At 72.1% G+C, this 55,386-nt stretch carries 51 protein-coding genes (2 of these 51 running past the window's edge); 24 read left to right on the forward strand and 27 right to left on the reverse strand.

The features are described 5' to 3' along the window. On the forward strand, positions 1-1,051 hold the 3' portion of the coding sequence (locus tag ACIQPT_RS19040; RefSeq protein ID WP_401157043.1) for a lysine N(6)-hydroxylase/L-ornithine N(5)-oxygenase family protein. It extends 335 nt beyond the left edge of the window; 1,051 of the gene's 1,386 nt are visible here — the last part of the coding sequence; its start codon lies off the left edge, out of view; the stop codon is at positions 1,049-1,051. Positions 1,052-1,114: 63 nt separating this feature from the next. On the opposite strand, the gene ACIQPT_RS19045 is transcribed toward ACIQPT_RS19040, so the two are convergent. Then, on the reverse strand, positions 1,115-2,077 hold the full coding sequence (locus ACIQPT_RS19045) for an electron transfer flavoprotein subunit alpha/FixB family protein (protein ID WP_401157044.1): 963 nt from the start codon (positions 2,075-2,077) through the stop codon (positions 1,115-1,117). A gap of 56 nt (positions 2,078-2,133) precedes the next feature. Further along, positions 2,134-2,919, reverse strand: a complete 786-nt coding sequence (locus ACIQPT_RS19050; protein ID WP_401157045.1) for an electron transfer flavoprotein subunit beta/FixA family protein — start codon at positions 2,917-2,919, stop codon at positions 2,134-2,136. A gap of 169 nt (positions 2,920-3,088) precedes the next feature. On the opposite strand from ACIQPT_RS19050, the gene ACIQPT_RS19055 reads away from it, so the two are divergent. Next, entirely contained in the window at positions 3,089-3,769 is a 681-nt protein-coding gene (locus ACIQPT_RS19055) for a TetR family transcriptional regulator (RefSeq protein WP_401157154.1), read from the forward strand. A gap of 125 nt (positions 3,770-3,894) precedes the next feature. Further along, positions 3,895-4,263 (forward strand): Zn-ribbon domain-containing OB-fold protein, encoded by a 369-nt coding sequence (locus ACIQPT_RS19060; RefSeq protein WP_401157155.1) that lies wholly within the window; start codon positions 3,895-3,897, stop codon positions 4,261-4,263. Between the two features lie 31 nt (positions 4,264-4,294). Here the strand turns inward: ACIQPT_RS19060 and ACIQPT_RS19065 are convergent, their stop codons facing one another. After that, positions 4,295-4,990 carry a type 1 glutamine amidotransferase domain-containing protein gene (locus tag ACIQPT_RS19065; protein WP_401157046.1) on the reverse strand — a complete coding sequence of 232 codons (696 nt, stop codon included), beginning with the start codon at positions 4,988-4,990 and terminating at the stop codon, positions 4,295-4,297. A gap of 125 nt (positions 4,991-5,115) precedes the next feature. Between ACIQPT_RS19065 and ACIQPT_RS19070 the strand changes: the two genes are divergently transcribed. Further along, the gene (locus ACIQPT_RS19070) at positions 5,116-6,111 is read left to right on the forward strand and encodes a LysR family transcriptional regulator (RefSeq protein WP_401157047.1); all 996 of its coding nucleotides are present in this window, start codon (positions 5,116-5,118) and stop codon (positions 6,109-6,111) included. On the opposite strand, the gene ACIQPT_RS19075 is transcribed toward ACIQPT_RS19070, so the two are convergent. Continuing rightward, a complete protein-coding gene (locus tag ACIQPT_RS19075; protein ID WP_401157048.1) occupies positions 6,053-7,441 on the reverse strand; it encodes a uracil-xanthine permease family protein in 1,389 nt (462 codons plus the stop codon). The two genes, ACIQPT_RS19070 and ACIQPT_RS19075, sit on opposite strands and share 59 nt — an antisense overlap. Then, complete coding sequence (locus ACIQPT_RS19080) at positions 7,438-8,559, reverse strand: arylsulfotransferase family protein (protein WP_401157049.1); 1,122 nt, start codon at positions 8,557-8,559, stop codon at positions 7,438-7,440. The genes ACIQPT_RS19075 and ACIQPT_RS19080 overlap by 4 nt, the downstream gene beginning before the upstream one ends. 138 nt (positions 8,560-8,697) lie before the next feature. Between ACIQPT_RS19080 and ACIQPT_RS19085 the strand changes: the two genes are divergently transcribed. The 3 genes from ACIQPT_RS19085 to ACIQPT_RS19095 all read left to right on the forward strand — a co-directional run bounded on the left by ACIQPT_RS19085 (position 8,698) and on the right by ACIQPT_RS19095 (position 11,871). Beyond that, positions 8,698-9,315 carry a helix-turn-helix domain-containing protein gene (locus ACIQPT_RS19085; RefSeq protein ID WP_401157050.1) on the forward strand — a complete coding sequence of 206 codons (618 nt, stop codon included), beginning with the start codon at positions 8,698-8,700 and terminating at the stop codon, positions 9,313-9,315. A gap of 197 nt (positions 9,316-9,512) precedes the next feature. Further along, positions 9,513-10,358 (forward strand): inositol monophosphatase family protein, encoded by an 846-nt coding sequence (locus tag ACIQPT_RS19090; RefSeq protein WP_401157051.1) that lies wholly within the window; start codon positions 9,513-9,515, stop codon positions 10,356-10,358. Positions 10,359-10,455: 97 nt separating this feature from the next. Then, positions 10,456-11,871, forward strand: a complete 1,416-nt coding sequence (locus ACIQPT_RS19095; RefSeq protein WP_401157052.1) for a phytoene desaturase family protein — start codon at positions 10,456-10,458, stop codon at positions 11,869-11,871. Between the two features lie 28 nt (positions 11,872-11,899). On the opposite strand, the gene ACIQPT_RS19100 is transcribed toward ACIQPT_RS19095, so the two are convergent. Beyond that, the gene (locus ACIQPT_RS19100; protein WP_401157053.1) at positions 11,900-13,300 is read right to left on the reverse strand and encodes a threonine/serine exporter family protein; all 1,401 of its coding nucleotides are present in this window, start codon (positions 13,298-13,300) and stop codon (positions 11,900-11,902) included. 207 nt (positions 13,301-13,507) lie between these two features. On the opposite strand from ACIQPT_RS19100, the gene ACIQPT_RS19105 reads away from it, so the two are divergent. From ACIQPT_RS19105 to ACIQPT_RS19115, 3 genes are all read left to right on the forward strand, one after another. Further along, positions 13,508-14,044, forward strand: a complete 537-nt coding sequence (locus ACIQPT_RS19105) for an O-acetyl-ADP-ribose deacetylase (RefSeq protein WP_164620706.1) — start codon at positions 13,508-13,510, stop codon at positions 14,042-14,044. 87 nt (positions 14,045-14,131) lie between these two features. Then, entirely contained in the window at positions 14,132-15,604 is a 1,473-nt protein-coding gene (locus ACIQPT_RS19110; protein ID WP_401157054.1) for an AlkA N-terminal domain-containing protein, read from the forward strand. A 38-nt stretch (positions 15,605-15,642) separates the two neighbouring features. After that, the gene (locus tag ACIQPT_RS19115; RefSeq protein ID WP_401157156.1) at positions 15,643-16,170 is read left to right on the forward strand and encodes a methylated-DNA--[protein]-cysteine S-methyltransferase; all 528 of its coding nucleotides are present in this window, start codon (positions 15,643-15,645) and stop codon (positions 16,168-16,170) included. A 62-nt stretch (positions 16,171-16,232) separates the two neighbouring features. On the opposite strand, the gene ACIQPT_RS19120 is transcribed toward ACIQPT_RS19115, so the two are convergent. Further along, complete coding sequence (locus ACIQPT_RS19120) at positions 16,233-16,814, reverse strand: TMEM165/GDT1 family protein (RefSeq protein ID WP_401157055.1); 582 nt, start codon at positions 16,812-16,814, stop codon at positions 16,233-16,235. Between the two features lie 374 nt (positions 16,815-17,188). On the opposite strand from ACIQPT_RS19120, the gene ACIQPT_RS19125 reads away from it, so the two are divergent. After that, positions 17,189-17,593 carry a (2Fe-2S) ferredoxin domain-containing protein gene (locus ACIQPT_RS19125; protein WP_401157056.1) on the forward strand — a complete coding sequence of 135 codons (405 nt, stop codon included), beginning with the start codon at positions 17,189-17,191 and terminating at the stop codon, positions 17,591-17,593. A gap of 26 nt (positions 17,594-17,619) precedes the next feature. On the opposite strand, the gene ACIQPT_RS19130 is transcribed toward ACIQPT_RS19125, so the two are convergent. After that, a complete protein-coding gene (locus ACIQPT_RS19130) occupies positions 17,620-18,348 on the reverse strand; it encodes an SIR2 family NAD-dependent protein deacylase (RefSeq protein ID WP_401157057.1) in 729 nt (242 codons plus the stop codon). Between the two features lie 122 nt (positions 18,349-18,470). Continuing rightward, positions 18,471-18,968, reverse strand: a complete 498-nt coding sequence (locus ACIQPT_RS19135) for an NUDIX domain-containing protein (protein WP_401157058.1) — start codon at positions 18,966-18,968, stop codon at positions 18,471-18,473. Positions 18,969-19,119: 151 nt separating this feature from the next. On the opposite strand from ACIQPT_RS19135, the gene ACIQPT_RS19140 reads away from it, so the two are divergent. Continuing rightward, positions 19,120-20,238 (forward strand): glycerate kinase, encoded by a 1,119-nt coding sequence (locus ACIQPT_RS19140; RefSeq protein WP_401157059.1) that lies wholly within the window; start codon positions 19,120-19,122, stop codon positions 20,236-20,238. A gap of 90 nt (positions 20,239-20,328) precedes the next feature. Here ACIQPT_RS19140 and ACIQPT_RS19145 read toward each other — a convergent pair whose 3' ends face one another. Then, positions 20,329-21,084, reverse strand: a complete 756-nt coding sequence (locus tag ACIQPT_RS19145) for a PucR family transcriptional regulator (RefSeq protein WP_401157157.1) — start codon at positions 21,082-21,084, stop codon at positions 20,329-20,331. A gap of 273 nt (positions 21,085-21,357) precedes the next feature. Here ACIQPT_RS19145 and ACIQPT_RS19150 point away from each other — a divergent pair, with 273 nt between their 5' ends. The 5 genes from ACIQPT_RS19150 to ACIQPT_RS19170 are packed head-to-tail and all read left to right on the forward strand — an operon-like array spanning position 21,358 to position 26,236. Beyond that, positions 21,358-22,155, forward strand: a complete 798-nt coding sequence (locus tag ACIQPT_RS19150) for an ABC transporter ATP-binding protein (RefSeq protein WP_401157060.1) — start codon at positions 21,358-21,360, stop codon at positions 22,153-22,155. After that, positions 22,152-22,949, forward strand: coding sequence for an ABC transporter ATP-binding protein (locus tag ACIQPT_RS19155; protein WP_401157061.1), 798 nt, complete (start codon positions 22,152-22,154; stop codon positions 22,947-22,949). The genes ACIQPT_RS19150 and ACIQPT_RS19155 overlap by 4 nt, the downstream gene beginning before the upstream one ends. After that, the gene (locus ACIQPT_RS19160) at positions 22,946-23,836 is read left to right on the forward strand and encodes a branched-chain amino acid ABC transporter permease (RefSeq protein WP_097869724.1); all 891 of its coding nucleotides are present in this window, start codon (positions 22,946-22,948) and stop codon (positions 23,834-23,836) included. The genes ACIQPT_RS19155 and ACIQPT_RS19160 overlap by 4 nt, the downstream gene beginning before the upstream one ends. Further along, positions 23,829-24,983: a branched-chain amino acid ABC transporter permease gene (locus tag ACIQPT_RS19165; protein WP_401157062.1), complete on the forward strand. Its 1,155-nt coding sequence runs from the start codon at positions 23,829-23,831 to the stop codon at positions 24,981-24,983. Before ACIQPT_RS19160 ends, ACIQPT_RS19165 begins: the two co-directional genes overlap by 8 nt. Then, a complete protein-coding gene (locus ACIQPT_RS19170) occupies positions 24,980-26,236 on the forward strand; it encodes an ABC transporter substrate-binding protein (protein WP_401157063.1) in 1,257 nt (418 codons plus the stop codon). The genes ACIQPT_RS19165 and ACIQPT_RS19170 overlap by 4 nt, the downstream gene beginning before the upstream one ends. Before the next feature lie 52 nt (positions 26,237-26,288). Here the strand turns inward: ACIQPT_RS19170 and ACIQPT_RS19175 are convergent, their stop codons facing one another. The 12 genes from ACIQPT_RS19175 to ACIQPT_RS19230 all read right to left on the reverse strand — a co-directional run bounded on the left by ACIQPT_RS19175 (position 26,289) and on the right by ACIQPT_RS19230 (position 41,364). Next, a complete protein-coding gene (locus ACIQPT_RS19175; protein WP_401157064.1) occupies positions 26,289-28,487 on the reverse strand; it encodes a bifunctional serine/threonine-protein kinase/ABC transporter substrate-binding protein in 2,199 nt (732 codons plus the stop codon). Positions 28,488-28,519: 32 nt separating this feature from the next. After that, positions 28,520-29,368, reverse strand: a complete 849-nt coding sequence (locus tag ACIQPT_RS19180; RefSeq protein ID WP_401157065.1) for a hypothetical protein — start codon at positions 29,366-29,368, stop codon at positions 28,520-28,522. 275 nt (positions 29,369-29,643) lie between these two features. Next, entirely contained in the window at positions 29,644-30,507 is an 864-nt protein-coding gene (pssA, locus tag ACIQPT_RS19185; protein WP_401157066.1) for a CDP-diacylglycerol--serine O-phosphatidyltransferase, read from the reverse strand. Next, positions 30,494-31,141, reverse strand: a complete 648-nt coding sequence (locus tag ACIQPT_RS19190) for a phosphatidylserine decarboxylase (RefSeq protein ID WP_030588983.1) — start codon at positions 31,139-31,141, stop codon at positions 30,494-30,496. The genes pssA and ACIQPT_RS19190 overlap by 14 nt, the downstream gene beginning before the upstream one ends. Positions 31,142-31,321: 180 nt before the next feature. Further along, positions 31,322-32,527, reverse strand: a complete 1,206-nt coding sequence (locus tag ACIQPT_RS19195; protein WP_164620737.1) for an acyl-CoA dehydrogenase family protein — start codon at positions 32,525-32,527, stop codon at positions 31,322-31,324. 50 nt (positions 32,528-32,577) lie between these two features. Continuing rightward, on the reverse strand, positions 32,578-33,081 hold the full coding sequence (locus ACIQPT_RS19200) for a MaoC family dehydratase (RefSeq protein ID WP_010058362.1): 504 nt from the start codon (positions 33,079-33,081) through the stop codon (positions 32,578-32,580). Between the two features lie 2 nt (positions 33,082-33,083). Further along, on the reverse strand, positions 33,084-34,058 hold the full coding sequence (locus ACIQPT_RS19205; RefSeq protein WP_401157067.1) for an HpcH/HpaI aldolase/citrate lyase family protein: 975 nt from the start codon (positions 34,056-34,058) through the stop codon (positions 33,084-33,086). Further along, the gene (locus ACIQPT_RS19210; RefSeq protein WP_401157068.1) at positions 34,055-36,067 is read right to left on the reverse strand and encodes a protein meaA; all 2,013 of its coding nucleotides are present in this window, start codon (positions 36,065-36,067) and stop codon (positions 34,055-34,057) included. Before ACIQPT_RS19210 ends, ACIQPT_RS19205 begins: the two co-directional genes overlap by 4 nt. Before the next feature lie 9 nt (positions 36,068-36,076). Beyond that, positions 36,077-37,414: a crotonyl-CoA carboxylase/reductase gene (ccrA, locus tag ACIQPT_RS19215; protein ID WP_401157069.1), complete on the reverse strand. Its 1,338-nt coding sequence runs from the start codon at positions 37,412-37,414 to the stop codon at positions 36,077-36,079. 358 nt (positions 37,415-37,772) lie between these two features. Then, entirely contained in the window at positions 37,773-38,579 is an 807-nt protein-coding gene (locus ACIQPT_RS19220; protein WP_401157070.1) for a GNAT family N-acetyltransferase, read from the reverse strand. 90 nt (positions 38,580-38,669) lie between these two features. Continuing rightward, positions 38,670-39,491, reverse strand: a complete 822-nt coding sequence (locus ACIQPT_RS19225; protein ID WP_401157071.1) for a TetR family transcriptional regulator — start codon at positions 39,489-39,491, stop codon at positions 38,670-38,672. A 91-nt stretch (positions 39,492-39,582) separates the two neighbouring features. Continuing rightward, entirely contained in the window at positions 39,583-41,364 is a 1,782-nt protein-coding gene (locus tag ACIQPT_RS19230) for a 3-hydroxyacyl-CoA dehydrogenase family protein (protein WP_401157072.1), read from the reverse strand. Positions 41,365-41,725: 361 nt separating this feature from the next. Between ACIQPT_RS19230 and ACIQPT_RS19235 the strand changes: the two genes are divergently transcribed. Next, positions 41,726-42,298, forward strand: a complete 573-nt coding sequence (locus ACIQPT_RS19235; RefSeq protein WP_401157073.1) for an adenylosuccinate lyase — start codon at positions 41,726-41,728, stop codon at positions 42,296-42,298. Here ACIQPT_RS19235 and ACIQPT_RS19240 read toward each other — a convergent pair. From ACIQPT_RS19240 to ACIQPT_RS19250, 3 genes are all read right to left on the reverse strand, one after another. Then, positions 42,276-42,857: a GNAT family N-acetyltransferase gene (locus ACIQPT_RS19240; RefSeq protein ID WP_401157074.1), complete on the reverse strand. Its 582-nt coding sequence runs from the start codon at positions 42,855-42,857 to the stop codon at positions 42,276-42,278. The two genes, ACIQPT_RS19235 and ACIQPT_RS19240, sit on opposite strands and share 23 nt — an antisense overlap. 94 nt (positions 42,858-42,951) lie before the next feature. Beyond that, entirely contained in the window at positions 42,952-44,538 is a 1,587-nt protein-coding gene (locus tag ACIQPT_RS19245) for an alpha/beta hydrolase (protein WP_401157075.1), read from the reverse strand. A gap of 182 nt (positions 44,539-44,720) precedes the next feature. Continuing rightward, positions 44,721-45,764 (reverse strand): Rv2578c family radical SAM protein, encoded by a 1,044-nt coding sequence (locus ACIQPT_RS19250; RefSeq protein ID WP_401157076.1) that lies wholly within the window; start codon positions 45,762-45,764, stop codon positions 44,721-44,723. 123 nt (positions 45,765-45,887) lie between these two features. Here ACIQPT_RS19250 and ACIQPT_RS19255 point away from each other — a divergent pair, with 123 nt between their 5' ends. From ACIQPT_RS19255 to ACIQPT_RS19265, 3 genes are all read left to right on the forward strand, one after another. Continuing rightward, positions 45,888-46,280 carry a VOC family protein gene (locus tag ACIQPT_RS19255; RefSeq protein ID WP_401157077.1) on the forward strand — a complete coding sequence of 131 codons (393 nt, stop codon included), beginning with the start codon at positions 45,888-45,890 and terminating at the stop codon, positions 46,278-46,280. Positions 46,281-46,369: 89 nt separating this feature from the next. Beyond that, positions 46,370-46,813, forward strand: coding sequence for an SRPBCC family protein (locus tag ACIQPT_RS19260; RefSeq protein ID WP_401157078.1), 444 nt, complete (start codon positions 46,370-46,372; stop codon positions 46,811-46,813). A 256-nt stretch (positions 46,814-47,069) separates the two neighbouring features. After that, positions 47,070-49,535, forward strand: a complete 2,466-nt coding sequence (locus ACIQPT_RS19265; RefSeq protein WP_401157079.1) for an MFS transporter — start codon at positions 47,070-47,072, stop codon at positions 49,533-49,535. A 33-nt stretch (positions 49,536-49,568) separates the two neighbouring features. Here the strand turns inward: ACIQPT_RS19265 and ACIQPT_RS19270 are convergent, their stop codons facing one another. Then, positions 49,569-50,474, reverse strand: coding sequence for a LysR family transcriptional regulator (locus ACIQPT_RS19270; RefSeq protein WP_401157080.1), 906 nt, complete (start codon positions 50,472-50,474; stop codon positions 49,569-49,571). A gap of 110 nt (positions 50,475-50,584) precedes the next feature. Here ACIQPT_RS19270 and ACIQPT_RS19275 point away from each other — a divergent pair, with 110 nt between their 5' ends. Next, a complete protein-coding gene (locus ACIQPT_RS19275) occupies positions 50,585-51,589 on the forward strand; it encodes an aldo/keto reductase (protein WP_401157081.1) in 1,005 nt (334 codons plus the stop codon). A 59-nt stretch (positions 51,590-51,648) separates the two neighbouring features. Here ACIQPT_RS19275 and ACIQPT_RS19280 read toward each other — a convergent pair whose 3' ends face one another. Continuing rightward, a complete protein-coding gene (locus tag ACIQPT_RS19280) occupies positions 51,649-53,112 on the reverse strand; it encodes an alpha/beta hydrolase family protein (protein ID WP_401157082.1) in 1,464 nt (487 codons plus the stop codon). A 234-nt stretch (positions 53,113-53,346) separates the two neighbouring features. Here ACIQPT_RS19280 and ACIQPT_RS19285 point away from each other — a divergent pair, with 234 nt between their 5' ends. Continuing rightward, positions 53,347-54,180, forward strand: a complete 834-nt coding sequence (locus tag ACIQPT_RS19285; protein WP_401157083.1) for a M55 family metallopeptidase — start codon at positions 53,347-53,349, stop codon at positions 54,178-54,180. Beyond that, positions 54,173-55,386: the 5' portion of a M20/M25/M40 family metallo-hydrolase gene (locus ACIQPT_RS19290; protein WP_401157084.1), read on the forward strand. 130 nt of this gene lie beyond the right edge of the window; the window shows 1,214 of its 1,344 coding nt (coding positions 1-1,214); the start codon lies at positions 54,173-54,175; its stop codon lies off the right edge, out of view. The genes ACIQPT_RS19285 and ACIQPT_RS19290 overlap by 8 nt, the downstream gene beginning before the upstream one ends.

Here is a 55,386-nt window from a genome sequence, read left to right on the forward strand (position 1 = left end):
CACCGAACTCCCCGCCACCCGCTTCGGCCACCGGGTCGACACGGTGGCGTGGGACCCCGGACAGGACGCGTTCGCCGTGGAGTTCACCCGGCTGGGAGCCGACGGGGAGACCCTCACGACCGGCCTCGCCCACGCCCGTAACCTCGCCCTCGGCGTCGGCACGGCGCCCCACGTCCCCGAGCCGCTGTGCGAGCTGGTCCAGGACCCGGCAGCCGTCGTGCTGCACTCCGCGGACTACCTCTCCCAGCGGGACCGGCTGCTGGCCGCCCGCCACATCACCGTCGTCGGCTCGGGCCAGTCGGGCGCCGAAGTCCTGCTGGACCTGCTGCGGTCCCGGCCCGAGGGAGCGGAGGGGCTGACCTGGCTGGCCCGTACGCCCGCGTTCGCGCCCATGGAGTACAGCAAGATCGGTCTGGAGCAGTTCACCCCCGACTACACCCGCTACTTCCACGGCCTTCCGCAGGCCACCCGGGACCGGCTCCTGCCCCGTCAGTGGCAGCTGTACAAGGGCGTCAGCGGGGACACGCTCGGGGACATCCACGACGAGCTGTACCGGCGCAGCCTCGCCGGCGGCTGGCCCGACGTCACGCTGACCCCCGGCATCGAGGTCACCGGCGCGGCCACCACCGGGGAGGGGCGCATCGAACTGAGCGTGGAGCACGGCCAGCAGGAGGCGCGGGGCCGGCTGGTCACCGACGCGATCGTCCTCGCCACCGGCTACCGGGAGCGCCCCGTCGACAAGCTGCTCGCCGCTCTCGACCCGTACATCGTCCGCGACGAGGCCGGGCGTCCGCAGGTCGACACGGCCCAACGGCTCGTCCTCGCACCGGAGATCACCGGTTCCGTCTTCGTGCAGAACGCCGAACGGCACACGCACGGGGTGGGCGCACCGGACCTGGGCCTGGCCGCCTGGCGTTCCGCCGTCATCGTCAACGCGCTGACGGGCAAGGAGTTCTATCCGCTGCCCGAGCGCACGGCCTTCACCACGTTCGGGCTCGGCGCGGACGACCGCGCGGGTGCGCCGCGCCGAGCGGCGGAGGAACGGCGTTAACGGCTCCGGGCCGCGCGGTGGGGTGCACCGTGCGGCCCGGAGGGGAAGTGTTCGCCGGGGATGTCAGCCCTTGCGGGTGTTGATCTCTTCGGTGAGCTGGGGGACGACGGCGAAGAGGTCGCCGACGACGCCGTAGTCGACGAGTTCGAAGATCGGGGCCTCGGCGTCCTTGTTGATCGCGACGATCGTCTTCGAGGTCTGCATGCCCGCCCGGTGCTGGATCGCGCCGGAGATGCCCGAGGCGATGTACAGCTGCGGGGAGACGGACTTGCCGGTCTGCCCGACCTGCGAGGTGTGCGGGTACCAGCCCGCGTCCACCGCCGCACGCGACGCACCCACCGCGGCCCCCAGGGAGTCCGCGAGCGCCTCGATGACGGGGAAGTTCTCCGCACCGTTGACCCCACGGCCGCCCGAGACCACGATCGCCGCCTCCGTCAGCTCCGGACGACCCGTCGACTCACGCGGCGTGCGCGAGGTCACCTTCGTCCCCGTCGCGCTCTTGCCGAACGACACCGACAGCGCCTCCACCGCACCCGCGGCGGCGGCCGGCTCGACGGGGGCCGAGTTCGGCTTCACCGTGATCACCGGAACACCCCGGGAGACGCGGGACTTCGTCGTGAACGACGCGGCGAACGCGGCCTGCGTGGCGACCGGGCCCTGCTCGCCGGCCTCCAGATCGGTCGCGTCGGTGATGACACCGGAGCCGACCCGCAGCGCCAGGCGCGCGGCGATCTCCTTGCCCTCGGCCGAGGACACCACCAAAACCGCCACCGGAGACACCGCCCCGAACGCCGCCTGCAGCGCATCGACCTTCGGAACCACCAGATAGTCCGCGAACTCCGACGCGTCCGACACCAGGACCTTCACCGCACCGTGCTCACCCAGCACACCCGCGGTCGCCTCCGCACCCGCACCCAGCGCCACCGCGACCGGGTCACCGATCCGACGCGCCAGCGTCAACAGCTCCAGCGTGGGCTTACGGACCGCACCATCCACATGATCGACCAGAACAAGAACTTCAGCCATGACAACGCACTCCAGAAGAGAAGAAACGAGAGAGGAGAGAGGGAGAGAGGGAGGGGCTAGATGAACTTCTGGCCCGCGAGGAACTCGGCGAGCTGCTTGCCGCCCTCACCCTCGTCCTTCACGATCGTGCCCGCCGTACGCGCCGGACGCTCCGTCGCGGAGTCCACCGCCGTCCACGCACCCGCCAGACCCACCTCGTCCGCCTCCAGACCCAGATCATCCAGGTCCAGCGACTCGACCGGCTTCTTCTTCGCCGCCATGATCCCCTTGAACGACGGGTAACGCGCCTCACCCGACTGGTCGGTCACCGACACCACCGCCGGAAGCGAAGCCTCCAACTCCTCGGACGCCGTGTCACCGTCACGCCGCCCCGTCACGACACCGTCGTTCACCGCGACCTCGGACAGCAACGTCACCTGCGGCACACCCAGACGCTCCGCCAGCAACGCCGGCAGCACACCCATCACACCGTCCGTCGACGCCATCCCGCAGATCACCAGGTCATACCCGGTCTTCTCCACAGCCTTCGCCAGCACCAGCGACGTCCCCATCACATCACTGCCGTGCAGATCGTCGTCCTCGACGTGAACCGCCTTGTCCGCACCCATCGACAACGCCTTGCGCAACGCGTCCTTGGCATCCTCCGGACCCACCGTCACCACGGTGATCTCCGCATCATCAGCCTCGTCAGCGATCTGCAACGCCTGCTCGACCGCGTACTCGTCCAGCTCCGACAACAGACCGTCGACATCCTCACGGTCCAGCGTCAGGTCATCGGCGAAACGCCGGTCACCGGTCGCGTCGGGCACGTACTTCACACAGACAACGATCCTCAAGCTCACGCCGGCTCTCCTGCCTACCTGGGTGTGGTCCCACCTGGGTGTCGTTCGTAGTCGTGATGACAATATGGCACTCAGTACCCTCTGTAAAGGTACGCAGTGCCAAAAGTGCCTCTCCGGTGCTACGTTTCGCCGCATGAGCGAGGCACGAGGACCCGAGAAGAAGGCACCCATGCGGGAGGTGCTCGCACAGGCGGCCTTCCAGCTCTTCCTGGAGCGGGGCTTCGAGCGGACGACCGTGGACGACATCGTGGCGCGGGCCGGCGTGGGCCGGCGCTCGTTCTTCCGCTACTTCCCGTCCAAGGAGGACGCGGTCTTCCCGGACCATGAGCGGTGCCTCGCCGAGATGACCGAGTTCCTCGCCGCCGTCGACGACGGCGATCCGGTGGGCGCGGTGTGCGACGCCGCGCGGATCGTGCTGCGGATGTACGCGGCCAACCCCGAGTTCTCCGTGCAGCGTTACCGCCTCACCCGGGAAGTGCCGGGACTGCGGACGTACGAACTCTCCGTGGTGCGCCGCTATGAGCAGACCCTCGCCGGTCATCTGCGGGGCCGGTTCGGCGAGGGCGGTGACGGGGAACTGCGGGCCGAGGTGATCGCTGCGTCCGTGGTCGCCGCGCACAACAACGGGCTGCGGCTGTGGCTGCGTTCGGGCGGTGCGGGGGACCCCGAGGTGGCCGTCGATCATGCGCTCGCCCTGGTGCGCGAGGTGTGGGCCAGGCCCGCCGACTCCCTTCCCGTCGCCCCCTTTCCCGTCTCCGGTGGCGGTGAGGTGATCGTGATGGTCGCGCAGAAGGGCACCCCGATGTGGCGCGTCGTGCAGCAGATCGAGGCCGCCGTCGGCGAGAACTGAGTATCAATGGGCACTCAGTGCCTTTACTGTCCGGCACTGAGTGCCATATGGTGCGGACGCGCCGGCAGTGCAGGTGCGGCGCGTCCGAGTCGAGCGCAGGGGGTCGAGCCGTGTCCCAGACAGGAATGGGCACCGTCCAGAAGGCGCACGAGGAGTGCGGCCTCTCCTACCACCGCTGCCGCTGGTGCGGCACCGCCTCGTTCCGGCGGTTGCTGTGCCCGGTGTGCGCGTCGAGCGAACTGGAGTCTGAACGCACCACCGGCCACGGCGTGGTCGTCCGGACCGCCGTGGTCCACCGCTACACCGAGGCGGCGCGCAACGAGTCCCTGGTGCGGTTCTCCGAGGGGTTCGTCTTCCGCTGCCAGATCGTGGGGGCGGCCCCGCACCTGGTGACGGTCGGCGCGCGCGTGCGGCCCGTCTCCGGGGACGAGCCGGAGACGGGCGCGGTCGTGCTGGAACTCTGCGAGCCGCCCGCACGGCGGGACTGGGTCTGAACGGGCGGGGCCTGAAGCCCCGTCCCGCCCGTCAGCCGAGCCGGTTGAGCAGTTCGGCGGCCAACAGCGCGGACGAGGCCGGATTCTGACCAGTGATCAGATTACGGTCGGTGATGATGAACGGGGCCCAGGGCTCGCCCTCCTGGAAGTCCGCGCCCAGCTCCACCAGCCGGTCCTGGAGCAGCCACTTGGCCTTCTCCGCGAGGCCCGCCTGGGTCTCCTCGGCGTTGGTGAAGCCGGTCAGCCGGTACCCGGCGAACGCGTTCGCTCCGTCGGGGCCGGTCGCGGCCAGCAGCGCGGCCGGGCCGTGGCAGACGACGCCGAGCGGCTTGCCCGAGGCCAGCGTGTCGGCGAGCAGCCGGCCGGAGGCCTCGTTCACCGCGAGGTCCTCCATGGGGCCGTGGCCGCCGGGGTAGAAGACCGCGTCGTACGCGTCCAGGTCCACGTCCTCCAGTGCGACGGGCCGCCGCAGCTCCTCGAACCCGTCCAGCGCGGCGGCGACCCGGTCGGCCCCTTCCTGGCCGCCGTTGAATTCGGGAGCCAGGCTGCCTCGGTCCACGGTCGGGACGACGCCGCCCGGGGTGGCGACGATCACCTCGTGACCGGCGGCGGTGATGGTCTCGTACGGGGTCACGGCCTCCTCGGCCCAGAACCCCGTGGGGTGCTTCGTGCCGTCCGCCAGGGTCCAGTGGTCCGCGCCGGTCACCACGAAAAGGATCTTTGCCATGTCGTACGTCTCCGTAGATCGAGAGGAAGTGCGGGATCGAGAGGGAGTGCGGGGGAGTCCCGGTAAGGGCTGACTCATGCGACCGTAGGACGGATCACCCATAGGTTTCCAATAGGCTGGCAGCTATGAGAAATAAGGATCCTGATGGGTCCCCGGGGCTGGGCCGGACGGCGGACGCGCACTCGGACCACTCGGACACCGGCGCGCGGTCGGCCGGTCCGGCCGATCTGAATCTGCTGCGGACCTTCCTCACCGTGCACCGGTCGGGGTCCTTCACCGCCGCCGCCCGGCTGCTCGGCCTCTCCCAGCCCACGGTCACCGCCCAGATGCGCACCCTGGAGCGGCAGGTGGGCCGGGAACTGTTCGAGCGGCTGCCGCGCGGGGTCGCCCCGTCGGCGTACGCGGACGAGCTGGCGGCCCGGATCGTCGCCCCGCTGGACACCCTGGCCGAGGTCACGGGTGACGCGGTCCCCGCCGGTGAGCGGCCGGCCGCCCCCGTCCACCTGGCGGGCCCCGCCGAGCTGATGTGCCTGCGGGTGCTGCCCGCCCTGGCCCCGCTGATCGCGGACGGCCTGCTGCTGCGCGCCGCGACCGGGCTCACCGATCCGCTCCTGGACGAGCTGCGGGCCGGCCGCCATGACCTGGTCATCGCGACCACCCGGCCGCGTGGCCGGGCGCTGTCGGCGGTGCCGCTGATGGACGAGGAGTTCGTCCTGACGGCCGCCCCGCACTGGGCCGCCCGGACCGGGGGAGCGGAGCGCATCGCCGCGGAGGGGCCGGGCGTGCTGCACGGCCTGCCGCTGGTCACGTACGCCGAGGACCTGCCCATCGCCCGCCGCTACTGGCGCCATGTCTTCGGCCGCCGCCTCGACCGCCGGGCCGCCGTCACCGTGCCCGACCTGCGCGGCGTGCTCGCCGCCGTGGTGGCGGGGGCGGGCTTCACGGTGCTGCCGCGCTACCTCTGCGAGGACGAACTGGCCTCCGGTGCGCTCGTGGAGCTGTACGCCCCCGAGGACCCGCCGATCAACACCGCGTACCTGGTGCAGCGCCCGGGCTCCGCGGTCAACCCTCAGGTGGCGCGGGTGCGCGATCTGCTGATCGGGGCCGCCCGCGCGTGGTGAAGGACCGTCGCTCCCGGGGCCGCCGTTCCCGGTCCCCGGTGCGCGGCGGCCGGTCGGCGACGGCGAAGAGGGCGTGCAGCAGGACGGCGGCGAGTGTTCCCGCGACGACCCCGGACCCCAGGAGGGTCCGGATCCAGCCCGGGAAGCCGTCGTAGAGGGTCGGGGCGACGATCGGCAGCAGTCCCACGGCCAGCGCGAGCGCCGCGATCATGGAGTGGTTCCGCTCGGTCAGATCGGACCGGGCGAGCATCTGGACGCCCATGACGGCGATGACCGCGTAGACGACGAGGGCGGAACCCCCGACCACGGCGGGCGGCAGGCCGGCGACCGCACGGGACAGCGGGGAGAGGAGCCCCACGGCGACGAGGAGGACACCCGCCGCCGCCGTCACGAAGCGGCTGCGGACCCCGGTGAGCCGGCTGATGCCGATGTTCTCGGAGCTGGTCACCATCAGCGAAGCGCCCAGCGTTCCGGCGAAGAGCGACATCAGCGCGTCGGCGCGCGCGACCTTCGGTACGTCACGGCCGGGGTCGGGCTGCCGCCCCGAAGTCTCACTGTTGAGGACGGTCTGGCCGGTGATCTCGGCGAGCGTACTGAGGCTGAAGACGAGCAGCGGCAGCGCGGCGAGGATGTCGAACCGCGGTGTCCCGTACGGGAACAGGGCGGGGAGCGAGAACCCGCTGCCCGGGGCCGGATCGAAGGCGCCGAGCCCGCTGACCACCGCGACGGCGGTGCCCGCCGCCATGCCGATGAGCACCGCGCTCTGCCGCCACACACCGCGCAGGAAGAGATACGCCGTCAGTGTGACCGCCACGGTGATGCCCGCCAGGACGACCGAGGCGCGGGCCGCGTTCCCGGTCGGTCCGGTGATCAGCTGCGCGGCCACCCGCACCATGGCGATGCCGATCAGCAGGACCGTCACGCCCATCACGAGCGGCGGGAAGAGCCGCACGATCCGGCCGTACAGCGGGACCACCGCCAGCAGCAGAGCGGCCGCGAGAAGGACCGAGCCGCTGGCGACGGCCGGGCTGTGATCGGCGGAGATCTGGATGAACAGCGCGGTGGCGGCCCCGCCCGGCAGCATGACGAACGGCAGCCGGGCACCGACGTTCGCGACGCCGAGCGACTGGAGCAGCGATCCGGCGCCGCACAGGACGAGGACCGCACTGAGCACCGAAGCCGTCTCCGCCGGGCTCAGACGCAGGGCGGTGGCCGTCAGGAAGACGGTCGACACGGGGGCGGCGGCCATCGCGAGGACATGCTGGAGCGCGAGCGGGACCAGCCGGCCGATGGGGACCCGTTCGTCGGCGGGAGCGATCGTCGTCGTCACCGGCCGGTCCCCAGCCAGGGCAGCTCCTCGGCCGCGTAACGGTAGGCCCGGAAGACCGCGTTCGGCTCGGCGGGGAACAGGCCGCGGACCTCGGCCTCCTCGTAGCCGCCGAAGTGCGGGACGACGTACTCCCACACCAGGATGCCCTCGGCGGTGACCTCGAACAGCCGGCCCGCCGGTGAGTCGGTCACCAGCGTGTTCCCGTTCGGGAGACGTTGGGCCGCTCCCATGAAGGGCGCGAAGAAGGACTCCCGGGCGGGGTCGTGGTACTCCCACGCGATGGTTCCGGCCCGGTCGATCTCGATCACCCGGGAGTACGGCACGTCGTGCCCCGGGCGGAAGACGCCGTTGTCGAAGACGAGCAGATTGCCGTTCGGCAGTTCGGTGGGGTGGTGCTGCTGGGAGACGGTGCCCGGCGCGGTGCGCCACAGGATCTCTCCGGTCGCGCGGCTGATGACGACGACCGCCGAGACGCTGCGCAGGCTGGCGAGGATGTTGCCGTCCGCCAGCGGCGCGACCGAGTTGATGAGCGGCCAGTGCTCCCGCGCGTAGTCCGGATGCAGGGCGAACGTCTCCCGGTCGAGCTGCTCGCGGGCGCTCCACGACCACACCTCCCGCCCCTCGGCGTCCACCTGCTTGATGGTGTCCGCCCACACGGTGCTGCCCGCCGCCTCCGAACCGGGCACCCCGCCGCGCACCCCGTCGGCCTCCGGGCCGGTGAGCGGTTCGAGCGCGGTGTAGAGGATGGAGCCGTCGTCCAGGTGGTGCGCGTCGTGGTGCTGGAGCGGGTCGCGGTACTCGCGCAGGGCCGTGCCGTCGGGGGCGTACACGCCGAGGACCCCGCCGCGGTACTTGTGCCACATCGGGAAGAGCGCCTCCTCGCCGGGCAGCACCCCGTTGTACGCGAGATTCCCGCCGGGGAGGATCCGGGCGTGCCGGCCGGGCCGGTACGGCAGCCGCCAGGTGTGCACGTCCTCGCCGCGCAGATCGATCAGATGCACCGCGCCGCCCCCGGTGAGCGGGGCGAAGAGCGTGTAGCCCTCGAAGGCCTTCTCGGCGTCGAGAGCGATGAGACCGGTGCCGCGGCGGCGGCGCTGATTCTGGTCGACGGTGGACACAACAACCTCGCTTCAAAGTTTCTTTGATGGAGTCGAACTGCTTTGAAGCTAGAGGTGAAGTGTGTCGGCGGTGTGACAGGAGTACGAAACCTCCCGTGCCCCTGCGTAAGGTGACTGGTCCGGGGAGGAGACACGATCATGAGCGACACGCGGGCGAACGGCGAAGGGCGGTCGGGCACCGGACAGCCGAGCGCCGGACAGTCCGGCTCCGGACCGTCGGGCTCCGGACTCGGCAACGCCGTGCGCCAGCGCCGACGGGCCCTCGATCTGACGCTGGCCGCGGTCGCCGAACGCAGCGGCCTCTCGGTGCCGTTCCTCAGCCAGATCGAGAACGAGCGGGCGCGGCCCAGCATGCGTTCGCTCCAGCGCATCGCCGACGGCCTGCGGACCACCGCCGTCGAGCTCCTGGCCGCCTCCAGCGCCACGGACCGGTCCGTCGACGTCGTCCGGGCCAAGGACGACACCGGACTCGCCGCCGACACCGGCGTGCGCCCCCTCGTCCGCGGCAACCACCAGATGCACGCCCTGGAGTTCACCGGCGCCCAGCACGCCGACCGTGAATTCCTGCACGGCAACGACGAGTTGATGTACGTGGCCGACGGCACGGCCGAGGTCGAGGCGGACGGCCGCACCTACCGGCTGGAGCACGGCGACACGCTCTACCTCACCGGCGGCGTGCGACACCGCTGGCGTGCGACCAGCCCCGGCACCCGCGTCCTCCTGGTCTCCGTCTCGGCCCACGGCCCCGGCAGCTGAGGACCGGGCCCGCACCCTTTCAGCCCGTCCGGCGGTTGAGGACGGAAGCCTGGGGTGGGCGGGCCCGCAGTCGGCAGGGCCCCGAGGCACAGGACCCCTACGAGCGCGCCGAACACCCCCGTAAAGGTTCCGTCCTCGAACGCCGGACGGGCTGGGTGGGTGGCCGCCTCGCCGGCCGATCGTGATTGGGTGGAGCCATGATCGATGACTTCCTGTACGGGACCGCCGGGCACACCGGAACGCCGGCCGACGTCGAGGCGGCCGTGCGCGCCGCCGCCGCGGCCGAGATCATGCCCCGCCATCGGAAGCTCGCCGCCCACGAGATCATCGAGAAGAGCGGCCCGCACGACCTCGTCACCGCCGCCGACCGGCTCGCCGAGGAACACCTCACCGCCGCCCTCACCAAGCTGCTGCCCGGCTCGGTCGTCGTCGGCGAGGAGGCCGTGCACGCCGACCCGGCGGTCTACGAAGCCCTCGGCGGCGACGCCCCGGTCTGGATCGTCGACCCGGTCGACGGCACCCGCCAGTTCGTCCGGGGCGAGGCCGGCTTCTGCACCCTGGTCGCCCTCGCCCACCACGGCGAGGTCCACGCCTCCTGGACGTACGCCCCGGTCCTGGGAGAGATGGCCGTCGCCGTACGCGGCCGGGGCGCCACGCTGAACGGGACGCCGATACGCTCCGGCTCGCCCGCCCCCGGCGCCGTGCTCGACGTGGCGATGTCGCATCCCGACTACACCACCGACGCCCAGAAGCGGGCCCTGCTCGGCCTGCGCACCGAAGGCATCGCCCCCCGCCCCTGCGGCTCCGCCGGGCTCGAATATCTCGCCGTCGCCCGCGGCGCCCAGGACGCCGTCGCCTTCAACTGGGAGCTGGCCTGGGACCACGCGGCGGGCCTCCTCCTGGTCACCGAGGCGGGCGGCGCCCAGGCCACCCTGTCCGGCGCCCCGTACCGGATCACCGGCGGCAACGACCTGCCCTTCACGGCGGCCCGCGACGGGGCCACCGTCCAGCGCGTCCTGGCCGCCCTGCGGGCGGGCGGCTGACCCGCCGCCCGACCCGCCCCGGGGTACCCGCGTCCGCACGGCCGGCGGACCCGAATATCCTGGGTCTCCGCCCGCCGGCCGACGAAGGAGTCCCCAGGTGCCCTCGATGCTCGATGCGGTCGTCGTGGGGGCCGGGCCCAACGGGCTGACCGCCGCGGCCGAACTGGCCCGCAGGGGCTTCGCGGTGGAGGTCCACGAGGCCCACGACACCGTCGGTGGCGGCGCCCGAACCGAGGAGCTGACGCTGCCGGGGTTCCGGCACGACCCCTGCTCCGCCGTGCACCCCCTCGGGATCGGTTCGCCCGCGTTCCGGGCGATGCCCCTGGCCCGGCACGGCCTGGAGTGGCTGCACCCCGAGGTCGACCTCGCCCACCCCTTCCCGGACGGCACGGCCGCCGCGCTCACCCGCTCCGTCGGCGAGAGCGCGATGACGCTGGGCCCCGCCGACGCGGGCGCTTACCGCCGCCTGGTCGCCCCCTTCGTCGGCCGCTGGGACACCCTGGCCGCCGACTTCCTGCGCACCCCCTGGGACGGGCTGCCCCGCGACCCGTACCGGCTGGCCCGCTTCGGTCTGCTCGGCCTCCAGCCCGCCACCTGGGTCTCCCGCCGCTTCCAGGGCGAGAAGGCGCGCGCCCTCTTCGCCGGGCTCGCCGCCCACGCCATAGCTCCCACCAGCGGCTTCGCCACCTCGGCGATCGCCCTCGTCTTCGCGCTCGCCGCCCACGAGAACGGCTGGCCGGTGCCGCGCGGCGGCTCCCAGGCCATCTCGGACGCCCTCGCCTCCTACCTCCGCGAACAGGGCGGCACCATCCGCACCGGCAGCGAGGTCAGGCGGCTGGACGAACTCCCGCCCGCCCGCGCCTACATCTTCGACACCTCGCCCTCCGCGCTCGCCCGCATCGCCGGCCTCGGCTCCGCCTACGGCCACTACCGCTACGGCGCCTCCGCATTCAAGATCGACTACGCGCTGTCCGGCCCCGTCCCCTGGACCGCGTCCGAGGCCCGCCGCGCCGGCACCGTCCACATCGGGCCCGACGCCGGGACCATCGACACGGCACTGCGGGCCGCCGTCGAGGGCCGCGACCCCAGCGTCCCCTTCCTCATCACCGCCCAGCCGAGCCTCACCGACCCCTCCCGGGCCCCCGAAGGACGCCATGTCTTCTGGGTGTACGGACACGTCCCGGCCGGCTGGCAGGGCGACGCCACCGACGTCATCGAACGCCAACTGGAGCGCTTCGCCCCCGGGTTCCGCGATCTGGTCCTCGCCCGCGCGATCTCCGGCCCGCCCCAACTCGCCGAGCGCAACGCCAATTACGTCGGCGGCGACATCGCGTGCGGAGCCTTCTCGGGCCTGCAGACCCTCATCCGCCCCAAGCTCGCCCGCGTCCCGTACGCCACCGCGCACCCGGCGGTCTTCCTCTGCTCCTCGGCCACCCCGCCCGGCCCCGGTGTGCACGGCATGTCCGGCCACCACGCCGCCAAGGCCGTATGGCGACGGCTGCGGGCCTCCTGAACGGGCAGGGCGGGCCTGTGCGGCTCGGCTAGCGAGGAGCCCAACGCCGTTGGGCGGCACCGCCGATGTGGTTGCCGAGCACGGTTCCCACACCGATGGCGGCCGTGGTGACGAACGCCAGCACCGCGTAACCGCCCGCCCCGGGGACGTGCAGCCCGTACTGCAGCAGGCTGCGGTAGACGTCCGGCCCCGGCAGCAGTGCCCCCGCGATACCGGGCACCACCAGTGACCGCGAGGGGATCCGCAGGAGCGGCGCCACGGCGCCGGCCGCCGCACCGAGCACCGCCGCCGCCCCCAGGACCGCCAGCGGGGTCGGCTGCCCCAGCTCCTGGTGGAGCACGCCGTTGACCAGGCCGGCCAGCACTCCCGCGCCCATCGCCCACGGCAGCAGACGGGGCGGCCCGCCCATGAAGATCGCGTTGCCCAGCGCCCCGACGGCCGAGGTCACCAGGGACAGCACCAACGGCAGCGCGCGGAAAGCCGTGTTGCGGGCGTCCACGTCGGCGTCCCGCAGCAGGAACGCCACCAGCGAGATCCCGCCGACCATCGACGCCAGGAACATGGCCACGCTGATCAGCCGCCCCGCGGCCATCGCCCGGAACCCCGAGATGGCGTCCTCCGCGAGGCTCACCACCGACAGGATTGGCAGGAGCAGCACCATGTTGGCCGCGGCCACGCTCGCCGCCTCGCCCCCGGTCAGTGCATGCGCGTCGGCCAGCAGCATCGTCAGCCCGATGACGGCGGAGGTCTGGAGCCCGGTGACGTAGAACGAGGGCAGCCCGTTGGTGCCCAGCGCCCAGCCGAAGCGGTTGCCCACCAGGAACACCACGGTCGAGACGGCCGCCGCCTTCGGCGTCCCCGACGCGAGCACGCAGAGCATGGCCGCCAGCAGCGCCCCGCCCAGCACCGTGGTCCACCAGGGCCAGTAGCCCTTCAGTGAGATGACGCGAGTCAGTTCGCGCTCGGCGTCCGGCGGCCGCAGGTCCTCGTCCAGCACCCGGTGGGTCAGCGCGCTCAGATCGTCCAGCTGACGCAGATCGCGGCTGTCCTCCGAACCCGTCTCCATCATCATCGTCAGCGGGCGGGCGCCGGGCGGCGCGTACTGGGCCTGGATGGTCCGTGCGGTGACGTCGACGGTCATGTGGTCCATGCCCCGGTGCGCGGTGAGCGCGACGATCGACGACTCGATGGCCCGGGTCTCCGCCCCCGCGAGGAACAACTCCCGCCCGTGGCGCAGCGCGAACCGCATACAGGCGACGGCCGTGCGCTCGTCCACGTCGTGCGGCTCGGGGAAGGCGTACCCCTCGAACTCCGTTCCGTACAGCCGGTCCAGCAGCGTCGACTCGTTGTCCCGCAACCGGGCCAGTTGCTTGCGCCGGGCCCGGCGTCCGGCCAGGAACGTGGTGCCGGACGCGTCGTCTGAGGACACGGGCGCGCCCCTCCCCTGAGTAGCCACCGCCGACAGCGCGGAGATCAGTGATGTGGTGATGTACCGGGACATTCTGCCCCTTGGGTGGTCGGCCCGACGGCAGCGGAACACCGCGCGTCACCGCACGGCGGCGACCCGGTGCGGTTCGCGCGGGCCGGTCCGCCGGACCGGGCGGCGAAGGCCCCCGGCGCGCGGCATGATGTCCGCATGAGCACCTCTGTCTCCCCCGCCGTACGTCTGGTCCGCGGCGACATCACCGACCAGTCCGTCGACGTCATCGTCAACGCGGCGAACTCCTCGCTGCTCGGCGGCGGCGGAGTCGACGGCGCCATCCACCGGCGCGGCGGCCCCGACATCCTCGCCGCCTGCCGTGAACTGCGCGCCTCGCACTACGGAAAGGGGCTGCCCACCGGACAGGCCGTCGCCACGACCGCCGGGCGCCTCGACGCGCAGTGGATCGTGCACACGGTCGGTCCGGTCTTCTCCGGGGCCCAGGACCGCTCCGCCCTGCTCGCCTCCTGCTACCGCGAATCCCTGCGCCTGGCAGCGGAGTTGGGGGCCAAGTCGATCGCGTTCCCGGCGATCTCCACCGGCATCTACGGCTGGCCGATGGACGACGGGGCCCGGATCGCCGTACGCACGGTCCTGGCGGAGACCGTGGAGCCGGTCGAGGAGGTGCGCTTCGTGCTCTTCGACGCGCACGCGTACGTGGAGTTCGAGGAAGTCCTCGCGATGCGCGGCTGAGGAGGCTCCCGAGGCGGCTCCGGCACCGCGATGCCCATGTCGGATTTCCGCCAGCCAGGCCCCTGACCGGTGCACCATCCTGGAACCATGCACACCGACACCGAGCGTTGCGTGCGGGCCGTCCAGTCCAAGGACGCCCGCTTCGACGGCTGGTTCTTCACCGCGGTCCTGACCACCCGGATCTACTGCCGCCCCAGCTGCCCCGTCGTGCCGCCCAAGGTCACCAACATGACCTTCTACCCCAGCGCCGCCGCCTGCCAGCAGGCCGGATTCCGGGCCTGCAAGCGGTGCCGCCCCGACACCAGCCCCGGTTCCCCCGAGTGGAACGCCCGCGCCGACTCGGTCGCCCGCGCCATGCGCCTGATCCGGGACGGGGTCGTCGACCGCGAGGGTGTGCCCGGGCTCGCCTCCCGGCTCGGCTACTCCGCCCGCCAGATCGAACGCCAGCTGCTGGCCGAGCTGGGCGCGGGCCCGCTGGCCCTGGCCCGCGCCCAGCGGGCGCAGACCGCCCGCCTGCTCATCGAGACGACCGCGCTGCCCATGGCCCAGGTCGCCTTCGCCGCCGGCTTCTCCTCGATCCGCACGTTCAACGAGACGGTCCGCGAGGTCTTCGGCCTGGCCCCCGGCGAACTGCGCACCCGAGCCGCCCGGGGCCCCCGGGCCACCGCCGTACCGGGCGTCATCGCGTTGCGCCTCCCGTACCGGGCCCCGCTCAACCCCAGCAACCTCTTCGGCCACCTCGCCGCGACCGCCGTCCCCGGCGTCGAGGAGTGGCGCGACGGCGCGTACCGGCGCACCCTCACCCTCCCGTACGGGCACGGCGTCGTCGCCCTCAGCCCGGCGCCCGACCACATCGCCTGCCGGCTCTCCCTCACCGACCCCCGCGACCTCACCCGGGCCATCAGCCGCTGCCGCTGGCTCCTCGACCTGGACGCGGACCCGGTCGCCGTCGACGCCCAGCTGCGCACCGACCCACTGATCGCCCCGCTGGTCGACGCGGGCCCCGGCCGCCGGGTGCCCCGCACCGTGGACGGCGCGGAGTTCGCCGTACGCGCGGTGCTCGGCCAGCAGGTCTCCACCGCCGCTGCCCGGACCCACGCGGCCCGGCTGGTCACCGCCCACGGCGTCCCGGTCGAGGACCCCGAGGGCGGCCTGACCCACCTCTTCCCGACTCCGGAGGCGCTGGCGGACCTCGACCCGGAGGCCCTGGCCCTGCCGCGCACCCGCCGCACGACCCTCACCACGCTCGTCGCCGCCCTCGCGGAGGACCGGCTGCGGCTCGACACCGACACCGACTGGGAGCGGGCCCGCGCCGAGCTGACCGCCCTGCCCGGCTTCGGCCCCTGGACGGTCGAGTCCATCGCGATGCGGGCACTCGGCGACCCCGACGCCTTCCTCCCCGGCGACCTCGGCATCCGCCGGGCGGCCGAACGGCTCGGCCTGCCGGCCACCCCCGCCGCCCTCACCGCACGGGCCGCCGGCTGGCGCCCCTGGCGGGCGTACGCCGTGCAGTATCTCTGGACGGTGGACGACCACCCCATCAACCACCTCCCCGCCTGAAGGAGCCCCCCATGACCGCCACGACCCCCATGACCCCCATGACCCCCATGACCGGCGTGACCACCGCCAAGCAGCACACGGTCGTCGACAGCCCCTACGGCCCGCTGACACTCGTCGCCACCGACGGCGTCCTCTCCGCCCTCTACATGACCGACCAGCGCCACCGCCCACCCGAGGAGACCTTCGGCGTACCGGACCCGGAGCCCTTCGACGAGGTGATCCGACAGCTCACGGAGTACTTCGCCGGCGACCGCACCGCCTTCGACCTCCCGCTCGACCTGCACGGCACCCCGTTCCAGCGGAGCGTGTGGGCGGAGCTGCTGAAGATCCCGTACGGCGAGACCCGTACGTACGGCGAACTCGCCGAGGAACTCGGCAAGCCGGGCGCCTCACGGGCGGTCGGCCTGGCCAACGGCAAGAACCCGGTCGGGATCATCGTGCCGTGCCACCGGGTGATCGGAGCCTCCGGCAGCCTCACCGGATACGGCGGCGGCCTGGACCGCAAGCAGCGGCTGCTCGTGTTCGAGAGCGGCGGTACGGGGGACGGGGTGCAGGCCCTGTTCTGAGCGCGGGCGGGGGCGTACCAACACCGGAACGCCCCCGCCCCGCCGCGCACCGCGCACCGTCCTCAGCCGGTGAAGATCTCCACGGCCGTCCAGACGGCGAGCCCCAGCATGCAGATCCCGCCGATGCGCTGCACGGTCTTCAGCGGTACGCGCTTCGCGATGAACTTCCCCGCGAGCAGCGCCAGGGCCGACACGGACATCAGGGCGGCGGCCGAACCGATCGCCGTGGACCAGGCGCCGTTGCTCGCCGCGAGGTTGGCGGTGGTGATCTGCGTCAGGTCGCCCCACTCGCTGATGAAGACCGCCATGAACGCGGTCGAGTAGACCGGCCAGAAGCCGGTCACGGTCTTCACCTCGGTCTCCTCGTCGTCCCCGCCGCTGCCGCGCAGCAGGAGGAACGCGCCGAGCGCGAAGAGCGAGGCCGAGACGAGCTTGACGATCCAGTCGGGCAGCAGGCCGATGAGGCCGCCCGCGCCCACGGCGATGGCGACGTGCACGATGAACGCGGACGACGTCCCGAACCACACATAGAGCGGCCGCATCCGCGTGCCCATGGCCAGCGACGCGAACATCGTCTTGTCGGGGAGCTCCGCGAGGAAGATCAGCCCGAAGGCGGTGATGATCGCCAGAGGGTCGAGGTGCATTCCGGGTGGCTTTCTGTTCGAGCCGGGCCCCGGATCTTCGCGAAGCGCCGCTCGGGCTTTTCGGAGGACCACTCGGCCCGGCATGACGGCAGCGCCCACAGGACGTGGACGTGTCATACAGGACCGAAGGTCTCGCCCGCCCGTGGAGATCCCTTCGGCAGGACTCACGAGCCCGGCCACCGGGAACCCGAAGGCTCCAGTATGTCGACGACCGGTTTGCGGGGCTACTCCCCTTCGCAGCCGTCAACACTACCCCACCCGGCCGGCCGGGGGCGCTGGTGTTCGAACCGTGAGCGCGTCGGTAGAGTCGTGATGATCACCCGTGCCACCGGTGGTCCCACTCCACATCACCCACCGCGACGGGAAGTGCCCCCATGAGCCGCCGCCCCCGCAAGGACGTACCCGCCCAGGGCGTGCCCCGGCCCACCGTCAGCGTCTGCCGGGGCTGCTGCTGCGGCACCGAGAAGATCCCGGGCGTCGACCACGCGGCCCAGCTGGCCCGGCTGCGCTCCGGCCTGGAGGGCGCCGCCACCGTACGGGCGGTCGAGTGCCTGGACGCCTGCGAGCAGGGCAACGTCATCGTCGTGCAGCCCTCCGCCGAGGGCCGCCGCGCCGGGGGCCGGCCGGTCTGGCTGGGCCTGGTCAACGACGAGCACGCCGAGCAGGACATCGTGACCTGGGCGGCGGCGGGCGGCCCGGGCCTCGCGGACGCCCCGGACATCCTCGACCTGTACGTCTTCAAGCCCTCGCGCCGGGTCTCGGCGGGCCTGGACGGCTGAGGCCGGCATCCCCCCACCGGGCCCGGTCAGGCGTCCTGGCCGCTCAGCCCCGCCAGCAGCTTCGGCAGCGAGACGCCGATCGGCTCCCGGACGATCTCGTCGGCGAGTTCGTCGTACGGGGTCGGCTCCGCGTTCACCACGACCAGCCGGGCCCCGTGCTCGGCCGCGATCCCGGCCAGCGAAGCGGCGGGCTGCACCTGAAGCGTCGTACCGACCGCCACGAACACCTCGCACGCCTTGGCGATCGCCATCGCATCGGCCAGCACCCGTGGGTCCAGCCGCTCGCCGAACATCACCGTCGCCGACTTCAGGATCCCGCCGCAGCCCGTGCACGCCGGATCGGCCTCGCCCGCCTCGACCCGCTCCAGGGCCGAGGCCATCGAGGAACGGGCGTGGCAGCGCGTGCAGACCACCCGGTGCGCGGTGCCGTGGAGTTCGAGGACCTTGCGGTCGGGCAGACCGGCCCGCTGGTGCAGCCCGTCGATGTTCTGCGTGATCACCCGGACCGGTACGCCGGACCGCTCCAGCTCCGCGACCGCCCGGTGGGCGGCGTTCGGCTCGGCCTTCAGGAGGTCGGCATCGCGGCGCATCAGCCACGAGCGGCGGCGGATGGCCGGATCGGCCAGGTAGAAGTCGTACGTGACGAGCTTCTCGGCCTCCGGATCCGTGCGCCACACCCCGTTGGGCCCCCGGTAGTCGGGGATGCCGGAGTCGGTGGAGATGCCGGCACCGCTGAGGATCGCGACGAGAGTCATGGGGACGAGCCTAGAGAAGCGAAAACCCGGCGCGCGAGCACAATTCGCCGGTATAAGGTCCGCGCAGGTCAAGCCCGACGCCCAGCAGGGCCGACCCGCCCGCGGATCTTCCCGCCCTGCCCCTACGCGACCGGCTCGCCGTCCTCCAGCTCCACCGCACCGCCGCCGGACGCCAGGGCCGCCAGCGCCGCCCGAACCCGGTGGCGGAGCGCGCCCAGCAGGAAGCCGTCCAGATCGGCGGGTGCCACCAGCCGCCAGGAGAGCAGCTCCTCCTCCTGGAGCCGGATCGCCGCCAGCCGATCGGCGGTGAGCACACCGCCGTCGTACACGTACGCCACGATCGGCGGCCGGCCGGCGCCCCGCACCCAGTCCACGGCGAGCAGCCGTCCCGGAGCCACGTCGAGGCCGATCTCCTCCGCCGTCTCGCGCCGGGCGCCCTGCCGGGGGCCCTCGCCCGCCTCCGACTCGACGGTCCCGCCGGGCAGCGCCCAGCCCTCTCGGTAGTTCGGCTCGACGAGCAGGACCCGCCCGTCCACGTCACGGAAGAGCGAGGCGGCACCGGCCAGGACCCGGGGGAGTCCGGCGATGTACGCGGCGTAGCCGGGATCGGGAGTCGTCACGGCCGACAGCGTAGTGGGGACCGTGCGGCCCACGGGCCGGACCGCACGGCCGTGGACGGTCATGGGCAGATCAGGGGTCCTGCGGATAGGGTCGGGGCGGCGCGACTGCCTGTTCGAAAGCAAGGGATGCAAGGTGACGGACGGAGCAGCAATGGAGACCGCCCGCGTGCTCGTCGCGGCGGACAAGTTCAAGGGCTCGCTCACGGCCGTACAGGTCGCGGAGCGGGTGACGGCCGGGCTGCGGCGCGTCGTCCCCGGCGTACGGGTGGAGACCCTGCCGGTCGCGGACGGCGGCGACGGCACGGTCGCGGCGGCGGTGGCCGCCGGATTCGAGCGCCGGGAGGCGCGGGTGACCGGGCCCCTCGGGGACCCGGTGACGGCGGCGTACGCGCTGCGCGGGTCCACCGCCGTGGTGGAGATGGCCGAGGCCTCGGGCCTCCAGCTCCTGCCCGACGGGGTGTTCGCCCCGCTCACGGCCACCACGTACGGCTCGGGCGAACTGCTGCTGGCCGCCCTGGAGGCGGGGGCCACGACGATCGTCTTCGGGGTCGGCGGAAGTGCCACGACGGACGGCGGCGCGGGCATGCTCGCCGCGCTCGGAGCCCGCTTCCTGGACGCGGACGGCAAGCCCGTCGGCCCCGGCGGCGGCCCCCTCGCCGAGCTGGCCGAGGCCGATCTGACCGGGCTCGACCCGCGCCTGGCGGACGTCGACCTGGTCCTGGCCAGCGACGTGGACAACCCGCTGACGGGGCCCAAGGGCGCCCCCGAGGTGTACGGCCGGCAGAAGGGCGCGAGCGAGGAGGACATCGCGGTCCTCGACGCGGCCCTGACGCACTTCGCCTCGGTCCTGGGGCCGGAGACGGCGGCCCTGCCCGGCGCGGGCGCGGCCGGAGGCATCGGCTACGGGGCGCTCGTCGCCCTCGGCGCCCGCTTCCGCCCCGGCATCGAGGTCATGCTCGACGTGCTCGGCTTCGCCCCGGCGCTCGCCCGGGCCACCCTGGTCATCACGGGCGAGGGCTCGCTGGACGAGCAGACGCTGCACGGCAAGGCCCCGGCCGGGGTCGCCGCCGCCGCCCGCGCGGCCGGGATCGAGGTCGTCGCGGTCTGCGGCCGGCTCGCCCTGCCCCCGGAGGCCCTGGAGAAGGCGGGCATCCGCCGCGCCTACGCCCTGGCCGAGCTGGAACCGGACCCGGCCGTGTCCATGGCCCAGGCCGGGCCGCTGCTGGAGCGGGCGGCGGAGTCGATCGCCCGGGACTTCCTGCGGAGCTGACGCGGAGCGCCGTACGGAGTGAACGGCGGGAGGGGCCCGGGGACAGACACCGGGCCCCTCCGGCACGTCGTGGCCCCGCGCCCGCGCACCTCACGCCGGGCCGGACGACAGCCTCAGCACGTCCAGCGCCAGCACCAGGTCGACCAGCTCGCGCGGCCGTGACAGCGAGCGCGCGGTCAGCCGCTCCAGCCGCCGCAGCCGGTTGAACACCGTGTTGCGGTGGCACCGCAGCCGTACCGCGGCCCGCCCCACCGAACCCCCGCACTCCAGCCACGCCTCCAGCGTCCCCACCAGCACCGCACGCTCCGCCGGAACCAGCGCCAGCAGCGGACCGAACACCTCCGCGAGGAGCCGGGCGGACAGTTCCGGCCGGCTCACCAGCAGGGCCGCCGGCAGCCGTTCGTCGAGCCGTACGACCTCCCGGGCGCCGGGCGCACACGTCAGCAGCGCCGTGCCCGCGAGCCGCCGTGCCGCGCCCAGCTCCGCCAGCGAGCCCACCACCGGGCTCATGCCCCCCGGGCCCGCCCCACGCTCCCCGAGCCGTGCCACCGCCCCGGCCGGGCCCGCCGCACCCAGCAGCACCACCGCGACGTCCCCGCCCGCCCCGTCCCGGCCCTCGTCCCCGGAGCCGCACCAGCACCAGCGCGTCCCGTCCGCGTCCAGGACCTCCACGTCGGGGTCCTCCGCCACCGCGGCCGCCGGCACGGGCGCGCCCAGCACCACCACCGCGTAACGCCCCCGCTCCGGCAGCCCCAGGCCGTGCGCCGCGCGCTCCACCAGGTCCGGCAGGTCCCCGCCCGCCAGCAGCGGGCCGAGCAGCGCCCCGTACCGCGTCCCACACCGCATCCGCCGCTCCGTCCCCGGGTCCGGCACCTGATGACCGATGAGGATGCCACCGGCCGTACGGGCGGGCGCCCGCCCGTCACCGCGTCTGTGCACGTGCACAACGAGGCCCTTCGTTCGCTGGTCGCCCGCATCGAGTCGGTCCCGCGCCGTGGACGCGCGTCCCGCCCGGTGCTGGTCTGTGGCACCACCCCCACCGACCCAGCACGGCAGATGAGCACTCCAGACCAGCACGACAGACCAGTACGACACGACAAGGCGGAAGGAGGAGGACGCATGGCAACGCTAGAGATCCGCGGGCTGTCCGTCGGCTACGGCCCGGTCCGGGCACTGCGCGACATCTCCGTCGATGTGCCGGACGGCGGGATCACCGCCGTACTCGGCGGCAACGGCGCGGGCAAGACCACGCTGCTGCGGGCCGTGTCGCGGACCCTCGGCTTCCACCGCGGGACGGGCACCGGCACCATCCGGTTCGACGGCCGCCCCCTGGAAGGGCTGCGGCCCGCCCAGGTGGTGGCCGCCGGAGTGGTCCAGGTACCGGAGGGCCGGCAGGTCTTCGCCCGGATGACGGTGGCCGACAACCTGCGGGCGGGCGCCCTCGGGGCACGCGGCGGGCGCAAGGAGACGAGCGCCGCCCTGGCCCGGGTGCACGAGCTGTTCCCGGTGCTCGCCGACCGCGCGCACCAGCGCGCCGGACTGCTGTCCGGCGGCGAGCAGCAGATGCTGGCGATGGGCCGCGCCCTGATGGCGGGGCCCCGGCTGCTCCTGCTCGACGAGCCCTCGCTCGGCCTCGCCCCGCTGATGGCGGCCAGGATCGCCGAGACCGTCCAGGAGATCAACGCGACCGGCACCTCCGTCATGCTCGTCGAGCAGAACGCGGCCATCGCCCTGCGGCTCGCCTCCACGGCGTACGTCCTCGACGTCGGCGAGGTCGCCCTGTCCGGGCCCGCCGACGAACTCGCCGCCTCCGACGAGGTGCGCCGCCGCTACCTCGGCGTCGTCGACGAGGACGCGGCCGCGGACACCGACCCGGCCGCCCGGACCCGCCGCACCCTGAGCAGGTGGTCGGCGTGACCACCACCGCAACGGCCGCCGCGCACACCACGGACGCCCTCGCCGTCGAGGACGTCACCGTCCGCTTCTCCGGGCTCACCGCCCTGGACGGCGTCTCCTTCACCGTCGAACCCGGCAGTGTGCACGCCGTCATCGGGCCCAACGGCGCGGGCAAGTCCACCTGCTTCAACGTGCTGTCCGGCGTCTACCGCGCCACCTCCGGACACGTCCGCCTCGGCGACACCGAACTCACCGGACTCCCGCCGCACGCCATCGCGGACCTCGGGGTCGCACGCACCTTCCAGAACCTGGCGCTGCCCCCGCACGCGACCGTCGCCGACAGCCTCCTGCTCGGCCGCCACCGGCTGACCCGCTCCGGGTTCGTCGCCACCGGCCTGCGGCTGCCCTCCGCCGCCCGCGAGGAACGACGCCACCGCGACCGGGTCCACGAGATCGCCGCGTTCATCGGCCTGGACAAGGAGCTGGAGCGCCCGGCGGGATCGCTGCCGTACGGGCAGCAGAAGCTCGTCGAACTCGGCCGCGCCCTGTGCATGGAGCCGAAGGTCCTGCTGCTGGACGAGCCGATCGCCGGGATGACGGCGGACGAGCGCCGCCGTACCGCCGCCGTCGTGGCCGACGTACGCGACAGCCTCGGCATCTCCATCGTGCTGGTCGAGCACGACATGGGCGTGGTGATGCGGCTCGCGGACGCGGTGACCGTACTCGACTTCGGACGACGGATCGCCGGGGGCACTCCCGCCGAGGTCCAGAACGACCCGGCCGTCGTCCAGGCCTACTTGGGAGCACCTCAATGACCACGTTCGTCGAACTCCTCCTCGGCGGCCTGTCGATCGGCTCGGTGTACGCACTCATCGCGCTCGGGTTCGTCGTCATCTTCAAGGCCACCGAGGTGGTCAACTTCGCCCACGCGTCCCTGCTGTTGGCGGGCGGCTACGTCACCGCCGTGCTCCACGACGACATCGGGTTCTGGCCCGCGCTGCTCGTCGGGATCGCGGGCGCGGCATCCGTCGGGGCGGCCATCGAGTTCTTCGTGATGCGCCGCTACCGGGGCAGCGACCACAGCGTCCTGGCCATCGTCACCATCGGCGTCGACATCCTCCTGATCACCGAACTCACCCGCCGGATGGGCACGGACGTGCTCGCCCTCGGAGACCCCTGGGGCAACGAGGTCGTCCACATCGGGGGCATCACCCTCGCCCAGACCCGGATCGCCGCGTTCCTCGCCGCCGGGCTGCTGATCACGGTGTTCCTGCTCGCCTTCCGCTACACCTCGTGGGGCGTGTCGATGCGGGCCGCCGCCGAGAACCCGCAGACGGCGGCGCTCATGGGCATCAAGCTGGGACGGGTGTCGCTGGCCGCCTGGGCGGTCGCCGGAGCCCTCGCCGCCGTCGCCGCCCTCTTCCTCACCGTGTTCCCGACCCCGGGCCTGGAGCGCGCCACCTCGCTCGCCGCGCTCAAGGCGTTCCCCGCCGCGATCCTCGGCGGCCTCGACTCCACCACCGGGGCGCTCGCCGGCGGACTCATCGTCGGCGTCACCGAGTCGCTCGCCACCGGCTACCAGAGCGACCTCTCCTTCCTCGGCCGGGGCATCGGCGATCTGGCGCCCTACCTGGTGATGGTGGCGGTCCTGCTCATCCGGCCCGCGGGACTCTTCGGCACGAAGGAGCTGGCCCGTGTCTGACACCACCGCCGAAGCCGCCCCCGAAGCCCCCGCCGCACGCGGCGGCCGCGCGGACAGCCTCACCGACCGGCTGCGCCGGCCCCGTACGTACGCCGTCCTCGCCGGCTCCCTCCTGCTCCTCGTCCTCCCCTTCTACCTGGACCGCTTCTGGCTCCAGGCCGGACTGTTCGCGATGGCGGCCGCGATCGGCGCCATCGGGCTGAACATGCTCACCGGCGCCACCGGGCAGCTCTCCATGGGCCACGCCTTCTTCCTCGCCGTCGGCGCGTACGGCTACTGCGTCCTGGCGGGGGAGAGCAGCACGGAGAACGGGCACACGCTGACCGGACTCGGACTGCCCACCTGGCTGGCCGCGATCCTCGCCGTGCTGCTCGCCGGAGCGGCGGGCGGGCTCTTCAGCCCCATCGCCGGCCGGCTGCGCGGCGCGTACCTCGGCATCGCGACGCTCGCGCTGATCTTCATCGGGCAGCACGTCCTGTTCAACGCGGGCTCGCTGACCGGCGGTTACAACGGCCGGGCCGTCCCGCCGCTGTCGCTGTTCGGCTTCACCTTCGACGACAGCGAACTCGTCGTCGCCGCCGTGCCGTTCGGCTCCTCGGAGAAGCTCTGGTACGCGGGCCTGGCCGCGCTCCTGCTGAGCGCCCTGTTCGCCCGGGGCGTGCTGCGCGGCCGGCCCGGACGGGCCATGAACGCCATCCGCGACCACCGGATCGCCGCCGGGGTGATGGGCGTGCCGGTGGCCCGCTACCGGGCCGGCGTCTTCGTCCTGTCCTCGATGTACGCGGGCCTCGCGGGCGTCCTGCTCGCCCTGGTCTTCCAGCGGACCGTGCCCGAGTACTTCGGCATGATCCTGTCCCTCGAATACCTCGCCATGATCGTCATCGGCGGGCTCGGCAGCGTCGCGGGCGCCGTGATCGGCGCGGCGTTCGTCTCCCTGCTCCCGCAGGTGTTCACGCACTACAGCGACTCCCTGCCGCTGGTCTCCGCCCCCGGTACGGGCGGTCTGGCACCCGGTGAGGCGTCCCGCTATCTGTACGGCGCCGCGGTGGTCGCGGTGGTCCTGTTCCTGCCCGGCGGCCTCGCCCGCCTCGGCCTCGCCCGTACGAAGAAGCCGAAGGCTCCGAAGAATTCAGGGGAGAAGTCATGAACAAACTGAGAGTGCTCACGGCCGTGGTCGCGACCCTCGCCGTCACCCTCGTCGGGTGCAGCGGCAAGGCGACCGACGGAAAGGAGACCAAGGAGAGCGAGGGCGGCATCAAGACCGGCCCCGGGGTCTCCTCCTCGACGATCTCCCTCGGCGTGCTGACCGACATGACCGGCGTCTACGCCTCGCTCGGCAAGAGCGTCACCCAGGCGCAGCAGCTGTGGGTCAAGCAGACCAACGACGCGGGCGGCATCTGCGACCGGAAGATCGAACTGACGGTCCGCGACCACGGATACGACCCGCAGAAGGCGATCGCCGCGTACACCGAGCTGGAGCCGAAGGTGGCGGGCTTCGCCCAGTTCATCGGCTCCCCGTTCGTCGCCGCCGTCGAGCAGCGCATCGACGGCCAGGACAAGGGCCTCGTCCTGCCGCAGGCCTGGTCGGCGAACCTGCTGGGCTCCCCGTACATCCGGGTCATCGGCGCCACGTACGACGTCGAGACGATCAACCTGATCGACTACCTCCTCGCCGAGAAGCGCATCACGAAGGGCGACAAGATCGGTCACGTCTACTTCGAGGGCGACTACGGCGAGAACGCGCTCGTCGGCTCGAAGCACGCGGCGAAGGAGGCCGGCCTCACCGTCGTCGAGCAGAAGATCAAGCCGACCGACAACGACATGACGGCCCAGGTCGCCGCCCTCAAGCAGGCCGGGGTCAAGGCCGTGATCGTCAGCGCGGGCCCGCGCCAGGCGGCCTCGCTCGTCGGCGTCGCGGCGGCCACCGGCTTCAACGTCCCGGTCGTCGGCAACAACTCGGCGTTCGCCCCGCAGCTGTTGAAGACCCAGGCGGGCCCCGCCCTGCTCAAGGACTACTACGTCGCCTCCTCCACGCTGCCCATCGGCGACCCGGGCGACGGCCCCGCCAAGCTCGCCAAGGAGTACGCCGCCCAGTACCCGAAGGACGTCCTCGACAACGGCGTCGTCGCCGGTTACACATCGGCCTCCGTGTTCGGCGAGGCGCTGTCGAAGGCGTGCGACGACAAGGACCTCACCCGCGAGGGCATCGACAAGGCGCTGCTCACGATCAAGGAGTACGGGACCGAGTTCGGGGTGTCGCACGACTTCTCGGACCCGAAGGCGCCGTCCACCCGGGAGAGCGTCATCATGAAGCCGGACGCCAAGGTCTCCGGCGGCCTGAAGGTGGTCCGGCCGGCCGAGGTCGCCGCGGCGGCCGAGTCCTTCACCCCCGGTTCCTGAGCCAGCCCGGAGGCCTGACGGGGTCCGACGGGGTCTGACCGGGGCAGCCCGGTCAGACCTCCCGGCCGTCCATCCCGATGTACCGGAAGCGGCCCCGCTCGACGCGGTAGATGAAGACCCCCGTCCCGGTGTACATCCCGTTGGCGGACTCGAAGGCGTAGCTCTTGGACACCCCCTTGTACGAGGTCGTCCGCAGCGCGGGCAGCAGGTCCTGGCGGCTCACCTTCTCCCGGCCCAGCCCCTCGGCGCACGCGGCGATCAGCCCGACCGCGTCGTACGCCTCCGCGGCGAACAGCGGCGGCGCGCCGTCGAAGCGCTTGCGGTAGGCGGCGGCGAACGGGTGCACCGAGGGCACGGAAGCGGGGTCCGCGGCCGTCGAGACGACCAGCCAGCCCGCCGCGTCCTCGCCCGCCTCCGCCAGGAACCGCGGGTCGTGCACGGCCTGGGTGCCGATCTTCGGCCCCAGGAACCCGGCCCGGGTCAGCGACTTCGCGAACCGTCCGGCGTCCCGCCAGCCGCCCCCGTACACCACCGCCCCCGGCTGCTTCGCGGCGATCCGCTCGGCCTCCGCGTCCAGGTCGCGCGCGCCCTCCCGTACGGTCTCCGCGAACACGGTGCGACCGTTGCCGCGCAGCCCCGTGTCGAGGAAGCGGGTGGTCTGCCGGCCGTACTCGGTGCCGTCGTCGACCAGCGCGACCTGATCGATCTCGTACGCCCCGAGGAACTGGGCCACCGGCAGCATCTGCATGTCGTTGCGCGGCCGGGCGCACAGGAAGATCCGGTTCAGGTGCCGGATGTCCCCGTCGACCACGCTGAGCAGCGGCAGCGCCGCCTCGTCGTACGCGACCAGCGCCTCCCGGGCCGCGTCCGTGCCGGTCGCGCCGATGGCGGCGACCAGGAGCGGGTCCTCGGCGAACCGGCGCACCGCCGCCTTCGCCCGCTCCTCGTCGCCCCCGTCGTCGACCGTCGTCAGCCGCAGCGTGAACGGCGCGTTCCCCCGTGCGTTGTGCTCCGCCACCGCGAGCCGCGCCGCCCGGTCCTGCCCCTTGCCGACGGCCGCCGACGGACCGCTGAGGTCGGCCTGGAGCCCGATGCGCAGCTCCGGGCGGGCCGACCCCTTCCCGTCCTTCTCGCCCTCGCCGCCCGGGTCCTTGTCGTCGCCGGAGGAGACCAGCCAGGCGGCGGTGCCGCCCGTCGCCGCGAGGGCCGTGCCCCCGGCGACGTATGCGAGGAAGCGACGCCGGCCGACCGGCGCCGGGACGGAGGTCGTGTCCCGCCCACCGGCGCCCGTGCCCGAAGCCGTCCCGGTGCCCGTGTCCGGGCCGCCGAGGAGCCCGCCCTCCGAGCCGGCGTCCAGGCTCGTCGCGTCGATGTCGGGCAGGGCGAGCATCCGCGCCGAGCGCTCCGCGATCAGGTGGGTGACCGGACCGGGCAGCCAGCTGCCGCCGGACACGTCCTCGGCGAACGCCTGCCGGATGTCCGCCGCCGACGGACGGTCCTCGGGGTCCTTCGACAGGCATGCCTCGACGACCGGGAGCAGCCCGGGCGGCACCGCGCCGAGCTCCGCCGGGTCGTGCACGGTGCGGAACAGCATCGCCTCCACCGGGCCGGTGCCGAACGGCCGGCCGCCGGTGGCCGCGTACACCAGGACGCAGCCCAGCGAGAAGACATCGCTCGCCGGGCCGATCCGCCGCCCCTGCGCCTGCTCGGGCGAGAGGAAGCCGGGGGAGCCGACGATGACGTCCGTCGCCGTGAGGACGGTGTCGTCCAGGGCCCGCGCGATCCCGAAGTCGATCAGCCGGGGCCCGTCCAGGCCCAGCAGCACATTGCCGGGCTTCACGTCCCGGTGCACGAGCCCCGCCGCGTGGACGGCCTCCAGCGCCTCCGCGAGCATCGAGCCCAGCGCCCGCACCCCGCGCTCCGGCAGCGGCCCCCCGCCGCCCACCGCCTCGCTCAGGGCGGGCCCCGGCACGAACTCGGTCGCCAGCCACGGGGCCGGCGCCTCGGTGTCGGCGTCGACCACCGGCACCGCCCACCGGTTGCGGACCTGCCGGGCGATCGCGACCTCCCGCCGGAAGCGGGCCCGGAAGGCGGTGTCGTCGGCGTACTCCGCCCGGATCAGCTTGATCGCCACCAGCGCGCCGCCGGGCGACCTGCCGAGCAGCACCACGCCCATGCCGCCGGCGCCGAGCCGGCCGAGGATGCGGTATCCGGCGATCCGTGCCGGATCGGCGGAACGGAGCGGTTCCATCAGGGGTCAGTGCCTTTCGTCCGGGCCCGCGGTCACTTCAGTTCCAGCTCGACGCGGTAGAGCACCTTGGCGCCGCCCTCGGCGGCGATCCGCAGCAGGTCGCTGTTCTGGTAGCCCTTCGCGCCCTTGACCGACACGGCCGTCGTCACCGGACCGATCCGGGACTTGGTCCACACATAGTCCTGGACCCCGCCCGAGCCGGGGCCGGTGTACTTCCCCGCCTCGAACAGCGAGGCGTCCGCGTTGCGCACGTCCTTCTGGTCGAACTGGAGCGACATCAGACCGCTGAGGCGCTGCCCGCCGCCCAGCTCCTGCTGCGGGCAGCGGAAGCTCTCCTGGACGGTGTCCTTGATCTCCTTGTCGGCGCCCGCCTCGCTCCGGTGCACGGTCACGGTCACCGCCCCCTGGACCCGGCCCTTGCCGTCCTGCGCCGGGATGTCGAGCCGCCGGGTGAAGCTGTCCAGTACGCCGGACGGCAGCGCGGAGCGGGTCCAGACGCAGGAGTCCGGGAGCACGGTCCAGCTGCCGCCGCTCTCGTACGGAGTGTGCCGGACCATCCCGGCCGTCCAGTCGGCCTCGCCGAGCGCGGCGTTACGCGTCAGCTTCCGGGCCTGGGCCGCGTTCTTCGGCACCCGCGCCGGGTTCGGGGTGAAGTCGTAGGCGCTGGGCAGCGCCCCCGGCAGCGTGGACTGCTTCGGGTCCGGCTTTCCGGTCGCCCCGGTCTTCTCGCCGTCGGTCGCGGGGCCGCCCTGCTTCGCCGTTCCGCTGCGTTTCGGATCCGGCCCGTCCCCGCCCTTCGACCCCGACCCACCGCATCCGGCCAACAGCACCCCCGCCGCCGCGACCGCCACCACGCGTGTCCCCACCAGCATCAGCTTCATCTCGGACCCCCCTGGTCCCCGCGCCGCGCCCTGGCCGGAAGGGGCCGGGCGTCGGTTGCGAGGTGATTCTAGAAGCCGGGTGCGGCGGAGCGACGGGGACCCGGTACTCACCTCGCTGCCGAAACTTCTCAGCCATCGGGAGGGCTTCGCCTCTGGCGGCCCGGCACGCGCGGTGGTATGCGGCACCGAGCCGGCCTGTGGAGCGGGCCGAGAACGCACGAGGGCCCGGATGCCGGGGAGCATCCGGGCCCTCGCCCTGTTTCGTATATCCGCCGCTACGGCAGCTGTGCCGCCCGTGCCTCGCGCCGGTTGTCACGGAACGTGTTCACCCGTCGCGCCGTGGCGAACAGCGGGATCACCGCGCCGAGCACCACCTGGAGCGCGCAGCCCGTCTGGAGCAGCAGCTGACCGCCCGGCGCGTCGAACGCCCACGCGGCGAGCAGCCCCATCGCGGCCACGATCCAGCCGAGCATCGCCACCGCGAGAATGCCGCGTGGCTTGGGGTACTCCACCCGGCTCACCATCAGCCAGGCCACGCCGACGATCGCGAGCAGCGTCGGGATGAAGGGCAGCTCCAGGAGCACGATCGAGACGACCGTCAGCGCTCCGAAGGGGCTCGGCATGCCCTGGAACATGCCGTCCTTCAAGGTCACGCAGGAGAATCTCGCAAGCCTCAGCACCACCGCCAGCAACACGACGATCGCCGCCAGTGCCGACACCCGCTGATGGGCGTCGTCGGCGACCATGCCGTACACGAGCACGAAGTAGGCCGGCGCGAGTCCGAAGCTGATCAGGTCCGAGAGGTTGTCCAGCTCGGCGCCCATCGGCGAGGAGCGCAGCTTGCGCGCCACGAGTCCGTCGAACAGGTCGAAGATCGCGGCCATCAGCATGAGGATCACGGCGGTGGCGGCCGAGTGCCGGGCCATGCCCGTCTCGTCGCTGCCCGTGAGGTGCGGGATCAGAATGCCCGTGGTGGTGAAGTACACCGCCATGAACCCGCACGTCGCGTTACCGAGCGTGAGTGTGTCCGCTATCGACAGCCTCATCGACAGCGGCATGTCCTCCGTGCCGTCGGTGTCGCTCTCCTCGTCGGCCTCCGGTACCCAGCCGGCCTTGGTATCAGGATCAATCACGGTCAATTCGAGTCACCCCCGCGGTGGTGGCCTGACCGACCTCGACCGCGACATCGATACCCTCCGGGAGGTAGATGTCCACGCGCGAGCCGAAGCGGATCAGGCCGATGCGCTCGCCCTGCTCCACCTTCGTGCCCTCGGGGAGGTACGGCACGATCCGACGGGCGACCGCTCCCGCGATCTGCACCATCTCGATGTCGCCGAGCTCGGTGTCGAAGTGCCAGACAACGCGCTCGTTGTTCTCGCTCTCCTTGTTGAACGCCGGAACGAACCCGCCGGGAATGTGCTCGACCGACGTCACGGTGCCCGCCAGCGGCGCGCGGTTGACGTGGACGTTGAGCGGGCTCATGAAGATCGCGACGCGGGTGCGCCCGTCCTTCCACGGCATGATGCTCTGCACCACACCGTCGGCCGGGGAGATGACCCGGCCGTCAGTGATCTCGCGCTCGGGGTCACGGAAGAACCACAGCATGCCCGCCGCGAGCGCGGTGGTGGGCACAGCCACTGCCGCCCAGCGCCCCGACTTGCGGGCGCGGGCCAGGCTGAGGGCTGCGGTGGCGACGGTCGGCAGGAGCCACGGCGATGCTCCGCGGGCGATGCGGACCCCGCCGCGGGGTGCAGAGATAGGGCTGTCGGGCATGGATGACCTTCGTAGCGGATGATGCCGCGCTGGCAACGGGGGACGGCGGCTTTCCGGCGATGCTATCGGTTGCCGGGCGCAACTGGGCAAGCCAGCAGCCGAGTCGGACGGCGGAAAGGCACCCGCCGAGGATGACCCGGTGTGATGTTCTTCGCCACCAAATCACCTCGAAAGGGACAATCAGCCCTGGAATCGGTACTCCTCCAAGAGGCGCCGGCCAATGATCATTTTCTGGATCTCGGCGGTACCTTCACCGATCAGCAGCATCGGAGCCTCGCGGTAGAGGCGCTCGATCTCGTACTCCTTGGAGAAGCCGTAACCGCCGTGGATACGGAAGGCGTCCTCGACGACTTCCTTGCAGTACTCGGAGGCGAGGTACTTCGCCATCCCTGCCTCCAGGTCGTTTCGTTCCCCGGAGTCCTTTTTGCGTGCCGCATTGACCATCATCGCATGAGCGGCTTCGACCTTGGTGGCCATTTCGGCCAGTTTGAACTGGATCGCCTGGTGCTGGGCGATCGGTTTGCCGAAGGTGTGGCGCTGCTGCGCGTACGAAACGCCCAGCTCGAATGCACGCTGCGCGACACCGCAACCACGCGCGGCGACATTCACCCGCCCGACTTCGACGCCGTCCATCATTTGGTAAAACCCTCGGCCCGTCGTGCCCCCGAGCACGCGATTGGCCGGAATGCGCAGGTCGTCCATGATGAGCTCGGTCGTGTCGACGCCCTTGTAGCCCATCTTGTCGATCTTCCCGGGGATGGTGAGGCCGGGCCGGACCTCTCCGAATCCGGGTTCCTTCTCGACGAGGAAGGTCGTCATCGACTTGTGCGGCGCGGTGCCCTCGGGGTGGCCTTCGTCACTTCGGCAGAGAACGGCCACCAGATTCGACGTTCCGCCGTTCGTCAGCCACATCTTCTGGCCGTTGAGAACGTACTCCTCGCCGTCCCGGACGCCCTTCGACGAGATCGCCGAGACATCCGAGCCGAGCGCCGGCTCCGACATCGAGAACGCGCCCCGGACCTCGCCGAGCGCCATCCGCGGCAGGAACGTGTCCTTCTGCTCCTGGGTGCCGTGCTGCTTGAGCATGTAGGCCACGATGAAATGCGTGTTGATGATGCCCGACACGCTCATCCAGCCGCGCGCGATCTCCTCCACGCACAGCGCGTAGGTGAGCAGCGACTCACCCAGACCCCCGTACTCCTCGGGGATCATCAGCCCGAACAGGCCGAGTTCCTTGAGCCCCTCGACGATTTCCGTGGGGTACTCGTCGCGGTGCTCCAGCTGGGTCGCGACCGGAATGATCTCCTTGTCGACGAAATCCCGGACCGTGGCAAGGATTTCCCGCTGGATGTCGTTCAGACCGGCGGTCTGGGCGAGTCGCGTCATGGCTGCTTCTCCTGTGGCTTCACGCGGATGGCCTTCAAGGCTTCACACAGTTACTTGGCGGGCGTCGGGCGGCCGGGCTGCTCCCCGCCGCGCTCCTTGATGTACGTCTCGGTGGGGACCATCACCTTGCGCCGGAACACGCAGACCACGGTGCCGTCCTGCTTGTAGCCCTTGGTCTCCACGTACACGATGCCGCGGTCGTTCTTGGACTTCGACGGGGTCTTGTCCAGCACGGTCGTCTCGCCGTAGATCGTGTCGCCGTGAAAGGTCGGCGCGATGTGCTTCAGCGATTCGACCTCCAGGTTGGCGATGGCCTTGCCCGAGACGTCCGGCACCGACATGCCGAGCAGCAGCGAATAGATGTAGTTGCCGACGACGACGTTCTTGCCGAAGTCGGTCGTCTTCTCCGCGTAATTGCTGTCCATGTGCAGCGGGTGGTGATTCATGGTCAGCAGGCAGAAGAGGTGGTCGTCGTACTCCGTGACCGTCTTTCCGGGCCAGTGCTTGTAGACGGCACCGACCTCGAACTCCTCAAAGGTGCGTCCGAACTGCATGATCAGGCCTCCGGGGCTTCGAACTTGGAGGTGCGCCGCATTCCGGCGGCGCGGCCCTTGCCCGCGATCACCAGTGCCATCTTGCGGCTGGCCTCGTCGATCATCTCGTCGCCGAGCATCGCGGAGCCCTTCTTGCCGCCCTCCTCGGAGGTGCACCAGTCATAGGCGTCGAGGATCAGCTCGGCGTGGTCGTAGTCCTCTTGCGAGGGCGAGAACACCTCGTTGGCCGCGTCGACCTGACCCGGGTGCAGCACCCACTTGCCGTCGAAGCCGAGGGCGGCGGCGCGGCCGGCCACCTCGCGGTAGGCGTCCACGTCACGGATCTGGAGGAACGGGCCGTCGATCGCCTGGAGGTCGTGCGTACGGGCCGCCATCAGGATGCGCATCAGGATGTAGTGGTAGGCGTCCGCCGGGTAGCCGGGCGGCTGCTGGCCGACGACCAGGGTCTTCATGTTGATCGACGCCATGAAGTCGGCCGGGCCGAAGATCAGCGTCTCCAGACGCGGCGAGGCGGCGGCGATGTCGTCGATGTTCACCAGGCCCTTGGCGTTCTCGATCTGCGCCTCGATGCCGATCTTCCCGACCTCGAAGCCCATCGTCTTCTCGATCTGGGTCAGCAGCAGGTCCAGCGCCACGACCTGCTGCGCGTCCTGGACCTTCGGCAGCATGATGCAGTCGAGGTTCGGGCCCGCGCCCTCGACGACCGTGATGACGTCCCGGTACGTCCAGTGCGTCGTCCAGTCGTTGACCCGCACGACCCGGGTCTTCCCGCTCCAGTCACCGTTGTTGAGGGCGTCCACGATGTGGTGGCGCGCGCCCTCCTTGGCGAGCGGCGCGCAGGCGTCCTCCAGGTCCAGGAACACCTGGTCGGCCGGGAGGCCCTGGGCCTTCTCCAGGAAGCGCGGGTTCGAGCCCGGCACGGCCAGACACGAACGGCGCGGGCGCAGACGGTTGACCGAGGGGGTGGGCGTGGTCATGCGGGGACCTCCAGAGGGTCGAGCTTGTTCGCTTTCCGGATCTCGTCGACGATACGGCCGATGATCTCGGTGATGCCGAAGTCCTTCGGGGTGAAGACGGCGGCCACACCGGCTTCGATGAGTGCGGCGGCGTCGGCCGGCGGGATGATGCCGCCCGCGATCACCGGGATGTCCGGCGCCCCGGCCTCGCGCAGCCGGTGCAGCACGTCGGGCACCAGCTCCGCGTGCGAGCCGGAGAGGATGGACAGCCCCACGCAGTGCACGTCCTCGGCGATCGCCGCGTCCGTGATCTGCTCGGGGGTCAGCCGGATCCCCTGGTAGACCACTTCGAACCCGGCGTCCCGCGCTCGTACGGCGATCTGCTCGGCGCCGTTGGAGTGCCCGTCCAGGCCCGGCTTGCCGACCAGCAGGCGCAGCCGCCCCACGCCCAGGTCGGCGGAGGTGCGGGTGACCTTCTCGCGGACCAGGGCGAGCGTGCTGCCCGGCTCGGCGGCGACCGCGACCGGGGCCGAGGAGACCCCGGTGGGCGCGCGGAACTCGCCGAAGACGTCCCGCAGCGCCCAGGACCACTCGCCGGTGGTGACGCCTGCGCGGGCGCACTCGACGGTGGCCTCCATCATGTTCTCGGTGCCCGCCGCGGCCTTCTTCAGCGCGGCCAGCGCCTCGGACGCCCGCGCCTCGTCGCGGTTGTCCCGCCACTCGTGCAGGGCGGCGACCACCCGTGCCTCGTTCTCCGGGTCGACCGTCATGATCGCGCCGTCGAGGTCGGCGGTGAGCGGGTTGGGCTCGGTCGTCTCGTAGATGTTGACGCCGACGATCTTCTCCTCGCCGCCCTCGATCCGGGCCCGGCGCGCCGCGTGCGAGGAGACCAGCTCCGACTTGAGGTAGCCGGACTCGACGGCCGCCATCGCGCCGCCCATCTGCTGGATACGGTCGATCTCCGCCAGCGACTCCTCGACCAGCGAGTCCACCTTGGCCTCGATGACGTGCGAACCGGCGAAGATGTCCTCGTACTCCAGCAGATCGCTCTCGTGCGCCAGCACCTGCTGGATCCGCAGCGACCACTGCTGGTCCCAGGGCCGGGGCAGGCCCAGCGCCTCGTTCCAGGCCGGCAGCTGTACGGCGCGGGCGCGGGCGTCCTTGGAGAGGGTGACGGCCAGCATCTCCAGGACGATGCGCTGGACGTTGTTCTCCGGCTGCGCCTCGGTCAGCCCGAGGGAGTTGACCTGGACGCCGTAGCGGAAGCGGCGCTGCTTGGCGTTGGCGATGCCGTACCGCTCACGGGTGACGCGGTCCCAGATCCGGCCGAAGGCGCGCATCTTGCACATCTCCTCGATGAAGCGGACGCCCGCGTTCACGAAGAACGAGATCCGGGCGACCACGTCACCGAACTTCTCCTCGGGCACCTGGCCCGAGTCGCGGACCGCGTCGAGCACCGCGATGGCGGTCGACATGGCGTACGCGATCTCCTGGACCGGGGTGGCCCCCGCCTCCTGGAGGTGGTAGCTGCAGATGTTGATCGGGTTCCACTTGGGGATGCGGTTGACCGTGTACGTGATCATGTCGGTGGTCAGCCGCAGCGAGGGCACCGGCGGGAAGACGTGCGTCCCGCGCGAGAGGTACTCCTTCACGATGTCGTTCTGCGTCGTCCCCTGGAGCTTGTCGGGGTCGGCCCCCTGCTCCTCCGCGACCACCTGGTAGAGCGCCAGCAGCCACATGGCGGTCGCGTTGATCGTCATCGAGGTGTTCATCTGCTCCAGGGGGATGTCCTGGAACAGCCGCCGCATGTCACCGAGGTGCGAGACGGGAACACCGACGCGGCCCACCTCGCCGCGGGCGAGAATGTGGTCCGGGTCGTATCCGGTCTGCGTCGGCAGATCGAAGGCGACCGAGAGACCCGTCTGGCCCTTGGCGAGGTTGCGGCGGTACAGCTCGTTGGACGCCTCGGCGGTCGAGTGACCGGCGTACGTCCGCATGAGCCAGGGCCGGTCCTTCTGACGTTCGTTCATCGGAGAACCTCAGACGTTGCGGAAGCGGTTGATGGCGTCGATGTGCTGCTCGCGCATTTCCTGGTCGCGCACGCCGAGCCCTTCGCGGGGCGCCAGGGCCAGGACGCCGACCTTGCCCTGGTGGGCGTTGCGGTGGACGTCGTGGGCGGCCTGGCCGGTGTCCTCCAGGGAGTAGACCTTGGAGAGCGTCGGGTGGATCTTGCCCTTGGCGATCAGGCGGTTGGCCTCCCACGCCTCGCGGTAGTTGGCGAAGTGGGAGCCGACGATCTTCTTGAGCGACATCCACAGGTAGCGGTTGTCGTACTCGTGGTTGTAGCCCGAGGTGGAGGCGCAGGTGACGATCGTGCCGCCCTTGCGGGTGACGTAGACGCTCGCGCCGAAGGTCTCGCGGCCGGGGTGCTCGAAGACGATGTCGACGTCCTCGCCGCCGGTCAGCTCACGGATGCGCTTGCCGAGCCGCTTCCATTCCTTGGGGTCCTGGGTGTGCTCGTCCTTCCAGAACCTGTAGCCCTCGGCGTTGCGGTCGATGACCGCGTTCGCGCCCATGGCGCGGCAGATGTCGGCCTTCTCCGGGCTGGAGACGACACAGATCGGGTTGGCGCCGCCGGCCAGCGCGAACTGGGTGGCGTAGGAGCCGAGTCCGCCGCTGGCGCCCCAGATCAGCACGTTGTCGCCCTGCTTCATGCCCGCGCCGTTGCGCGAGACGAGCTGGCGGTACGCGGTCGAGTTGACCAGGCCCGGGGACGCGGCCTCCTCCCAGCTGAGGTGCTGGGGCTTGGGCATCAGCTGGTTGGACTTGACGAGGGCGATCTCGGCGAGCCCGCCGAAGTTGGTCTCGAAGCCCCAGATCCGCTGCTCGGGGTCGAGCATCGTGTCGTTGTGCCCGTCGGAGGACTCCAGTTCGACCGAGAGGCAGTGCGCGACGACCTCGTCGCCCGGGTTCCAGGCGTTGACGCCGGGACCGGTGCGCAGGACGACGCCCGCGAGGTCGGAGCCGATGACGTGGTACGGCAGGTCGTGGCGCTTGGTCAGCTCGCTGAGCCTGCCGTAGCGCTCCAGGAAGCCGAAGGTGGACACCGGCTCGAAGATCGAGGTCCAGACGGAGTTGTAGTTCACCGAGCTGGCCATCACGGCGACGAGGGCCTCGCCGGGGCCGAGTTCGGGGACCGGGACCTCGTCCAGGTGGAGCGACTTGCGGGGGTCCTTGTCACGGGATTCGAGCCCCGCGAACATCTCCGCCTCGTCCTTGTGCACGGTGATCGCGCGGTAGGACTCGGGGAGGGGCAGGGCCGCGAAGTCCGCGGCCGTGCTGTCCTGCGATTGGATCGCGTCCAGGATTTCCTTCACGGTGTTGCCTCCGGTGATGCGGCGTCGAGGGAACGCTTGAGGGGCCCTGCTGGCAGGGGAACGGTGCGGTGTGGAGGTGTTTGCCGTCGGTTCGGCGAGTGGAGCTTCGGCTTTGCTCGGGTGGAGCAGAAGGGTGCCTGTGACGCAGGCGTCCGGGCGCGCAGCACGGTGGTTGCGGGGACAGCCGGCGTACGTGTGAGGTCTCAGCACGCCGGCCGCCCGGACACCTTCAACGTATGGCACTCCGTGACACCTGACAAGGCACCCAGTGCCAACAATTTCTCTCACTTGTCATCCCGTGGGCACGCATGAGCAACACGATGGGTGTTACGGGACGTTCTGTCCTGCTGGCAGGCGGTTACCGGGCCGCGCGGTACACATACGGCGTCGTCGTGCCGAGCGCCGTGAAGCCGAGCCGGGCCAGGATCGGGGCCGACATGTCGCTCGCGTCGACCTGGAGGTAGCGGTAGCCGCGCTCGGCGGCGATCCGTGCCCGGTACGAGACCAGCGCCCGGTACACGCCCCTGCCCCGCCACTCCGCGACCGTGCCGCCGCCCCAGAGCCCCGCGAAGCCCGTGCCCGGGTACAGCTCCATCCGGGCCGAGCTGACCGGCTCCCCGCCGGCCAGCGCCATGACTGCCACGAAGTCGTCGGGGGCCTCCTCCAGCCGCTTCACGATCTGGCGCAGGAGGCGGGTGCCGTCCGTGCCGAACGCCCGCTCATGGGCCAGCGCCATCAGCTCCGCACCCGCCGCATCCGTCACGGGGCGCAGCGTGACGCCGTCGGGCGGCCCGGAGCCCGGCCGGGCGGTCAGCGCCTCGACCGGGGCGACCAGCAGGGTCTCCGGCGGATCCGGCACGAATCCGGCCGCTCGCAGCCGGTCGCCCAGGTCGGCGGGCCGGTCATGGGAGTAGAGCTTCCACTCGAACTCCTCGAGGCCGTGCGCGGCGCAGTGCTCGATCTGGGCCTCGATCGCCGCGTCGGCCCCGGGGGCGTCCAGGCCCGGGTCCGACCAGACGACGCCGTTCCAGTCGTCGGGCCCGCCCACCTGGCGTACGACGGGCCCGGCGCGCTCGACCCGCACGCCCGGCCCGTCGGGACGGGCGTGCTCGCGCATCGTGCGGTCGTACAGGTCGCGTACGTCATCCACGTCATCAGTTCGCATGGGCGAACCGAACCACGGGCCCCCGGCCGCCGCGAACGGGTTTACGGGCCGACCCTTGAAGGCCCCTGAAGATGAAGGCCCCTGAAGACCTCAGCGGTCCTTCAGTGCCTGCTGGATCGTCCGCATGACCTCGTCCAGCGGGGCGTCGGTGCGCGCCACCGCGACGAGGACCTCGCCGTCCGCGGCCACCGTCGCGGCCGGGGCCGCCCGCTCGGGCTCGGCGCCGGCCGTCCGGCCCGCTCCGATGCCCGTGCCGAAGGTGTCGCGCACGATGGCGAAGGCGCGGTCGAGCTGGGCCTCCACGTCGCCCTGACCGCCCGCCCGCAGCCAGCGGCGCAGCACATGGTTGTGCGCGGTGACCACGGCCGACGCGGCGACCTCCGCGAGCAGTGGGTCGTCATTGCCCACATGGTGGTCGCGCTCGTCGAAGTGGCCCAGGAGATAGCGCGTGAACAGCCGCTCGTAGCGGGCCACCGACGCGATCTCGGCCTCCCGGAGGGTCGGTACCTCACGGGTCAGTTTGTAGCGGGCCACGGAGACGGCGGGCTTGGCCGCGTACATCTTCATGACTTCCTTGATGCCGCGGCAGACGGTGTCGAGCGGGTGCTCGTGCGCGGGGGCGGCGTTGAGGACGGCCTCGGCCCTGACGAGGGTGTCGTCGTGGTCCGGGAAGATGGCCTCTTCCTTGGAGCGGAAGTGGCGGAAAAAGGTTCGCCGGGCGACGCCCGCGGCACCCGCGATCTCGTCGACGGTGGTCGCCTCGTAGCCCTTCGTGGCGAAGAGCTCCATCGCGGCGGCGGCCAGTTCGCGGCGCATCTTGAGCCGTTGGGCGGCGGCGCGCGTCCCCGCGGTGGTGGTCTCCGGGGCGTCGGTCGCGGCGGTGGCACGGGGTGACTTGGCGGGCTGGGACATGGCATGAACGTAACGCATCGGTGCAGGAGAGCGCGCCTGCGGGGGCGGGCCGCCGGAGGGTCCCAGCAGCCCGCCCCACCCGGCTCCCGGGTCAGCGACGGGCATATTCGCGGAAGCCACGGCCCGTCTTGCGGCCGAGGCAGCCCGCGGCGACCAGGTGCTCCAGCAGCGGCGCGGGCGCCAGGCCCGGGTCGCGGAACTCCTTGTGCAGCACCTTCTCGATGGCCAGCGAGACGTCGAGACCGACCACGTCGAGCAGTTCGAACGGGCCCATCGGGTAGCCGCCGCCCAGCTTCATCGCCGCGTCGATGTCGTCCAGCGAGGCGTAGTGCTCCTCGACCATCTTGATCGCGTTGTTGAGGTACGGGAACAGCAGCGCGTTCACGATGAACCCGGCCCGGTCGCCGCAGTCCACCGGGTGCTTGCGGATCTTCGCGCACACCACGCGAACCGTGGCGTGCACATCGTCGGCGGTCAGGACCGTGCGGACGACCTCGACCAGCTTCATCGCGGGCGCCGGGTTGAAGAAGTGCATCCCGATGACGTCCTCGGGGCGCGCGGTCGCCCGGGCGATGGCGACGACCGGCAGCGAGGAGGTGGTGGTGGCGAGCACCGCGCCCGGCCGGCAGACCTTGTCCAGCGTGGCGAACAGCTGCCGCTTGATCTCCAGGTCCTCGGCGACCGCCTCGACGGCGAGGTCGACCTCGGCGAACGCGTCCAGCGAACCGGCCGCCGTGATCCGGGCCAGCGTCTCGTCCCGGGCCTCGGCGGTGAGCCGCCCCTTGGTCACCGAGCGCTCCAGCGACTTCGCGATCCGGCCCTTGGCGACGTCGGCCTTCTCCTGGGTCCTGGCCGCCAGCACCACGCCGTACCCGGCCTTCGCGAAGACCTCCGCGATCCCGGACGCCATCGTGCCGGAGCCCGCGACGCCCACGGACGCCACCTCGCGCCCCGCCCCGGAGGCGGTGTCGGCCGCCGGGGTCAGCGCGTCGGGCACCACGGTCTGACCGCCCGGCGCGTCGTACGTGTAGAAGCCGCGCCCGGCCTTGCGACCGGTCAGGCCCGCGCTGCTCAGCTGCCCGAGGACCGGGGCCGGGGCGTGCAGCCGGTCGTGGGACTCGGCGTACATGGCCTCCAGGACCGTGCGGGCGGTGTCGATGCCGATCAGGTCCAGCAGGGCGAGCGGGCCCATCGGCAGCCCGCAGCCCAGCTTCATCGCCGCGTCGATGTCCTCACGGGAGGCGTAGTTCGCCTCGTACATCGCGGCGGCCTGGTTGAGATAGCCGAAGAGCAGCCCGTCCGCGACGAACCCGGGCCGGTCGCCGACCGCGACGGGCTCCTTGCCGAGCTCGCGGGCCAGCTTGGTGACGGCCTCGACGGCGGGCGGCGCGGTCAGCACCGAGGAGACCACCTCGACCAGCTTCATCGCGGGCGCCGGGTTGAAGAAGTGCAGGCCGAGGACGCGCTCGGGGTGCTGGGACTCGGCGGCCAGCCGGGTCACCGACAGGGCGTTGGTGCCGGTCGCCAGGATCGCGGTGGGGGAGACGATCGCGTCGAGCTCCCGGAACACCTGCTGCTTGATCTCGTACGTCTCCGGCACCACCTCGACGACCAGCTCGGCATCGGCGGCGGTGCGCAGGTCGTCGGAGGTACGGAACCGGGCGAGGGCGTCGCTGCGCTCCTGCTCGGTGATCCGTCCACGGCCCACGGCCCGTGCGGTGGACGCTTCGAGGGAGGCGACGGCGGCCAGGGCGGCCGCCTCGCTGATGTCGATGCCGATGACCTCGCGGCCCGCCAGGGCCAGGACCTCGGCGATGCCGGTGCCCATGGTGCCGAGGCCGACGACGGCGATGGTGGAGAGAGGGGTGTCCATCACGGGACTCCAGGGTGAGTGACGACTGTGGGAGCACGGAACGCGCGGCGATGAGGGAGCGGCGCGTGGCGTACGGAAGCTGCGTGTCGTGGAGCACGGGGCCGACGCGCGAGAGGCGCGCCCGGCCGTGAGGGGTGACGGACTCTGTCCCGGAGTCGCGTCGCACTGAGAACTGCCGAACCGACAAGCACTCCGGGTGGCTGCGTCACCAGGCCACCGGAGCTGCGGGGAGTGTGTTCCCGCTCAGATGAGACTAACCGGCGAGTAACGAGCGCGCCACCCCTGGATCCTTGTGCCCTGGACCACATGAACTCCTCGATGCCGACCCGTACGGAGCGTGCCCGTCGATACGCTGAGCGTCATGGATGAGGAGTTCCGTTCACTCATGGACCGGCTGGAGCCCGAGGCGGCCGGGTCGCCGCAGTACGCCCGGCTCGTCGCCGCCGAGGACCCCGAGGAGCTGGCCCGGGTCCTCGTGGAGCCGCACCGCCCCCTGTGGGCCCGCGAGATGGCCGCCTTCCGGCTCGGCTGCGCGGGCGACCGGCGGGCCTTCGAGGCGCTGGTGCTGCTGCTCAACCACCGCGACCCCGAACGCTGCGTGTCCGCCGCCCACGCCCTGGCCCGGCTGAACGACCCCCGCACCCCGAGGGCGGCCGCCGCCCTCGCCACCAACGCGCTGCGCACCGCCTACGCGCTGCACCCGGTGCGCCTGCTGACCGACCTGCGGGCCCCCGAGTCGGTCCCGGCCCTGGTCACCACCCTCCAGGGGCTGCTGGCCCCGGGGGAACCGCACTGGCGGGTGGCGCTCGCCTGCGTCGAGGGGCTCGGGCAGCTCGGCGACGACCGAGCCAGGCCGGTCCTCACGGCGGCACTCCCGCACCCCCGCCTGGGCAGGGCTGCGGAGGAGGCGCTCAGCCGGCTGCCGGAGGGCTGAGCCGGCGGACGTAGCGCACCTCGGGCACCATGGCCCCGCCCGCCTCGAAGTCCTCCTCGGCCCCGTCCGGCCGGAACCCGGCTCGCTCGTAGAACCTGCGCGCCGCCGCGTTGTCGCGGAGCACCCAGAGCGCCATGTGGGGAAAGCCGACGGCTGCGGCGCGGTCCGTCAGCTCGGCCAGCAGGGCGCGGCCGGTCCCGGTCCCGATGTGCTCGGGCAGGACGTAGATCGCGTACAGCTCGCACCGGGCGAGGCGACGGCCGTCCGCGCGGTACGGGCCGGTGCAGGCCCAACCGGTCACCGCGCCGTCGGGGCGCTGCGCCACCACATTGACGGCCTCGCCGCGTTCGGCGAGGTACGCGCGTCGCCGCTCGGTCTCGCGGCCGATGTCCATCGCGTCCAGATACGGCCCCGGAATCATGCCCCGGTACGCGTGCTGCCAGCCGCGCACCCGGATCGTGGCGACCGCCTCGCAGTCCTCCATCCGCATGTCGCGGATCGTGATGCCGGGCGCGGGCGCGGGCGTGGACGGGTGCGGGGGAGTGGTGGAGTGCCTCATGCCGGGCCATCCTCGCGTGCGACCCATGCGGCGCGCGCCCTGTTTTCGGGCGGGCCCGCCCCCGGCCGGGCGGCCGGGGGCGGGCCCGTCGGGCTCAGCGGCGGAAGCCGAGCAGGCCGTGCAGGCGGCTGCCCTTGCTGTTGTCCACCGACTGGGCCGCCGCCTTCTCGGCGGGCAGCGGCTTCGGGTCCGGGAGGGCGGCGCAGACCGCGTCCGCCTCGCCCCGGCCGCGCGGCACCGTTCCGTCGGTCAGATAGGCCGTCAGGTGCTCGTCCAGGCAGTCGTTGCCGCTCAGCGTGATGCCGTGGTTGCCGCCGCCCTCCTCCACGACGAGGCTGGAGCCCTTGAGCTTGCGGTGCATGCTGACCGCGCCGCCGTACGGGGTCGCCGCGTCGTCCGTGGCCTGGAGGATGAGCGCCGGGGGCAGCTGGCGGTTGTTCACCGGGACCGGCCGCAGCGGCGCCACCGGCCAGTTCGCGCACGGCGCGTTGTACCAGGTGTTGTTCCAGGTCATGAACGGCGCCTTCTTGTGGATCCGGCGGCTGTCGTTGCGCCAGGTGCTCCAGTGCTCCGGCCAGCCGGCGTCGCGGCACTGGACGGCGGTGTAGACCGAGTAGCCGTTGTCGCCGTCGGCGTCGACCGCGCCGAAGTTCTCGTACACCTCGACCAGCGCCTCGGTGTCCCGGTTCTTCACGTACGCGGCGAACGCCTCGGCGAGGTAGGGCCAGTAGCCGTTGTAGTACCCGCCGGGGATGAAGGTGTCCTCCAGCTCGCTCGCGCCGACCGTGCCGCCCGCGGGCTCCCGTGCCACGTCCGCCCGCATCCGGTACCAGGCGGCCTCGACCGCCGCCGGGTCGGTGCCGAGACCGTACGCGGCGTCGTTCTTCGCGACCCAGGCGGCGAACGCCTTGTGGCGGTCGTCGAAGGCGTAGTCCTGGCCGAGGTTGCCCTCGTACCAGACGTCGTCCGGGTCGACGACCGAGTCCAGGACCAGGCGGCGCACGCGCTCCGGGTACAGCTTGGCGTAGACCGCGCCGAGGTAGGTGCCGTAGGAGTAGCCGAAGTAGTTGATCTGCCGGGAGCCCAGTGCGCGGCGGATCACGTCGAGGTCCTTGGCGGCGCTGACCGTGTCCATGTACGGCAGTACGTCGCCGTGCTTCTCCCCGCAGGCCGTGGCGAACGACTCCGCCCGGTCGCGGTTGATCCGCTCCGAGCGGTAGGAGTCGGGCACCGAGTCCGGGCGCACCGGATCGAAGTGCCCGGGCAGGCAGTTCAGCGCCGGGGTGCTCTTGCCGACGCCGCGCGGGTCGAAGCCGATCACGTCGTACTGGGCGGCGACCTTCTTCGGCAGCGAGGACGCCACGAACCCGGCCATCGACAGGCCGCTGCCGCCCGGACCGCCCGGGTTGACCAGTAGCGGGCCCTGGAAGGTCTTCGCGGTGTGCGGGACCCGGGACAGCGCGAGCGTCACCTGACGGCCCGACGGGCGGCGGTGGTCCAGCGGGGCACGGACCTTCGCGCACTGGAGCGTCGGATAGCTCTCGGTCGGACAGTCGGTCCACTTCAGTTTCGGGGCGGGCGGTGTGCTCGCCGCGGTGGCGGCGGCCGGCGCGGGCGCGGCGGTCAGCAGACCGGCGACGGTCGCACCGACGGCGACCAGAATTCCTGCACGTTTCGTCATGGGGCCTCCCGGGGTGGCGGGACGCGGCGCCGGATCACCGGTCCCCGCCGCATGCTCCCCGAATTCCCCGGCGGAAGGGCCTGTTCCGCGCGGAGTCGACCCGTACGGTCACGCCATCGGCCCCACGGGCGGCCTCATGGACTCACCGCCTCACCGCCTCTCCGCCTCTCCGCCTCTTCGCCTCACAGCAGGGTCAGCTGGGTCGGGCCCGGCTCCGGCGCGAGCGCCGGTGCCGACGTGGGATCCGGGCCGATCCGCCGGGCCTCGCCCCGGTGCGCCGGGCCGATCCCGAACTCATCCGCCAGCTCGTGCACCTGACGGGTGATCCGGCGCTGGTACCAGGTGGGGGCGTACGCCCCGTCCGCGTACATCCGCTCGTAGCGCTCCACCAGACGCGGATGGTGCTGCCCCAGCCAGTGCAGGTACCACTCGCGCGCGCCGGGGCGCAGATGCAGCACCAGCGGAGTCACCGAGGCCGCTCCCGCCTCCGCGACGGCCGCGACGGTGGCGCGCAACTGCTCCGGGCGGTCGCCGAGGAACGGGATGACCGGGGCCATCAGGACCGAGCAGCCGATCCCCGCGTCGGTGAGCGCGCGCACCACGTCCAGCCGGCGTTCGGGGGAGGGCGTGCCCGGCTCGACCGTCCGCCACAGTTCCCGGTCGATGAAGCCCACGGAGACCGATACGCCGATCTCGGCGACCTCCGCGGCCTGCCGCAGCAGCTCGAGGTCCCGCAGGATCAGCGTGCCCTTCGTCAGGATGGAGAAGGGGTTGGCGCGGTCGCGCAGGGCGGTGATGATGCCCGGCATGAGCCGATAGCGGCCCTCCGCCCGCTGGTAACAGTCGACGTTCGTGCCCATCGCGATGTGCTCGCCCCGCCAGTGCCGGGAGGCCAGCTCCCGCTGGAGCAGTTCGGCGGCGTTGATCTTGACGACGATCTGGGAGTCGAAGCCGATGCCGGTGTCCAGATCCAGATAGCTGTGGGTCTTGCGCGCGAAGCAGTACACACAGGCGTGCGTACAGCCCCGGTACGGGTTCACCGTCCATTCGAACGGCATCCGCGAGGCCCCGGGCACCCGGTTCAGGATCGAACGGGCCCGGATCTCGTGGAAGGTGATTCCTCGGAATTCAGGTGTGTCGAACGTGCGCGTGGTCACCGCGTCCGCGGCGAAGAGCGCGCTGTTCCCGGTCGTCGAGCTGTTCTCGACCAGATTGTCCCAGCGCATGGACGCCTCCTCGGTAGCACTGACCGAAGAATAGAACACTTGTTCCCTTGATCGTGCGGGGCGACTCCACCACTAGCGTGGGTTCCTCCGCACGACCCGCTACGTGACCGGGAGGTCCCGACCATGGCCGGCAAGTTCACCGAACTCGCGATCGACTGCGCCGACCCCGTCGTCCTCGCCCGTTTCTGGTGCTCGGTCCTCGACTACGAGGTGCTGCGAGAGGACGAGGACGGGGGTGTCGTCACCATCGGCTCGCCCGCGGTGCCCGAGGGCAGGGACCGCCTCGGCCCCGTGCCGCCGGTGCTGACCTTCGCGCGCGTGCCCGAGGGCAAGACCGTCAAGAACCGGCTCCACATCGACGTCAATCCCACCGACCGGGAGCAGGACGAGGAGGTCCGCCGACTGCTCGACCTGGGCGCCCGCCGTGCCGACGTCGGTCAGGGCGACGAGAGCTGGGTCGTCCTCGCCGACCCGGAGGACAACGAGTTCTGCGTCCTCGCGGCCCGCTGCCCCTGATCCCCTTCCGGCCCCGATTTTGAGCGGTTGTGCCCGAGGTGGTTGGCTCAGCTCACCCACCGAACAAACCGAGTGCTGGAGGAACAGCCATGGCGCAGGTCGAGGCCACCACGGAGCGGATCATCGCGGCGGACGCAGAGGCGGTGTTCGACGCGCTGGCCGATTACAAGGACGTCCGCGGCAAGGTGCTGACCGAGCACTTCAGCGAGTACGAGATCCGGGAGGGCGGCGACGGCGAGGGCACCCTCGTCCACTGGAAGCTCCAGGCGACCAGCAAGCGCGTCCGTGACTGCCTGCTGGAGGTCAGCGAGCCGACCGACGGGCAGCTCGTCGAGAAGGACCGCAACTCCTCCATGGTCACCACCTGGACCGTCACCCCGGCCGGTGAGGGAAAGTCCAAGGCCGTCGTGACCACGGTCTGGGACGGCGCGGGCGGCATCGGCGGGTTCTTCGAGCGGACCTTCGCACCCAAGGGCCTCGGCCGGATCTACGACGAGCTCCTCCAGAACCTCGCCACCGAGGTCGAGAAGTAACTCGAGAAGCAGCTCGAGAAGTAGCTCGAGCGGTAACTCCCTTTCACCACACCGGAGGTCGACGATCCGACCTCCACGAGCGCGGCCGGCCTCACCGGAACGGGTGGTTTTCCGGGGCGGCCGGTTGCGCGCCGTAGTGGCTCCCACCGGCGCATAAGCCCTTTGTGCGCGCCGTGTACGCCCCTCGTCACGTTTGCCCCGCCTTGCCGCGCGATGCGAGAAATGGGCGGCGCAGGTGCGACGAGGGGAGCGTTACGTGGTGGGCGGTATCACGCTGGTGAAGGACGAGCCGGACGGCCTGGGGCCCGACGGCACGCCACCGGACGGCACGGCGGCGGGCGCCGGAGCCCCCACCGCACCGCTTCCGCCACCCCCACCGGCCGGACCCGGATCCGGCCCGGACGCGGCGGAGATCAGCCCCCGCAAGGTCCGCATGGTCTTCCTCGGGCTGATGCTCACCCTGCTGCTCGCGGCGCTCGACCAGATGATCGTCGCCACCGCCCTGCCGAAGATCGTCGGTGAGCTGCACGGCCTGGAGAAGATGTCCTGGGCGGTCACCGCCTACCTCCTCGCCTCCACGATCGTCCTGCCGCTCTACGGCAAGCTCGGCGACCTCTTCGGCCGCAAGGGCGTCTTCCAGTTCGCCATCGTCGTCTTCATCATCGGCTCCGCGCTGGCGGGCTGGTCGCGCACCATGGACGAGCTGATCGCCTTCCGCGCCCTCCAGGGCGTCGGTGGCGGCGGCCTCATGATCGGCGTCCAGGCGATCATCGCGGACATCGTTCCTGCCAGGGAGCGCGGCCGCTACATGGGCCTCATCGGCGCGGTCTTCGGCCTCGCCTCGGTCGCCGGACCCCTGCTCGGCGGGTTCTTCACCGACCACGCCTCCTGGCGCTGGTGCTTCTACATCAACGTCCCCTTCGGCCTGGTCACCCTGGCCGTCATCGCGGTCGTCCTCAAGCTGCCCAGGCCCGCCGTCCGGCCCCGCCTCGACGTCCTGGGCGCGGTGCTCCTCGCCGTCGCCTCCACCTGTCTGGTGCTGGTCACCAGCTGGGGCGGCACCGAGTACGCCTGGGGCTCGCGCACCATCCTCGGCCTCTCGGCGGGCGCGGTCGTCACGACGGCGCTCTTCGTCGTCGCCGAACACCGGGCCGCAGAACCGATCATTCCGCTGCGGCTGTTCCGCGACTCCGTCTTCAACGTCACCGGCCTGGTCGGCGCGGTCGTCGGCATCGCGCTCTTCGGGGCCGCCAGCTACCTCCCCACCTATCTCCAGATGGTCGACGGGGTCAGCGCCACCGAGTCCGGGCTGCTGATGCTCCCGATGATGATGGGCATCGTCGGCGGGTCCGTCGTCTCCGGCCAGCTCATCACCCGCACCGGCCGCTACCGGATCTACCCGATCGTCGGCAGCGCCGTCTCGGTGGTCGGCATGGGGCTGCTGTCCCTGCTGGAGGCGGACACCTCCCCGCTGGCGTACAGCTTCTACCAGGCCGTCCTCGGCATCGGCATCGGCCTGGTCATGTCCGTCCTGGTGCTCGCCGTGCAGAACTCCGTACGCCCCTCGGACCTCGGCACCGCCACCAGCGCCAACAACTACTTCCGGCAGATCGGCGGCAGCGTCGGCGCGGCGATCTTCGGCACCCTGTTCGCCGGGCGGCTCTCCGACGCCCTCGGCGTCCGCCTGCCGGCCGGCGCGGAGCTGCCGGACCCGGAGTCGATCACCCCGCAGATCGTCCACGCGATGGAACCCGCGCTGCGCGACGCCTACATCCAGGCGTACGTCGACGCGATGCCGCGCATCTTCCTCTACCTCGTGCCGGTGCTCGTGCTCGGCCTGATCCTCGCCTTCTTCCTCAAGGAGAAACCGCTGGTGTCCCACCACAGCCCGGAAGCCGCCGCCGAGACCACGCAGATCCCCGCCGCCCGCGCCGACTCCGGCCGCCCGGCCGCCGGTTACCTCTCCGGGGTCCCGGTCCACGGCAGCGTCCAGCACCCCGACGGCACGACCGTCCCCCGCGCCGCCCTCACCCTCATCGACGTCCAGGGACAGCAGGTCGGGCGCGGGGCCAGCGGCGAGGACGGGCGGTACGCGCTGAGCGTCCCCGGCGCCGGCTCGTACGTCCTGATCGCCGCGGCGGGCGGCCACCAGCCGCAGGCCGTCAGCGTCACCGTGGGCGAGCGCCCCGTCGAGCTGGACGTGGTGCTCGGCGGCGCAGGACGCCTCGCCGGATCCGTCCTCACCCCCGACGGCGCCCCCGTACGCGAGGCGGCCGTCACCCTCACCGACGTACGCGGCGAGGTCGTCGCCTCGACCCGCACCGGGCGGGAGGGCGGCTATGTCATCGGCGAACTGGTCGCCGGCGAGTACACGCTGGCCGCCAGCGCCCCCGCCTTCCGCCCCGCCGCCCTCCCGGTCAGCGTGCAGGCCGCCCGCGAGACCCGGCAGGACATCGAGCTGGCGGGCGGGGCCGTCCTGCGCGGCGTCGTCCGGGCCACCGGCGGACGCCCCGTCGAGGACGCCCGGGTCACCCTGCTCGATGCGGCGGGCAATGTGGTGGACACCCTCACCACCGGGCCCGACGGCTCGTTCCGGTTCGTCGATCTGTCGTCCGGCGAGTACACGGTGATCGCCGCCGGATACCCGCCGGTCGCCACCGTCCTCCAGGTCGCGGGCGGCGGCCGCACGGAACGGGACCTCCAGCTGGGCCACGAGGACTGAGGCGTACGGGGGTGGGCCGAGCCCCTGAAGGGATCAGCCCACCCCCGGCTCCCGTACCGGGTCCTCCCGCACCAGCCGCATCAGCGCCCGCGCCCCCGGGCTCAGACTCCGTGCCGCAGGAAGCACCACCACGCTCTCGTACACCGGCCGGTACGCACCCGCCAGCTCCACCGCGACCAGCCGGGCCGCCTCCGGCTTGCGGGAGAAGTGGTGCGGCACCACCGCGATCCCCAGCCCCTCCTGCACCAACTCCAGCAGGCTGTGCACATCGTTGACCTCAAGGCCCACGGTCCGCCGCACCCCCGCCGCCGCGAACGCCTCGTCGGCGGCCCGCCGGGGACCCCAGTCCGGATGGAAGTCGATGAACGACGCCCCCGGCAGCTCCTCCCACCCCACCTCCGGCCGCCCGGCGAACGCGTGCCCCGCCGCGCACAGCAGCACCATCGGCTCCCGGGCCAGCGGCACCAGCTCCCCGCGCCACTCCGCCGGACCGACCGTGGCCGCGAACGCCAGATCGAGGCGGCCGCCCGCCACCCCGTCCAGCAGGCTGCTGGTGCCCTCCTGCCGCAGCCGCAGCTCCATCTGCGGATGCTCCCGGTGGAACGCCGCCAGCAGCCGCGCCGGGCTCACCCCCGCCACACACTGCTCGACCCCCACCGTCAGCGTCCCGCGCAGCAGCCCCCGTACGGCGTCGACCGCGTCCCGCGCCGCCCGCGCGCCCGCCAGCGTGCGCTCCGCCTCCACCAGCAGCGCCCGCCCCGCCTCGGTGAGCCGGACCGTGCGCGTGGTGCGGCTGAACAACGGGGTCCGCAGCTCCTGTTCCAGCGCCCGTACGGAGGCGGAGAGCCCGGACTGCGAGACGGCAAGGCGCTCGGCGGCGCGGGTGAAGTGCTGCTCCTCCGCCACGGCGACGAAGTGCTCCAGCTGACGCAATTCCATGATTGAGCAATCTAGGCGATGAATCCGAGCGGAATCTCCTGTTGGACCGCTGGATCCATTTGCGGAAGCCTGGGCGTGTCCCCCGGCCCTCTCCCCGCGGAGCCTTTCGCATGTACCTGCCGTCCGCCGACCGCTACTCCGCCATGCCCTACCGGCGCACCGGCCGCAGCGGTCTACTGCTGCCCGCGCTTTCCCTCGGCCTCTGGCACAACTTCGGGGGCGACAGGACGCCCGAGACGCAGGGCGCGATCCTGCGCCGCGCCTTCGACCTCGGCATCACCCACTTCGACCTGGCCAACAACTACGGCCCGCCGCCCGGCTCCGCCGAAGAGACCCTGGGCCGCGCCCTGGCGACCGACTTCGCCCGCCTGCGCGACGAGATCGTCATCTCCACCAAGGCCGGCTACCACATGTGGGACGGGCCGTACGGGGAGTGGGGCTCGCGCAAGTATCTGCGTTCCTCCCTCGACCAGAGCCTGAAGCGCCTCGGTGTGGAGTACGTCGACATCTTCTACTCCCACCGGCCCGACCCCGAGACTCCCCTCGAAGAGACGATGGGCGCGCTGGACACCGCCGTACGGCAGGGCAAGGCGCTGTACGCCGGGCTGTCCAACTACTCCGCCGCGCAGACCCGCGAGGCCGCCGCGATCCTGAAGGACCTCGGCACCCCGCTGCTCATCCACCAGCCCCGCTACTCGATGCTCGACCGCCGGATCGAGGACGACGGACTGCCGGACGTCCTCGACGAGCTGGGCGCCGGTTCCATCGCGTACTCGCCGCTGGAGCAGGGCATCCTGACCGACCGCTACCTCGACGGCATTCCGGCCGGGTCCCGGGCGGCGGGGGACAGCCCCTTCCTGACCCCCGACGCCGTCACCCCGCGCCTGGTGGAGCGGCTGCGCGCGCTGGACGCCCTGGCGAAGGAGCGCGGCCAGTCGCTCGCGCAGCTGGCCCTGGCGTGGGTGCTGCGCGGCGGCCGGCTCACCTCCGCCGTCGTCGGCGCGAGCAGCGTCGCCCAGCTGGAGAACAGCGTCGAGGCCGTCCGGAATCTGGAGTTCGGCCCGGACGAGCTGTCCCGGATCGAGGAGCTGCTGCGGGACGCGAAGACGGCCTGACGCCGATCGGGCGGCCGGACACCGGTCGGGGCGCGCCGGCCGAACGCGCGGCCCGCCGGTCAGGGGGCGATGCCCACCCCGTCGATCCGGCCCCAGGCCCGCTCCTGCGCGGCGGTCATGGCGGGCCAGCCGAGCCCGCCGGGCCGGGGCAGCACCCGGGAGGCGTACGGGGACGGCCGGAACGCCGGATCGTAGAAGCAGCCCGTGCCGTACGTCCGGTCGAACGCGGCGCACGACGCGGCCAGCGAGCGCGGGGTGGGCCGGTGCCCGGTGCGGGCCCAACGGTCCAGAGCCGCGATGGAGTTGGCGTACTCCGCGTCGCTCAGCCCGCTGTGCTCGCTCTCCCGGGTGAAGGTCTGCACGAGCCGGTGCTCCCGCCCCGCGCCCCGCAGCGTGGCCCGGTAGGCGGACTCGTGCTCGACGAACGCCGTGGGGTCCTCGATCGCGTGCAGGGTGAGGACGGGCAGCGCCACCCGCCCGGTGAGATCGCTGTCCCAGGAGAGGTCCCGGAGCGCGGCCGGGTCCGCCGAGAACCGTTCCACGCCCGCGTTCAGCGCCCGGTCGTCGTGCGAACCGGCGTACCGCACACCCTGGTTGGAGAAGGGGTTACGTCCGTCCAGCCGGGTCGTGACGATGTCGCGGAAGGTGAACGTCGCGAACCGCAGATGCGACTCCAGGGACCGCTCCGGGACCCCGGTGACGGCCAGGATGTCGTCGAGGTTGCGCTGCTGGAGCGCGGTCCGCGCGGCCGGGTCGGCGTCGAACCCCGTGCACTCGCGCAGCCGGGCGCGCAGCCCGGTGGACGTCATTGTGGAGCCCGGGCGCAGCCCCTGCCACAGGGGGTACCGCGGCTCGGTGGGGCGCGGGTGGTTGCCGCAGTAGTGCTGGTAGACCACGCGCAGGTCGACCCGGTAGTCGTAGCCGCGCGAACCGCCGCCCAGGACGCCGTTGGTCAGCAGCACCCCGTCGTACGCCCCCGGCTCCGTGCCGTACGTCTCCGCGACCTTGGCGGCCACGTTGCCGCCCCAGGACTGGCCGTGCACGAAGGTCCGCTCCGGCTTCCCGAACCGGTCGACGAAGACCCGGCGGGCGCTCTCGGTGTCGGCCGCCGCCATCCGGGTCCCGTAGCCGCCGCGCCGGTAGGAGGAGCCGGCCCAGGCGTACCCCTCCTCGACCATGACCGCCCAGCGCTCCAGGTCCTCGGTGGAGCGGGCCGGGTCCGATGCGTCGCCCAGGTCGGGCCCGCCGTGCGCGTGCACCACCAGCGAGCCGTTCCAGCGGGTGGGGACGGCGAGCGCGTAGTGCGCCCCGTTCTCGTCCCGCCCCGTGTAGCACCGCGCCTTGCCGGTCAGCGCGGCCGGGCACTCGGCGGCGACCGGAGACCCGGCCGGTGCGGGGGCCGCGGGCGCCTTGCCCGCCGTGCCGAGGAGCAGGGCGGCGACCGTGGCGGCCAGCGCGGCGGAGCGCAACCGGTGGCGGCGGTACAGCGGCAGGGCGGGGGAGGGCAGGTGGGGGGAGTTCACGGGAGCGGCTCCTGGCGTTCTGTCCCGGCACGGGGGTGCGCCGGTTGCCGGGATGCTAGGAAGCGCCGCACCCGGGGGAGAAGCCCCGCGCATGTTGCGTTCATAGTGTTCGCCCCGGCACCCCGAAAAGAGCCCCGCCGAAGGGACCACCGGAGGGACCTCCGGCGGACTGGACCACTGGCACGCCCGCCCCTCCCTGGTCCGCGCCGCTCACGGCGCGTACGGTGTGGCGGCATGAAGATCCTCATCAGCGCGGACATGGAAGGCGCCACCGGAGTGACCTGGCCGGCCGACGTGCTGCCGGGGACTCCGCAGTGGGAGCGCTGCCGGTCGATGTTCACCTCGGACGTGAACGCGGCGGCGCTCGGCTTCTACGACGGCGGCGCCGACGAGGTGCTGGTCAACGAGGCCCACTGGTCGATGCGCAATCTGCTGCTGGAGCACATGGACGAACGCGTCCAGATGCTCACCGGAAAGCACAAGTCGCTGTCCATGGTGGAGGGCATCCAGCACGGCGACGTGGACGCGGTGGCCTTCGTCGGCTATCACACCGGGGCCGGCACGGAGGGCGTCCTCGCCCACACCTACCTCGCCAACTCCATCACCGGGGTCTGGCTCAACGGGGCCCGCGCGAGCGAGGGACTGCTCAACGCACACGTCGCCGCCGAGTACGGGGTGCCCGTCGTCCTCGTCACCGGCGACGACCTGACCTGCGTGGACGCCGAGGGATACGCCCCCGACGCCCGGAAGGTCGCCGTCAAGGACTACGTCTCCCGTTACGCGGCGGTGTGCCGCACCCCCGCCCGTACCGCCGCCGACATCAGGGCGGCGGCGAAAGCGGCCACCGTGCTGGCGGGGCGGCGGCCGCCCGTCACCGGCTCCCCGTTCACCGTGGAGCTGGAGTTCGACGCCGAGCATCTGGCCGCCGCGGCCACCGTCGTCCCCGGCGTCGCGCCGAGCGGCGAGAGGCGCGTCGCGTACACCAGCGCGACGATGTACGAAGGAATTCGCACGTTCAAGGCGGTGACGACGATCGTGTCGGCCGCTGTGGAGGAACAGTATGGCTGAGGCCCCCGACCTGCTCGGACCCGTCGACCGGCAGGCCCTCGACGAGGTGGTGACGTTCACCTCCGAACTCATCCGCATCGACACCACCAACCGGGGCGGCGGCGACTGCCGGGAGCGCCCGGCCGCCGAATACGTCGCCCAGCGGCTCGCCGACGCCGGAATCGAACCGACGCTGCTGGAGCGGACCCCCGGCCGGACCAATGTGGTCGCCCGGATCCCCGGCACCGACCCGTCGGCCGACGCGCTGCTCGTCCACGGCCACCTCGACGTGGTGCCCGCCGAGCCCGCCGACTGGAGTGTCCACCCCTTCTCCGGCGAGGTGAGCGACGGAGTCGTGTGGGGGAGGGGCGCCGTCGACATGAAGAACATGGACGCGATGGTCCTCGCCGTCGTACGGGGCTGGGCCCGCGAGGGGTTCCGCCCCCGGCGCGACATCGTCATCGCCTACACCGCCGACGAGGAGGACAGTGCCGCCGACGGCTCCGGCTTCCTCGCCGAGCAGCACGCCGAGCTGTTCGAGGGCTGCACGGAGGGCATCAGCGAGTCCGGGGCCTTCACCTTCCACGCGGGCGACGGACTCTCGCTCTACCCGATCGCGGCGGGCGAACGCGGCACGGGCTGGCTGAAGCTGACCGCCGAGGGCCGGGCCGGTCACGGCTCCAAGGTCAACCGGGAGAACGCGGTGAGCACCCTGGCCGCCGCCGTCGCCCGGATCGGCGAGCACGAGTGGCCCATCCGCCTCACCCCGACCGTCCGAGCCGCGATCACCGAGATCGCCGCCCTGCACGGCATCACCGCCGACCTCGACGAACCCGGCTTCGACGTCGCCCAGCTCCTCGGCAAGCTCGGCCCGGCCGCGTCCCTGGTGGAGAACACCATCCGCAACAGCAGCAACCCGACGATGCTGGACGCCGGTTACAAGGTCAACGTCATCCCCGGCCACGCCGCCGCCTTCATCGACGGGCGTACGGTCCCCGGCGGCGACGAAGAGTTCCACGCGACCCTGGACCGGCTCACCGGACCCTCGGTCTCCTGGGAGTTCTACCACCGCGAGACGGCCCTGACGGCCCCCGTCGACTCACCGACGTACGCCAAGCTGCGCGCCGCCGTCGAACGGTTCGACCCCGACGCGCACACCGTCCCGTACTGCATGTCGGGCGGCACCGACGCCAAGCAGTTCTCCCGCCTCGGCATCACCGGCTACGG

This window comes from Streptomyces sp. NPDC091289 (assembly GCF_044757365.1).
Classification (GTDB): Bacteria; Actinomycetota; Actinomycetes; order Streptomycetales; family Streptomycetaceae; genus Streptomyces.

Excerpts from the sequence above, each read along its gene's own strand:
- ACIQPT_RS19045 (WP_401157044.1), bottom strand. The coding sequence starts at position 2,077 with ATGGCTGAAGTTCTTGTTCTGGTCGATCATGTGGATGGTGCGGTCCGT.
- ACIQPT_RS19055 (WP_401157154.1), top strand. The coding sequence starts at position 3,089 with ATGCGGGAGGTGCTCGCACAGGCGGCCTTCCAGCTCTTCCTGGAGCGG.
- ACIQPT_RS19060 (WP_401157155.1), top strand. The coding sequence starts at position 3,895 with ATGGGCACCGTCCAGAAGGCGCACGAGGAGTGCGGCCTCTCCTACCAC.
- ACIQPT_RS19065 (WP_401157046.1), bottom strand. The coding sequence starts at position 4,990 with ATGGCAAAGATCCTTTTCGTGGTGACCGGCGCGGACCACTGGACCCTG.
- ACIQPT_RS19070 (WP_401157047.1), top strand. The coding sequence starts at position 5,116 with ATGAGAAATAAGGATCCTGATGGGTCCCCGGGGCTGGGCCGGACGGCG.
- ACIQPT_RS19085 (WP_401157050.1), top strand. The coding sequence starts at position 8,698 with ATGAGCGACACGCGGGCGAACGGCGAAGGGCGGTCGGGCACCGGACAG.
- ACIQPT_RS19090 (WP_401157051.1), top strand. The coding sequence starts at position 9,513 with ATGATCGATGACTTCCTGTACGGGACCGCCGGGCACACCGGAACGCCG.
- ACIQPT_RS19105 (WP_164620706.1), top strand. The coding sequence starts at position 13,508 with ATGAGCACCTCTGTCTCCCCCGCCGTACGTCTGGTCCGCGGCGACATC.
- ACIQPT_RS19110 (WP_401157054.1), top strand. The coding sequence starts at position 14,132 with ATGCACACCGACACCGAGCGTTGCGTGCGGGCCGTCCAGTCCAAGGAC.
- ACIQPT_RS19115 (WP_401157156.1), top strand. The coding sequence starts at position 15,643 with ATGACCCCCATGACCGGCGTGACCACCGCCAAGCAGCACACGGTCGTC.
- ACIQPT_RS19120 (WP_401157055.1), bottom strand. The coding sequence starts at position 16,814 with ATGCACCTCGACCCTCTGGCGATCATCACCGCCTTCGGGCTGATCTTC.
- ACIQPT_RS19125 (WP_401157056.1), top strand. The coding sequence starts at position 17,189 with ATGAGCCGCCGCCCCCGCAAGGACGTACCCGCCCAGGGCGTGCCCCGG.
- ACIQPT_RS19130 (WP_401157057.1), bottom strand. The coding sequence starts at position 18,348 with ATGACTCTCGTCGCGATCCTCAGCGGTGCCGGCATCTCCACCGACTCC.
- ACIQPT_RS19140 (WP_401157059.1), top strand. The coding sequence starts at position 19,120 with ATGGAGACCGCCCGCGTGCTCGTCGCGGCGGACAAGTTCAAGGGCTCG.
- ACIQPT_RS19145 (WP_401157157.1), bottom strand. The coding sequence starts at position 21,084 with ATGCGGTGTGGGACGCGGTACGGGGCGCTGCTCGGCCCGCTGCTGGCG.
- ACIQPT_RS19150 (WP_401157060.1), top strand. The coding sequence starts at position 21,358 with ATGGCAACGCTAGAGATCCGCGGGCTGTCCGTCGGCTACGGCCCGGTC.
- ACIQPT_RS19160 (WP_097869724.1), top strand. The coding sequence starts at position 22,946 with ATGACCACGTTCGTCGAACTCCTCCTCGGCGGCCTGTCGATCGGCTCG.
- ACIQPT_RS19170 (WP_401157063.1), top strand. The coding sequence starts at position 24,980 with ATGAACAAACTGAGAGTGCTCACGGCCGTGGTCGCGACCCTCGCCGTC.
- ACIQPT_RS19175 (WP_401157064.1), bottom strand. The coding sequence starts at position 28,487 with ATGGAACCGCTCCGTTCCGCCGATCCGGCACGGATCGCCGGATACCGC.
- ACIQPT_RS19180 (WP_401157065.1), bottom strand. The coding sequence starts at position 29,368 with ATGAAGCTGATGCTGGTGGGGACACGCGTGGTGGCGGTCGCGGCGGCG.
- ACIQPT_RS19190 (WP_030588983.1), bottom strand. The coding sequence starts at position 31,141 with ATGCCCGACAGCCCTATCTCTGCACCCCGCGGCGGGGTCCGCATCGCC.
- ACIQPT_RS19195 (WP_164620737.1), bottom strand. The coding sequence starts at position 32,527 with ATGACGCGACTCGCCCAGACCGCCGGTCTGAACGACATCCAGCGGGAA.
- ACIQPT_RS19200 (WP_010058362.1), bottom strand. The coding sequence starts at position 33,081 with ATGCAGTTCGGACGCACCTTTGAGGAGTTCGAGGTCGGTGCCGTCTAC.
- ACIQPT_RS19205 (WP_401157067.1), bottom strand. The coding sequence starts at position 34,058 with ATGACCACGCCCACCCCCTCGGTCAACCGTCTGCGCCCGCGCCGTTCG.
- ACIQPT_RS19210 (WP_401157068.1), bottom strand. The coding sequence starts at position 36,067 with ATGAACGAACGTCAGAAGGACCGGCCCTGGCTCATGCGGACGTACGCC.
- ACIQPT_RS19220 (WP_401157070.1), bottom strand. The coding sequence starts at position 38,579 with ATGCGAACTGATGACGTGGATGACGTACGCGACCTGTACGACCGCACG.
- ACIQPT_RS19225 (WP_401157071.1), bottom strand. The coding sequence starts at position 39,491 with ATGTCCCAGCCCGCCAAGTCACCCCGTGCCACCGCCGCGACCGACGCC.
- ACIQPT_RS19230 (WP_401157072.1), bottom strand. The coding sequence starts at position 41,364 with ATGGACACCCCTCTCTCCACCATCGCCGTCGTCGGCCTCGGCACCATG.
- ACIQPT_RS19235 (WP_401157073.1), top strand. The coding sequence starts at position 41,726 with ATGGATGAGGAGTTCCGTTCACTCATGGACCGGCTGGAGCCCGAGGCG.
- ACIQPT_RS19240 (WP_401157074.1), bottom strand. The coding sequence starts at position 42,857 with ATGAGGCACTCCACCACTCCCCCGCACCCGTCCACGCCCGCGCCCGCG.
- ACIQPT_RS19245 (WP_401157075.1), bottom strand. The coding sequence starts at position 44,538 with ATGACGAAACGTGCAGGAATTCTGGTCGCCGTCGGTGCGACCGTCGCC.
- ACIQPT_RS19250 (WP_401157076.1), bottom strand. The coding sequence starts at position 45,764 with ATGCGCTGGGACAATCTGGTCGAGAACAGCTCGACGACCGGGAACAGC.
- ACIQPT_RS19255 (WP_401157077.1), top strand. The coding sequence starts at position 45,888 with ATGGCCGGCAAGTTCACCGAACTCGCGATCGACTGCGCCGACCCCGTC.
- ACIQPT_RS19260 (WP_401157078.1), top strand. The coding sequence starts at position 46,370 with ATGGCGCAGGTCGAGGCCACCACGGAGCGGATCATCGCGGCGGACGCA.
- ACIQPT_RS19270 (WP_401157080.1), bottom strand. The coding sequence starts at position 50,474 with ATGGAATTGCGTCAGCTGGAGCACTTCGTCGCCGTGGCGGAGGAGCAG.
- ACIQPT_RS19275 (WP_401157081.1), top strand. The coding sequence starts at position 50,585 with ATGTACCTGCCGTCCGCCGACCGCTACTCCGCCATGCCCTACCGGCGC.
- ACIQPT_RS19285 (WP_401157083.1), top strand. The coding sequence starts at position 53,347 with ATGAAGATCCTCATCAGCGCGGACATGGAAGGCGCCACCGGAGTGACC.